The 57,671-nt window shown below is 52.0% G+C and carries 49 protein-coding genes (1 of these 49 running past the window's edge); 33 read left to right on the top strand and 16 right to left on the bottom strand.

The window, feature by feature from the left end:
• A protein-coding gene (locus ACJHW7_RS21300) for a GntR family transcriptional regulator (protein ID WP_000434038.1) crosses the window boundary here: on the top strand, window positions 1-349 show its 3' end. 398 nt of this gene lie to the left of the window's left edge; 349 of the gene's 747 nt are visible here — the last part of the coding sequence; the start codon falls outside the window, past its left edge; it ends in the stop codon at window positions 347-349.
• Here the strand turns inward: ACJHW7_RS21300 and ACJHW7_RS21295 are convergent.
• From ACJHW7_RS21295 to ACJHW7_RS21285, 3 genes are read right to left on the bottom strand one after another with little or no spacing between them, the layout of a single operon-like run.
• A complete protein-coding gene (locus ACJHW7_RS21295) occupies window positions 323-1,288 on the bottom strand; it encodes a carbohydrate kinase family protein (RefSeq protein ID WP_000011950.1) in 966 nt (321 codons plus the stop codon). The two genes, ACJHW7_RS21300 and ACJHW7_RS21295, sit on opposite strands and share 27 nt — an antisense overlap.
• Window positions 1,285-2,289 (bottom strand): ADP-ribosylglycohydrolase family protein, encoded by a 1,005-nt coding sequence (locus tag ACJHW7_RS21290; RefSeq protein WP_000846217.1) that lies wholly within the window; start codon window positions 2,287-2,289, stop codon window positions 1,285-1,287. Before ACJHW7_RS21290 ends, ACJHW7_RS21295 begins: the two co-directional genes overlap by 4 nt.
• Window positions 2,286-3,563 carry a nucleoside permease gene (locus ACJHW7_RS21285; protein ID WP_000858498.1) on the bottom strand — a complete coding sequence of 426 codons (1,278 nt, stop codon included), beginning with the start codon at window positions 3,561-3,563 and terminating at the stop codon, window positions 2,286-2,288. The genes ACJHW7_RS21290 and ACJHW7_RS21285 overlap by 4 nt, the downstream gene beginning before the upstream one ends.
• 256 nt (window positions 3,564-3,819) lie before the next feature.
• Between ACJHW7_RS21285 and fbaB the strand changes: the two genes are divergently transcribed.
• From fbaB to ACJHW7_RS21245, 8 genes are all read left to right on the top strand, one after another.
• Window positions 3,820-4,872: a class I fructose-bisphosphate aldolase gene (gene fbaB, locus ACJHW7_RS21280; RefSeq protein WP_000129551.1), complete on the top strand. Its 1,053-nt coding sequence runs from the start codon at window positions 3,820-3,822 to the stop codon at window positions 4,870-4,872.
• A gap of 308 nt (window positions 4,873-5,180) precedes the next feature.
• Window positions 5,181-6,035, top strand: coding sequence for a tagatose-bisphosphate aldolase subunit GatY (gene gatY / locus ACJHW7_RS21275; RefSeq protein ID WP_000289788.1), 855 nt, complete (start codon window positions 5,181-5,183; stop codon window positions 6,033-6,035).
• Between the two features lie 28 nt (window positions 6,036-6,063).
• Complete coding sequence (gatZ, locus tag ACJHW7_RS21270) at window positions 6,064-7,326, top strand: tagatose-bisphosphate aldolase subunit GatZ (RefSeq protein ID WP_000853898.1); 1,263 nt, start codon at window positions 6,064-6,066, stop codon at window positions 7,324-7,326.
• A 9-nt stretch (window positions 7,327-7,335) separates the two neighbouring features.
• Window positions 7,336-7,788 (top strand): PTS galactitol transporter subunit IIA, encoded by a 453-nt coding sequence (gatA, locus tag ACJHW7_RS21265; protein WP_000182914.1) that lies wholly within the window; start codon window positions 7,336-7,338, stop codon window positions 7,786-7,788.
• Window positions 7,789-7,818: 30 nt separating this feature from the next.
• Window positions 7,819-8,103 (top strand): PTS galactitol transporter subunit IIB, encoded by a 285-nt coding sequence (gatB, locus tag ACJHW7_RS21260; RefSeq protein ID WP_000823272.1) that lies wholly within the window; start codon window positions 7,819-7,821, stop codon window positions 8,101-8,103.
• A 3-nt stretch (window positions 8,104-8,106) separates the two neighbouring features.
• Window positions 8,107-9,462 carry a PTS galactitol transporter subunit IIC gene (locus tag ACJHW7_RS21255; protein ID WP_000490679.1) on the top strand — a complete coding sequence of 452 codons (1,356 nt, stop codon included), beginning with the start codon at window positions 8,107-8,109 and terminating at the stop codon, window positions 9,460-9,462.
• A 47-nt stretch (window positions 9,463-9,509) separates the two neighbouring features.
• Window positions 9,510-10,550 (top strand): galactitol-1-phosphate 5-dehydrogenase, encoded by a 1,041-nt coding sequence (gene gatD / locus ACJHW7_RS21250; RefSeq protein ID WP_000844219.1) that lies wholly within the window; start codon window positions 9,510-9,512, stop codon window positions 10,548-10,550.
• Between the two features lie 105 nt (window positions 10,551-10,655).
• Window positions 10,656-11,429 carry a DeoR/GlpR family DNA-binding transcription regulator gene (locus ACJHW7_RS21245; RefSeq protein WP_040234805.1) on the top strand — a complete coding sequence of 258 codons (774 nt, stop codon included), beginning with the start codon at window positions 10,656-10,658 and terminating at the stop codon, window positions 11,427-11,429.
• Window positions 11,430-11,510: 81 nt separating this feature from the next.
• Here the strand turns inward: ACJHW7_RS21245 and yegS are convergent, their stop codons facing one another.
• The gene (yegS, locus tag ACJHW7_RS21240) at window positions 11,511-12,410 is read right to left on the bottom strand and encodes a lipid kinase YegS (RefSeq protein WP_000807361.1); all 900 of its coding nucleotides are present in this window, start codon (window positions 12,408-12,410) and stop codon (window positions 11,511-11,513) included.
• Window positions 12,411-12,814: 404 nt separating this feature from the next.
• Here yegS and yegR point away from each other — a divergent pair, with 404 nt between their 5' ends.
• Window positions 12,815-13,132: a protein YegR gene (yegR, locus tag ACJHW7_RS21235; RefSeq protein WP_001318299.1), complete on the top strand. Its 318-nt coding sequence runs from the start codon at window positions 12,815-12,817 to the stop codon at window positions 13,130-13,132.
• Window positions 13,133-13,462: 330 nt separating this feature from the next.
• On the opposite strand, the gene yegQ is transcribed toward yegR, so the two are convergent.
• The 8 genes from yegQ to mdtA form a co-directional block, all read right to left on the bottom strand.
• A complete protein-coding gene (yegQ, locus tag ACJHW7_RS21230) occupies window positions 13,463-14,824 on the bottom strand; it encodes a tRNA 5-hydroxyuridine modification protein YegQ (protein WP_040234804.1) in 1,362 nt (453 codons plus the stop codon).
• Between the two features lie 146 nt (window positions 14,825-14,970).
• Entirely contained in the window at window positions 14,971-15,303 is a 333-nt protein-coding gene (locus ACJHW7_RS21225; protein WP_000929408.1) for a YegP family protein, read from the bottom strand.
• Between the two features lie 190 nt (window positions 15,304-15,493).
• On the bottom strand, window positions 15,494-16,216 hold the full coding sequence (gene baeR, locus ACJHW7_RS21220; protein ID WP_000137877.1) for a two-component system response regulator BaeR: 723 nt from the start codon (window positions 16,214-16,216) through the stop codon (window positions 15,494-15,496).
• A complete protein-coding gene (gene baeS, locus ACJHW7_RS21215; protein WP_000675150.1) occupies window positions 16,213-17,616 on the bottom strand; it encodes a two-component system sensor histidine kinase BaeS in 1,404 nt (467 codons plus the stop codon). Before baeS ends, baeR begins: the two co-directional genes overlap by 4 nt.
• A complete protein-coding gene (locus tag ACJHW7_RS21210) occupies window positions 17,613-19,028 on the bottom strand; it encodes an MFS transporter (protein ID WP_000130850.1) in 1,416 nt (471 codons plus the stop codon). Before ACJHW7_RS21210 ends, baeS begins: the two co-directional genes overlap by 4 nt.
• On the bottom strand, window positions 19,029-22,106 hold the full coding sequence (gene mdtC, locus ACJHW7_RS21205; RefSeq protein ID WP_021547048.1) for a multidrug efflux RND transporter permease subunit MdtC: 3,078 nt from the start codon (window positions 22,104-22,106) through the stop codon (window positions 19,029-19,031).
• On the bottom strand, window positions 22,107-25,229 hold the full coding sequence (mdtB, locus tag ACJHW7_RS21200) for a multidrug efflux RND transporter permease subunit MdtB (RefSeq protein ID WP_001197905.1): 3,123 nt from the start codon (window positions 25,227-25,229) through the stop codon (window positions 22,107-22,109). It lies immediately after the preceding gene.
• Window positions 25,229-26,476, bottom strand: coding sequence for a multidrug efflux RND transporter subunit MdtA (gene mdtA / locus ACJHW7_RS21195; RefSeq protein ID WP_000678989.1), 1,248 nt, complete (start codon window positions 26,474-26,476; stop codon window positions 25,229-25,231). Before mdtA ends, mdtB begins: the two co-directional genes overlap by 1 nt.
• A gap of 278 nt (window positions 26,477-26,754) precedes the next feature.
• Between mdtA and ACJHW7_RS21190 the strand changes: the two genes are divergently transcribed.
• From ACJHW7_RS21190 to pphC, 4 genes are all read left to right on the top strand, one after another.
• Complete coding sequence (locus tag ACJHW7_RS21190; protein ID WP_001386899.1) at window positions 26,755-26,811, top strand: type I toxin-antitoxin system Ibs family toxin; 57 nt, start codon at window positions 26,755-26,757, stop codon at window positions 26,809-26,811.
• A 272-nt stretch (window positions 26,812-27,083) separates the two neighbouring features.
• Window positions 27,084-27,143: a type I toxin-antitoxin system toxin IbsA gene (ibsA, locus tag ACJHW7_RS21185; RefSeq protein WP_010723109.1), complete on the top strand. Its 60-nt coding sequence runs from the start codon at window positions 27,084-27,086 to the stop codon at window positions 27,141-27,143.
• Window positions 27,144-27,363: 220 nt separating this feature from the next.
• On the top strand, window positions 27,364-28,023 hold the full coding sequence (locus ACJHW7_RS21180) for a vWA domain-containing protein (RefSeq protein ID WP_000003154.1): 660 nt from the start codon (window positions 27,364-27,366) through the stop codon (window positions 28,021-28,023).
• Complete coding sequence (gene pphC, locus ACJHW7_RS21175; protein ID WP_000119090.1) at window positions 28,020-28,781, top strand: protein-serine/threonine phosphatase PphC; 762 nt, start codon at window positions 28,020-28,022, stop codon at window positions 28,779-28,781. Before ACJHW7_RS21180 ends, pphC begins: the two co-directional genes overlap by 4 nt.
• Window positions 28,782-28,845: 64 nt before the next feature.
• On the opposite strand, the gene ACJHW7_RS21170 is transcribed toward pphC, so the two are convergent.
• Window positions 28,846-29,307: a YegJ family protein gene (locus ACJHW7_RS21170; protein WP_000722348.1), complete on the bottom strand. Its 462-nt coding sequence runs from the start codon at window positions 29,305-29,307 to the stop codon at window positions 28,846-28,848.
• Window positions 29,308-29,506: 199 nt separating this feature from the next.
• Between ACJHW7_RS21170 and yegI the strand changes: the two genes are divergently transcribed.
• Window positions 29,507-31,453 carry a protein kinase YegI gene (yegI, locus tag ACJHW7_RS21165; protein ID WP_000856088.1) on the top strand — a complete coding sequence of 649 codons (1,947 nt, stop codon included), beginning with the start codon at window positions 29,507-29,509 and terminating at the stop codon, window positions 31,451-31,453.
• An 11-nt stretch (window positions 31,454-31,464) separates the two neighbouring features.
• Here yegI and yegD read toward each other — a convergent pair whose 3' ends face one another.
• Window positions 31,465-32,817 carry a molecular chaperone gene (yegD, locus tag ACJHW7_RS21160; protein WP_000469709.1) on the bottom strand — a complete coding sequence of 451 codons (1,353 nt, stop codon included), beginning with the start codon at window positions 32,815-32,817 and terminating at the stop codon, window positions 31,465-31,467.
• A 133-nt stretch (window positions 32,818-32,950) separates the two neighbouring features.
• Here yegD and alkA point away from each other — a divergent pair, with 133 nt between their 5' ends.
• Entirely contained in the window at window positions 32,951-33,799 is an 849-nt protein-coding gene (alkA, locus tag ACJHW7_RS21155; protein WP_000288420.1) for a DNA-3-methyladenine glycosylase 2, read from the top strand.
• Window positions 33,800-33,916: 117 nt separating this feature from the next.
• On the opposite strand, the gene ACJHW7_RS21150 is transcribed toward alkA, so the two are convergent.
• Window positions 33,917-37,234, bottom strand: a complete 3,318-nt coding sequence (locus tag ACJHW7_RS21150) for a diguanylate cyclase (protein ID WP_072650393.1) — start codon at window positions 37,232-37,234, stop codon at window positions 33,917-33,919.
• 317 nt (window positions 37,235-37,551) lie between these two features.
• Between ACJHW7_RS21150 and udk the strand changes: the two genes are divergently transcribed.
• From udk to asmA, 3 genes are all read left to right on the top strand, one after another.
• Entirely contained in the window at window positions 37,552-38,193 is a 642-nt protein-coding gene (gene udk / locus ACJHW7_RS21145) for a uridine kinase (RefSeq protein WP_001295424.1), read from the top strand.
• A gap of 91 nt (window positions 38,194-38,284) precedes the next feature.
• Window positions 38,285-38,866 carry a dCTP deaminase gene (dcd, locus tag ACJHW7_RS21140; protein WP_001234767.1) on the top strand — a complete coding sequence of 194 codons (582 nt, stop codon included), beginning with the start codon at window positions 38,285-38,287 and terminating at the stop codon, window positions 38,864-38,866.
• A 21-nt stretch (window positions 38,867-38,887) separates the two neighbouring features.
• Entirely contained in the window at window positions 38,888-40,741 is a 1,854-nt protein-coding gene (gene asmA, locus ACJHW7_RS21135) for an outer membrane assembly protein AsmA (RefSeq protein WP_001252331.1), read from the top strand.
• 273 nt (window positions 40,742-41,014) lie between these two features.
• Here asmA and ACJHW7_RS21130 read toward each other — a convergent pair whose 3' ends face one another.
• Window positions 41,015-42,598: a TerC family protein gene (locus tag ACJHW7_RS21130; RefSeq protein WP_000454701.1), complete on the bottom strand. Its 1,584-nt coding sequence runs from the start codon at window positions 42,596-42,598 to the stop codon at window positions 41,015-41,017.
• A 658-nt stretch (window positions 42,599-43,256) separates the two neighbouring features.
• Here ACJHW7_RS21130 and wza point away from each other — a divergent pair.
• The 14 genes from wza to cpsB all read left to right on the top strand — a co-directional run bounded on the left by wza (window position 43,257) and on the right by cpsB (window position 57,452).
• Window positions 43,257-44,396: a polysaccharide export protein Wza gene (gene wza, locus ACJHW7_RS21125; protein ID WP_000978094.1), complete on the top strand. Its 1,140-nt coding sequence runs from the start codon at window positions 43,257-43,259 to the stop codon at window positions 44,394-44,396.
• 5 nt (window positions 44,397-44,401) lie between these two features.
• The gene (gene wzb, locus ACJHW7_RS21120) at window positions 44,402-44,845 is read left to right on the top strand and encodes a low molecular weight protein-tyrosine-phosphatase Wzb (protein ID WP_000482901.1); all 444 of its coding nucleotides are present in this window, start codon (window positions 44,402-44,404) and stop codon (window positions 44,843-44,845) included.
• Between the two features lie 2 nt (window positions 44,846-44,847).
• Window positions 44,848-47,010, top strand: coding sequence for a tyrosine-protein kinase Wzc (gene wzc, locus ACJHW7_RS21115; RefSeq protein WP_073313285.1), 2,163 nt, complete (start codon window positions 44,848-44,850; stop codon window positions 47,008-47,010).
• Window positions 47,011-47,138: 128 nt separating this feature from the next.
• Window positions 47,139-47,978: a colanic acid biosynthesis glycosyltransferase WcaA gene (gene wcaA, locus ACJHW7_RS21110; RefSeq protein WP_000654503.1), complete on the top strand. Its 840-nt coding sequence runs from the start codon at window positions 47,139-47,141 to the stop codon at window positions 47,976-47,978.
• A 2-nt stretch (window positions 47,979-47,980) separates the two neighbouring features.
• The gene (wcaB, locus tag ACJHW7_RS21105; RefSeq protein ID WP_000888740.1) at window positions 47,981-48,469 is read left to right on the top strand and encodes a colanic acid biosynthesis acetyltransferase WcaB; all 489 of its coding nucleotides are present in this window, start codon (window positions 47,981-47,983) and stop codon (window positions 48,467-48,469) included.
• Window positions 48,466-49,683, top strand: coding sequence for a colanic acid biosynthesis glycosyltransferase WcaC (gene wcaC, locus ACJHW7_RS21100; RefSeq protein ID WP_001023871.1), 1,218 nt, complete (start codon window positions 48,466-48,468; stop codon window positions 49,681-49,683). The genes wcaB and wcaC overlap by 4 nt, the downstream gene beginning before the upstream one ends.
• The gene (gene wcaD / locus ACJHW7_RS21095; protein ID WP_000107816.1) at window positions 49,658-50,875 is read left to right on the top strand and encodes a colanic acid polymerase WcaD; all 1,218 of its coding nucleotides are present in this window, start codon (window positions 49,658-49,660) and stop codon (window positions 50,873-50,875) included. The genes wcaC and wcaD overlap by 26 nt, the downstream gene beginning before the upstream one ends.
• A 10-nt stretch (window positions 50,876-50,885) precedes the next feature.
• Window positions 50,886-51,632 carry a colanic acid biosynthesis glycosyltransferase WcaE gene (wcaE, locus tag ACJHW7_RS21090; RefSeq protein ID WP_000927089.1) on the top strand — a complete coding sequence of 249 codons (747 nt, stop codon included), beginning with the start codon at window positions 50,886-50,888 and terminating at the stop codon, window positions 51,630-51,632.
• 15 nt (window positions 51,633-51,647) lie between these two features.
• Window positions 51,648-52,196 (top strand): colanic acid biosynthesis acetyltransferase WcaF, encoded by a 549-nt coding sequence (wcaF, locus tag ACJHW7_RS21085; RefSeq protein ID WP_001153547.1) that lies wholly within the window; start codon window positions 51,648-51,650, stop codon window positions 52,194-52,196.
• 25 nt (window positions 52,197-52,221) lie between these two features.
• Window positions 52,222-53,343, top strand: coding sequence for a GDP-mannose 4,6-dehydratase (gmd, locus tag ACJHW7_RS21080; protein ID WP_000048190.1), 1,122 nt, complete (start codon window positions 52,222-52,224; stop codon window positions 53,341-53,343).
• Between the two features lie 2 nt (window positions 53,344-53,345).
• On the top strand, window positions 53,346-54,311 hold the full coding sequence (gene fcl, locus ACJHW7_RS21075) for a GDP-L-fucose synthase (protein ID WP_061356326.1): 966 nt from the start codon (window positions 53,346-53,348) through the stop codon (window positions 54,309-54,311).
• Between the two features lie 2 nt (window positions 54,312-54,313).
• A complete protein-coding gene (gmm, locus tag ACJHW7_RS21070; RefSeq protein WP_001342585.1) occupies window positions 54,314-54,793 on the top strand; it encodes a GDP-mannose mannosyl hydrolase in 480 nt (159 codons plus the stop codon).
• Complete coding sequence (gene wcaI, locus ACJHW7_RS21065; protein WP_000699772.1) at window positions 54,790-56,013, top strand: colanic acid biosynthesis fucosyltransferase WcaI; 1,224 nt, start codon at window positions 54,790-54,792, stop codon at window positions 56,011-56,013. Before gmm ends, wcaI begins: the two co-directional genes overlap by 4 nt.
• A 2-nt stretch (window positions 56,014-56,015) precedes the next feature.
• Window positions 56,016-57,452, top strand: a complete 1,437-nt coding sequence (gene cpsB / locus ACJHW7_RS21060) for a mannose-1-phosphate guanyltransferase (RefSeq protein WP_000079246.1) — start codon at window positions 56,016-56,018, stop codon at window positions 57,450-57,452.
• Window positions 57,453-57,671: the final 219 nt, after the last annotated feature.

Genomic DNA, 57,671 nt, shown 5'->3' with positions numbered 1-57,671 from the left:
GGTCGAAGCAGGAAGTGATGTCTTTTTGCTTAAGCGTATTCGCTATGTCGATGAAGAAGCGGTATCGATTGAGGAATCGTGGGTTCCGGCGCATTTAATTCATGATGTTGATGCCATCGGGATTTCACTTTATGACTATTTCCGCAGCCAGCACATTTACCCACAACGTACGCGTTCCCGCGTTAGCGCCCGGATGCCGGATGCCGAGTTTCAGTCACATATTCAGTTAGATAGCAAAATACCGGTGCTGGTGATCAAGCAAGTGGCGCTTGACCAACAGCAACGGCCTATTGAGTACAGCATTAGCCACTGTCGCAGCGATCTATACGTTTTTGTGTGCGAGGAGTAGTTCCTCGCGCGTTGGCGCACAATCACCGCCCCGATGCCCGACAACCCACGACGCCACTGCATTGCCCAGTAATACGGCATCCGCCAGTGGCAGACCAGAGGCCAGCCCGGCAAGTACGCCACCGGCATGACTGTCGCCCGCCCCAATGGTGTCGACAACTTGCGTTGGAAATGCCGGAATGCAGCCAGAAGCGTCGTTGCTGAAATACCATGCGCCTTCTTTATCGAGACGAACGATCAACGGCGCGGCAAATTTCTCCTGCCATTGCTTGCCAAGTGTTGTTATCTCTGCGGATAAAGCAAAACGTTCGGCGGCAATCTCAGCCTCTTGACGATTGAGTGATACTAAAGGTCGACAGGCCATGATCCGCGCCAGTAATGCGTCCGGGATATCGCCGATACGTGGGCCAAAATCGATAAACGGCGTCACGTCTTGCAGCTTTTCCAGCCATTCCACTAACAATTCGCCGCAGGGCGAGGCCAGTTGATAACCGGAAAAATAGAGCAGGTTGCCAGGCGCAACGGTTAATCGTGCCAACCATTGGCGATTCCATTGATTTTCCACACCGCTGAATGACATAAAAGTGCGTTCGCCATCCGGCTCAACCAGTGCCAGACACCAGCCGTTATCACCTTCGGCGTTATCGATCAGGCTGATTAAGCCCTCTTTTGCCATCCGGTTGCGAATAATCTCCGCCCACACGCCCTGACCGAGCGGCAAGGCATTACCCGCTTCGATGCCGAGGCGCTTTAACGCCACGGCAATATTCAGTGCGCAGCCGCCAACGTTAACGCTCTGCTGCTTCAGTTCGATATCGCACCCACGCCAGGGGAGGGCATAAGCGTCGGCGATCACATCAATGACCGCCGCGCCGACGACCATCACCGGCTGACGCGAGGTTAATTCAGGCAGCAGCGTGTGTAATCGAGCGCCGCTCATACCGCCTCCCGTTGTTGACGATATTTCGCCAGCGCTGTGGCATAGCGGTTGAAATCAAGCTGATTTACCGCATCCAGTTCCGCCTTTAATGCAGGATCGATAGCGTTAACGCCATGCAACGCGCCGCAAATCGCCGTCGCCATAGCGCCGATGGTGTCTGTGTCGCCGCCAAGGTTAGCGCACAGGACGGCGCAGCGATTCGGGTCGGTTTGTGCCAGTTCAACCAGCGCAATGGCGCACGGAACGGACTCAATAGTGCTGGTACCTGCGCCAACGACCTGGTAAAGCTGTTCGCTGGCGGATTCGGTGCCGTCGGCATTGCGCACAATTTTCAGCGCAATCTCCAGACGTGCTGCCAGTGAGGCGCTGAAGGTAGTGATGCGTTTTTGCTGTGCATGTCGCGCAATTGAAGGCAGGGAATCAACAATCGCTGACCAGCTTTCTCCGTCAATGGCACGAGAAATCGCCCATGCGATGACTACCGCACCTGCAACTGCCAGATCGGATTTATGGGTCGGGCTCGACGCCAGCGCCACATCATCAATAAAGGAATCAACATCACGCGCCGGAAGCAAACAACCTAATGGCGAGACGCGCATCGCTGCGCCGTTGGTCACGCCGTTGTTTTCCAGTTCAGCAACGGGTTTACCGTCGCGAATGGCGTTAAGCGCAATCTTCGAGGTCGGACCTAGTACGTTTTTGTTAAAGGCGTCGAAACGCAGCGCCCAGTCGAGAATATTACGCCCAATCAGATCCGGATCGATCTTGCCTTCACGTTCCAGTAACGCATCCGCCAGACACAGCGCCATCGAGGTATCGTCGGTGAATTCGGCGCGGTTAAAATAACAGGCCGCGTTATTCTCCTTTGGTCCAGGCAGAAAACGGTCAATCCAGCCAAAGTGTGCTTTAACGCGGCTGCGTGGCCAAAGCTCGGAGGGCATCCCCATCGCATCCCCTAACGCCTGCCCATAAAGAGCACCGAGAATACGTTCTGTTTTCATTTAACTTCCCCTTGTGTCAACGCAATATCGCGATCATCGACCTTGATAGCCGTAATTTCGTTGTCGGATTCGCGGAAAAAAATCATGAACAGCACGGCGATAATGGCAATCATCACCGCGCCGAAAGTCCACATCCCGGACCAGTTGAAAGTCAGCCCGTTTACCGGTTCCGGATAAGCGAACATCTTTTCCATCATCACACCGCCAAGACGATAGCCGAGCAAACTGCCGAAGCCCTGGCAGCAGAGCGTGATCAGCCCCTGCGCGGCGGTACGCATATGCACGGGGGCTTTTTTATCGACATAGATGTAAGCGGTAACGTAGTAAAAATCGTAACTTACGCCGTGAAGCAAAATACCGAGGAACAGTAACGCGTAAGTGAAATATTCATCCGCACTACCGTAAATAAAGAAGCCATAGCGGATCGCAGCGGTGACCAGACCAAGCAATAATACCTTTTTGATACCAAAGCGTTTAGTGAAAAACGGCAATGCCAGCATAAAGAAGATTTCAGAGAACTGGCCGAGCGTCATCCAGCCGGTGGCGTTTTTCATGCCAACTTCGGTCAGATAACCGTTGGCAAAGATGTAATAGAACGCCAGTGGCATCGCAAACAGGAATGAACAGAAGAAAAAGACGAGGAAGTTTTTATCGCGCAGCAGGATCAGCGCATCCAGGCCGAGCATGACTTTAATGTCCATTTTGCCGGTGCTTTTTGGCGGCGTGTCGGGCAGGAAAAACGCAAACACACCGAGCAGAGCAGAACTTCCGGCGGTAATCAGCAGCGGGATGTTAGTCGGTGAGATATCGGCATACCCCAGCATTTGCGGCAAGAAACCACATGCCAGACCAGAGGCAATCCAGCCGATAGTGCCCATCACACGAATGCGCGGGAAATCACGCTCCACATCCGGCACGTTGGCAAAAGCGATACTGTTAGTCAGCGCAATGGTCGGCATATAGGTTAGCGAGTAGGCCAGCAGTAACGGGAAGAACCCGGCAAAAGTGGTCTGTTGCGCAGCGAAATACATCAGCAGCGCGCCTGCGAACATCAATACCGCCAGCACTTTTTGCGCCGAGAAAAAGCGGTCAGTGATGGAGCCAACCAGAATTGGCGACAGGATCGCCGCAATGGCTGTGCAGGCATACGACCAGCCAATTTCTCCGGCACTAAAACCGCTTTTACTTAACCACAACCACAATGGCACAAACCACGCGCCCCAGATAAACCATTCAACAAACATCATGAACGACAGCTTTGCTGTTGTTTTCATCTTTTAATTCCTTCATGACAGGTAATGTAAGGTACGCGATGACAATACCACTTAATAATACCTTTTAAATACCTTTACGGTGAAAACTTGACCGCGCTAACATTTTTTCTGATGAATCGAGCCAACAGAAAACGCTGAAAAAACATCCAAAAGATGGAAAAACTCGCCCGTAACGACCAGGATTATGATTGCCCGCAAAAGGCGGGCCAGGACAATCCATAGCCGATATCCAATCGGAATTTACGGGAGCATAGTAATGACAGATATTGCGCAGTTGCTTGGCAAAGACGCCGACAACCTTTTACAGCACCGTTGTATGACAATTCCTTCTGACCAGCTTTATCTCCCCGGACATGACTACGTAGACCGCGTAATGATTGACAATAATCGCCCGCCAGCGGTGTTACGTAATATGCAGACGTTGTACAACACCGGGCGTCTGGCTGGCACAGGATATCTTTCTATTCTGCCGGTTGACCAGGGCGTTGAGCACTCTGCCGGAGCTTCATTTGCTGCTAACCCGCTCTACTTTGACCCGAAAAACATTGTTGAACTGGCGATCGAAGCGGGCTGTAACTGTGTGGCGTCAACTTACGGCGTGCTGGCGTCGGTATCGCGGCGTTATGCGCATCGCATTCCATTCCTCGTCAAACTTAATCACAACGAGACGCTAAGTTACCCGAATACCTACGATCAAACGCTGTATGCCAGCGTGGAGCAGGCGTTCAACATGGGCGCGGTTGCGGTTGGTGCGACTATCTATTTTGGCTCGGAAGAGTCACGTCGCCAGATTGAAGAAATTTCTGCGGCTTTTGAACGTGCGCACGAGCTGGGTATGGTGACAGTGCTGTGGGCCTATTTGCGTAACTCCGCCTTTAAGAAAGATGGCGTTGATTACCATGTTTCCGCCGACCTGACCGGTCAGGCAAACCATCTGGCGGCAACCATCGGTGCAGATATCGTCAAACAAAAAATGGCGGAAAATAACGGCGGCTATAAAGCAATTAATTACGGTTACACCGACGATCGTGTTTACAGCAAATTGACCAGCGAAAACCCGATTGATCTGGTGCGTTATCAGTTAGCTAACTGCTATATGGGTCGGGCTGGGTTGATAAACTCCGGCGGTGCTGCGGGCGGTGAAACTGACCTCAGCGATGCAGTGCGTACTGCGGTTATCAACAAACGCGCTGGCGGAATGGGGCTGATTCTTGGACGTAAGGCGTTCAAGAAATCGATGGCTGACGGCGTGAAACTGATTAATGCCGTGCAGGACGTTTATCTCGATAGCAAAATTACTATTGCCTGATACGCCTCATACGAACAGCACCACCCCGTAGGACGGATAAGGCGTTTACACTGCATCCGGCAACCTATGCCTGATGCGACGCGGAAGCGTCTTATCATGCCTACATAGCACTGCCACGTATGTTTACACCGCATCCGGCATAAAAACACGCGCACTTTGCTACGGCTTCCCTATCGGGAGGCCGTTTTTTTTGCCTTTTACTCCTCGAACAATTTTCACATTGTCGTTTTTGTGATCGTTATCTCGACATTTAAAAACAAATCATTTCATTATATTTTGAAATCGAAAGCAAACGACAGGATATGAAAATGTACGTGGTATCGACAAAGCAGATGCTGAACAACGCACAGCGCGGCGGTTATGCGGTTCCGGCATTCAATATTCACAATCTCGAAACGATGCAAGTGGTGGTGGAAACCGCTGCCAACCTGCATGCGCCGGTCATCATCGCCGGAACGCCTGGCACATTTACTCATGCTGGTACAGAAAATCTGTTGGCGCTGGTCAGCGCGATGGCGAAGCAATATCACCATCCACTGGCAATTCATCTCGACCATCACACGAAATTTGACGATATCGCTCAGAAGGTTCGTTCTGGCGTGCGCTCAGTCATGATTGACGCCTCGCATTTGCCTTTTGCGCAAAATATTTCACGGGTCAAAGAGGTGGTGGATTTTTGCCATCGCTTTGATGTCAGCGTCGAAGCGGAGCTGGGGCAACTTGGCGGCCAGGAAGATGATGTGCAAGTCAATGAAGCCGATGCTTTTTATACCAACCCCGCTCAGGCGCGTGAATTTGCCGAGGCAACCGGAATTGATTCCCTGGCGGTCGCCATCGGCACGGCTCATGGGATGTATGCCAGCGCACCGGCGCTTGATTTTTCTCGACTGGAGAACATTCGCCAGTGGGTGAACTTACCGCTGGTGCTGCATGGCGCGTCAGGGTTATCGACTAAGGATATTCAGCAAACCATCAAACTGGGGATATGCAAAATCAACGTTGCAACGGAGCTGAAAAATGCCTTCTCGCAGGCGTTAAAAAATTACCTGACCGAGCACCCTGAAGCGACCGATCCCCGGGATTATTTGCAGTCGGCTAAATCCGCAATGCGCGATGTGGTGAGCAAAGTGATTGCCGATTGTGGCTGCGAGGGCAGGGCATAACGCACCTGCCATTTAATAAGGAAAAAACATGAAAACGTTAATTGCCCGGCATAAAGCTGGTGAACATATCGGCATATGTTCAGTCTGTTCTGCCCATCCGTTGGTTATCGAAGCGGCGCTGGCATTTGATCGCAACAGCACGCGCAAAGTGCTGATTGAAGCAACGTCAAACCAGGTCAATCAATTTGGCGGTTATACCGGAATGACACCGGCAGACTTTCGCGAATTTGTTTTTACGATTGCCGATAAAGTTGGGTTTGCACGCGAACGCATTATTCTCGGCGGCGATCATCTGGGGCCAAACTGCTGGCAGCAAGAAAATGCGGATGTGGCGATGGAAAAATCCGTCGAGCTGGTAAAGGAATATGTTCGTGCCGGTTTCAGTAAAATTCATCTTGATGCGTCAATGTCCTGCGCGGGGGATCCCATACCGTTAGCACCAGAAACGGTTGCGGAACGAGCTGCTGTGCTTTGCTTTGCTGCGGAAAGTGTGGCGACAGATTGCCAGCGTGAGCAACTGAGCTATGTCATTGGCACCGAAGTTCCGGTTCCGGGCGGTGAGGCCAGCGCCATTCAGTCAGTACACATCACCCATGTTGAAGATGCCGCCAATACTTTACGTACGCATCAAAAGGCCTTTATTGCCCGTGGGCTGACAGAGGCGTTAACACGCGTGATTGCCATCGTGGTGCAGCCGGGCGTGGAATTTGATCACAGCAATATTATCCATTATCAGCCGCAGGAAGCGCAGCCGCTGGCGCAATGGATAGAAAGCACCCGAATGGTTTATGAAGCACATTCTACCGATTACCAGACCCGGACGGCTTATTGGGAATTAGTCCGCGATCACTTTGCAATATTGAAAGTCGGTCCCGCATTAACCTTTGCTTTACGCGAGGCGATATTTGCACTGGCACAAATTGAGCAGGAACTTATCGCCCCTGAAAATCGCAGCGGTTGCCTGGCGGTAATTGAAGAAGTGATGCTCGACGAACCGCAATACTGGAAAAAATATTATCGTACGGGTTTTAACGATTCATTACTGGATATTCGTTACAGCCTGTCGGATCGTATTCGTTATTACTGGCCGCATAGTCGGATTAAAAATAGCGTCGAAACGATGATGGTGAATCTTGAAGGCGTGGACATCCCACTGGGCATGATTAGTCAGTATCTTCCCAAACAATTTGAACGCATTCAGTCCGGGGAATTATCAGCAATACCGCATCAGCTGATTATGGATAAAATTTATGATGTTTTGCGCGCCTATCGCTACGGCTGTGCGGAATAAGGACGGTATATGACTAACCTGTTTGTTCGTAGCGGAATTTCTTTTGTCGATCGTAGCGAAGTTTTAACCCATATCGGTAATGAGATGCTCGCGAAAGGTGTGGTTTATGATACCTGGCCCCAGGCATTAATTGCCAGAGAAGCAGAATTCCCTACCGGGATAATGCTTGAGCAGCACGCCATTGCTATACCGCATTGTGAGGCGATTCATGCTAAGTCGTCAGCCATTTATCTGTTAAGGCCAACAAATAAAGTTCATTTTCAGCAAGCGGATGATGATAACGACGTGGAGGTGTCGTTGGTTATTGCGTTGATTGTGGAAAATCCGCAGCAGCAATTGAAACTTTTACGCTGTTTATTTGGCAAGTTACAACAGCCCGATATCGTCGAGACACTAATTACTCTTCCTGAAACTCAGTTAAAGGAATACTTCACAAAGTATGTTTTAGATTCAGACGAATAAATCCCTCTGTAACAATAAAAAGGACTATTTATGAAACGCAAGATTATTGTCGCTTGCGGAGGCGCGGTTGCGACCTCTACGATGGCGGCGGAAGAAATTAAAGAGTTGTGTCAGAATCATAATATTCCTGTTGAATTAATCCAGTGTCGGGTTAATGAAATAGAAACCTATATGGATGGTGTGCATTTGATATGCACCACTGCCAAAGTGGATCGTAGTTTTGGCGATATTCCGTTAGTTCACGGCATGCCTTTTATTTCTGGTGTCGGTATCGAAGCATTACAAAATAAAATTCTGACTATCTTACAGGGGTGACCTATGTTTTCAGAAGTCATGCGTTATATTCTCGACCTCGGCCCTACGGTGATGCTTCCGATTGTCATCATTATTTTTTCTAAAATATTAGGCATGAAGGCAGGCGATTGCTTTAAAGCGGGTCTGCATATCGGGATTGGCTTTGTTGGCATTGGCCTTGTGATTGGCTTGATGCTGGATTCCATTGGCCCGGCGGCGAAAGCGATGGCGGAAAATTTCGACCTGAATCTGCATGTGGTCGATGTTGGCTGGCCGGGCTCTTCACCAATGACCTGGGCGTCGCAAATTGCGCTGGTGGCGATTCCGATTGCGATTCTGGTTAACGTGGCGATGTTACTGACCCGTATGACGCGGGTGGTAAATGTTGATATCTGGAATATCTGGCATATGACCTTCACCGGCGCGTTGCTGCATCTGGCAACCGGTTCATGGATGATAGGGATGGCAGGTGTGGTAATTCACGCGGCGTTTGTTTATAAGCTCGGCGACTGGTTTGCCCGCGATACCCGAAATTTCTTTGAGCTGGAAGGTATTGCTATTCCGCACGGTACGTCGGCGTATATGGGGCCGATTGCGGTGCTGGTCGATGCTATCATCGAGAAAATCCCAGGCGTTAACCGAATTAAATTTAGCGCCGACGATATTCAGCGCAAATTTGGTCCATTTGGCGAGCCTGTCACCGTGGGTTTTGTGATGGGGCTGATTATCGGCATCCTCGCGGGTTACGATGTCAAAGGTGTATTGCAGCTGGCGGTAAAAACGGCGGCAGTGATGCTGCTAATGCCACGGGTGATTAAACCCATCATGGATGGTTTAACGCCCATCGCTAAGCAGGCTCGTAGTCGTTTACAGGCGAAGTTCGGCGGTCAGGAGTTCCTGATTGGCCTTGATCCGGCGTTGCTGCTGGGACATACGGCGGTGGTATCGGCAAGCCTGATTTTTATCCCACTCACCATTTTAATTGCTGTTTGTGTGCCGGGTAATCAGGTGCTGCCGTTTGGCGATCTTGCCACCATCGGCTTCTTCGTGGCGATGGCGGTCGCCGTGCATCGTGGAAATCTGTTCCGCACCTTAATCTCGGGTGTCATCATTATGAGCATCACCCTGTGGATCGCGACGCAAACTATTGGTTTGCACACCCAACTGGCGGCTAATGCTGGGGCGTTAAAAGCCGGGGGTATGGTGGCTTCAATGGATCAGGGCGGTTCTCCCATTACCTGGTTACTGATTCAGGTTTTCTCCCCGCAAAATATTCCCGGTTTCATTATTATCGGTGCAATTTATCTGACCGGTATTTTCATGACCTGGCGTAGAGCGCGTGGCTTTATTAAACAAGAGAAAGTCGTTCTCGCAGAATAATTTTTACCTGAGGGGGAGGTTATCCCCCTTAACAATCAGGAGTTTTTATGAAATCAGTGGTGAATGATACTGATGGTATCGTGCGCGTTGCAGAAAGCGTCATTCCTGAAATTAAACATCAGGATGAGGTGCGGGTAAAAATTGCCAGCTCGGGCTTATGTGGTTCCGATTTACCCAGGATATTTAAAAATGGTGCACATTATTATCCAATAACGTTAGGCCATGAATTTAGCGGCTATATTGATGCGGTGGGATCCGGTGTTGATGATTTACACCCTGGCGATGCGGTTGCCTGTGTGCCGTTATTACCCTGTTTTACTTGTCCAGAGTGTCTGAAAGGGTTTTATTCCCAGTGCGCAAAATATGATTTTATTGGCTCGCGGCGTGATGGTGGATTTGCTGAATATATTGTCGTTAAGCGAAAAAATGTCTTTGCTCTACCCACGGATATGCCTATTGAGGATGGGGCTTTTATTGAGCCGATTACCGTTGGTCTGCATGCTTTTCATTTAGCGCAAGGTTGTGAGAATAAAAACGTTATTATTATTGGTGCCGGAACCATTGGCCTGCTGGCCATTCAGTGCGCTGTCGCGCTGGGAGCAAAGAGTGTGACGGCGATCGACATTAGTTCAGAAAAACTGGCACTGGCAAAATCTTTCGGTGCGATGCAAACATTTAACAGTAGCGAAATGAGCGCGCCGCAAATGCAGAGCGTTTTACGCGAACTGCGCTTTAATCAGCTTATCCTCGAGACGGCTGGCGTACCGCAAACTGTCGAACTGGCGGTAGAGATTGCCGGTCCTCATGCCCAACTGGCGCTGGTGGGCACGTTGCATCAGGATCTGCATTTAACATCGGCAACGTTTGGCAAAATATTGCGTAAAGAGCTGACGGTTATCGGCAGTTGGATGAACTACTCCAGCCCTTGGCCGGGGCAGGAGTGGGAAACGGCGAGCCGGTTGCTGACAGAACGTAAGTTAAGCCTGGAGCCATTAATCGCTCACCGTGGAAGCTTTGAAAGCTTCGCCCAGGCGGTGCGTGACATCGCTCGTAATGCTATGCCGGGCAAAGTGTTGCTCATTCCCTGAAACCGCGGGCCAGCGTGATGCTGGCCCGGTATTGTGCAAAACAGATCATTCACCAATGGTCCCCCTTCGTTTACACTAGCCACAATTGAATATGGGTAAATGACGATGAATTCATTCGAGCGAAGGAATAAGATCATCCAATTAGTGAATGAACAGGGAACCGTGCTTGTTCAGGATCTGGCGGGAGTATTTGCTGCCTCGGAAGCGACAATCCGTGCCGATTTGCGCTTTCTCGAACAAAAAGGCGTGGTTACGCGCTTTCATGGCGGTGCGGCGAAAATAATGTCTGGTAATAGTGAAACCGAGACCCAGGAAGTCGGGTTTAAAGAGCGATTTCAGCTCGCCAGCGCGCCAAAAAACAGAATAGCGCAGGCGGCAGTCAAAATGATCCACGAAGGGATGACCGTTATTCTCGACAGCGGAAGTACGACAATGCTTATCGCCGAAGGATTAATGACCGCCAAAAATATCACGGTGATTACCAACAGTCTCCCGGCAGCGTTTGCCCTTTCCGAAAATAAAGACATTACTCTGGTCGTCTGTGGTGGCACGGTCCGCCATAAAACGCGCTCGATGCATGGTTCCATTGCCGAGCGTTCATTACAGGATATTAATGCCGATTTAATGTTTGTCGGTGCTGATGGTATTGATGCGGTTAATGGTATTACGACCTTTAATGAAGGTTATTCTATTAGCGGTGCGATGGTCACAGCCGCTAATAAAGTGATTGCCGTTCTCAATTCATCGAAATTTAACCGTCGCGGTTTTAATCAGGTACTACCAATCGAAAAAATTGACATTATTATTACCGATGATGCTGTGTCAGAGGTGGATAAACTGGCATTGCAGAAGACGCGGGTAAAATTAATTACGGTGTAGTATTGTTCTGTATGCCGGATAAGGTGTTTACACCGCATCCGGCATTACGGATTCTCCCTGGTTCAAGAGAGAATAGTTTGATTAACGCAACAGTGGACAATCTGGTGGTAATCGACAACGCAACGCTGCCGGAAGTATTTCAATATGAAAATTTTGCCCACTCAACGGTTCGCCATCAAGATTAAAGGTGATGTCGTGTGGTGCCTGAATATCAAACCACGACGAAGCGCCTTCGATAATATTCGGGTTATCTTCGTCAGATTTTAAGGTTGATACGAGAGCCGGAAGTATTTCATCGCCGGTAAAAATGCGCAGTTGCAGCAAGCCATCGTTAATTAACGCGTTCGGACACAATTGCTGACCGCCACCGGCCTGACGCCCGTTACCAATACCAATGACCAGGGCGTCACCTTGCCAGTGAAAGTTTTCACCGCGGATTTCACAACGGTCCGGTTGCAGAGTATCCATGCGCATTAAGCCATGAATGATGTAAGAGACGCCACCCAGCGCGGCTTTTAATTTTTCCGGCGTTTCTGTGGTAATACGCGTCCCAAATCCGCCTGTCGCCATATTAATAAAACAGGTTTGTTTGTTGACCTGCGCCATATCTATCGCAATGGCGTTACCGGCAATTGCCAGTTTCAGCGCCTTATCCAGTGCCTCAGGAATCCCTACACTGGTGGCAAAATCATTGGCGGTTCCTAATGGCAAAATTCCCAGCGCGGGTATGTCATCCCCCTCACACTGAATCAACGCCGTAGAAACTTCATTAATGGTGCCATCGCCACCACCGGCAATCACCGTTGCGACGCCCAACTTCCGGGCCTCCTCTACATATCGTGCGGCATCGCCTTTCTCCCAGGTGACCCGCACATGGATCGTCATTCCTTCCTCACGCAACAGCATAATTGCTTCGCGCAAGGGTAAATTGTCAGTACTTTTGCCATTAAGAATCAGTAAGCTGGCGGGAAATTCTGCCATGATCGTATGTGCCTTTATGATTGGTCTGTAGATAGTGTAGAGCAGAAAAGAAAAGGTGGAGTCAGAACAGGATGAAAGTCGGAGGATAAAAGTCAGTTCAAGTATGGAGGATTCAGTGGTTACCACCAGGAGCTTGCAATGGGGACAGCGAATACTAACGGCAGCCACCGATAAATTTCAAAAAAGAGAATATACCTAATATTCAACTAAACGGTGGCATCTTCAATATAATATATTAAAGCCCTCATGGAGTTACCCGGAAGGGCCTCCATGTCCGTAATTCCTACTTATGTAGGAAATGTTGTACAGAACATTTATTATAATCCTATTCAATTATAATAATCATGCCATTATTATATTTAAACACTAGAGAGTGTCGTTGGTATTTAATGGGGGAAGGTGAGATGAAAAAGATAGCTGCTATATCATTAATTAGTATTTTTATTATGTCTGGTTGTGCTGTGCATAATGATGAGACAAGTATCGGTAAATTTGGTCTTGCATATAAAAGTAATATTCAGCGTAAACTCGATAACCAATACTACACCGAAGCCGAAGCTTCTTTAGCCAGGGGTAGAATATCTGGTGCAGAAAATATAGTAAAAAATGATGCAACTCATTTCTGTGTTACTCAGGGCAAAAAAATGCAAATAGTTGAGCTGAAGACAGAAGGTGTAGGATTACATGGTGTCGCTCGTCTGACATTCAAATGTGGAGAGTGAGAATATTTTTTGGTAAGCGTCAAATATGCGCGTTCTGGCTGTGCGTAGCCGGAACCTGTGGGAGCACGATGCCGATAAGTGAAAGGCATCGTGCTATGAAGGAGGATTCTATCGATGTGGTCAATGGAAGACGGTTACCAGAGATAGGGCTTATGCATAAAAAAATAAGCCCGTGTAAGGGAGATTACACAGGCTAAGGAGGTGGTTCCTGGTACAGCTAGCATTTTATGGGTTATGTTTTTCAGCGAAACGGATGATAACCTTAATAAATGCAGCTGTATGTGATCGGTTTCTAAGAATTTTCCATCCGGGAAAAATAATCGAAATTAATCACTTACCGTGTGGGTTACGCGTGGTTTCCCCGGAGAAATTACGCATCAGCAGAGCGTAATTGAGCTCAAGATCCTGCGGGACCGGGAGCCACACAGTATAACCATCGCCTGGTGCGACCGGCATCGCTTCACCTTTGGCGTTTTCCATGTGCTCAAGGGTAAAGTTAATGTTGCCTTGCGGCGTCATCAGCTCAAGGCTGTCGCCAACGGAGAATTTATTTTTCACCGCTACCGCCGCGAGGTCCCCCTTGCGCTCACCGGTAAACTCACCAACAAACTGCTGGCGGTCAGAAACTGAATAACCGTATTCGTAGTTCTGATAATCGTCGTGAGTATGACGACGCAGGAAACCTTCGGTATAGCCACGATGCGCCAGACCTTCCAGAGTTTCCAGCAGGCTGGTATCGAACGGTTTGCCCGCAGCGGCGTCATCGATAGCTTTACGGTAAACCTGTGCGGTGCGTGCGCAATAGTAGAAAGATTTAGTACGGCCTTCGATTTTCAGCGAATGCACGCCCATTTTGGTCAGGCGTTCTACATGGGCGATGGCGCGCAGATCTTTCGAGTTCATGATGTAAGTGCCGTGCTCATCTTCAAACGCGGTCATATACTCGCCCGGACGCTGGGCTTCTTCGATCATAAACACTTTGTCGGTTGGCGCGCCGATACCCAGCGTCGGCTCAACATTTTGCACCGGAATCGGCTCGTACTTGTGTACGATGTTGCCAACGTCATCTTCTTTCCCTTCCTGGACGTTGTACTCCCAGCGGCAGGCGTTGGTGCAGGTACCCTGGTTCGGATCGCGCTTGTTGATATAGCCAGAGAGCAGGCAGCGACCGGAGTAGGCCATGCACAGTGCGCCGTGAACGAAGATCTCGATCTCCATATCCGGCACCTGATTGCGGATCTCTTCAATCTCTTCCAGCGACAGCTCGCGAGAGAGGATCACGCGGGTCAGGCCCATTTGCTGCCAGAATTTCACCGTCGCCCAGTTTACGGCGTTAGCCTGCACCGAGAGGTGGATCGGCATTTCAGGGAAGTGCTCACGCACCAGCATAATCAGCCCTGGATCGGACATAATCAGCGCATCCGGCCCCATTTCCACCACCGGTTTCAGGTCACGGATAAAGGTTTTCAGCTTGGCGTTGTGCGGTGCAATGTTGACCACGACATAAAACTTTTTCCCCAGCTCGTGGGCTTCATTGATGCCGAGCTGAAGATTTTCGTGGTTGAATTCGTTGTTGCGCACACGCAGGGAGTAACGCGGCTGGCCCGCATAAACAGCATCTGCGCCATAAGCGAAAGCGTAACGCATATTTTTCAGCGTTCCCGCCGGGGAAAGGAGTTCCGGTTTAAACATAATTCTCTCGTTCTGATGACAGGTCAGATCCGCTTCACCTGATGAAGCGGTTAGGGGAGTGCCCCCACTTTAAGGGCGGGCATTGTAGCGCTGTGGGGGGATCTGGTAAAGCGCCGGACGCCAACAACCCACGCCCGGCATCGTAATTACGTATTGTCTTTCACCGTCTGGCTTGTGCCATTGGCTTTAACGGAGGCAATTCCGGTTTCACGAGATTGCGCGGTGGCGTACATCTGGCTGGAGCCGATAATTTGATGATTAGCGGCTTTCAGATTGAAATAGAATTTGCCGTTACTTGCCGTTTTTTTCTCATAGCGTTCTTCTTGCGGGCTGTTGCTACGCACCGACGCGATGCCCTTTTCCGCAGAGGCTTTTGAGGTATAAAGCTCGCTGGTGAGGATAGTCTCACCATTGCCCGCTTTTAGCACAAACCGGAACTGATTATCACTGCTCTTACTGAGTTCAAACCAACCAGCCATAATGACTCCTTGATTGAAATTGTGTATCGAAAACAGCATCTAAAGGTGCTGTTTACCGATTAAAGTATGAGCGATTTTCTGATGCCTGCCAGGGCGGAGAGATAATGTCAGTTTGCTGACCATGCGTGGGATAATGTTGCCGGATCTGGTCTGAACGCCATCTCCGGCTAACAAAATAATGTCGCTAAAACTAAACGATGCGGCAGGCGTCGGCTTCCCAGCGGTAACCGACGCCATAAACGGCGCGGATAAATGACTGTTCGGCGTCGAGAGATTCCAGCTTGCGGCGCAGGTTTTTAATGTGGCTGTCGATGGTGCGGTCGGTTACTACGCGGTAGTCGTCATAAAGATGATTGAGCAATTGCTCGCGGGAGAACACTTTTCCTGGTTCGTGAGAGAGCGTTTTCAGCAGACGAAATTCCGCAGGCGTCAGGTCAAGCATTTTACCGCGCCATGAAGCCTGAAAACGACCTTCGTCGATAATCAACGGGCTTTCAGCATCCTGTTGCTGCAACTCGCGCTGCGGTTTGCAACGGCGCAAAATGGTTTTGACGCGCGCTACCACTTCCCGAGGGCTGTACGGCTTACAGATATAATCATCTGCGCCAATCTCCAGCCCCAGCAGGCGATCGATCTCTTCGATTTTTGCCGTCACCATCACGATCGGAATGTCAGAAAAACGACGAATTTCCCGGCACAGCGTCAGGCCATCGGTGCCAGGGAGCATCAGATCTAACAGGATCAGATCCGGTGGTGTCTGGCGCACATACGGCAGTACCTGATCGCCGTGGCTGATAAGCGTCGGCGCATAGCTCGCAGCACGCAGATAATCAATGAGCAACTGCCCCAGCTTCGGTTCATCTTCCACGATCAAAATACGCGGTGTGTTTTCGTCGATTGGTAACTCGGTCATACTTCTCTCTGTAAATCCCGTTCCAGCGGTAACTCTACTGTAATGCTTACCCCGCCAAAAGGCGAATGGGCAGCAATAATGCGACCATTATGTGCTTCAACAATGTTCAGGCAAATCGCCAGCCCCAGCCCGGAACCGCCGCTGGCACGGTTGCGGGAACCTTCGGTGCGATAAAAACGTTCAAACAATTTTTGTAGCTGATCGTCACTGACACCTGGCGCACTGTCGGCAAAGGTCAGGCGCACCGTTTTGTCGCGCTGCCCGGCAGAGATTTGCAGGCTGCCGCCGCTGTCAGTGTAGCGCAGGCTGTTTTCCAGTAAGTTATTGAATAACTGCATTAAACGGTCGCGATCGCCAAATACGGTAATACTGTCTGGCAGGGAAAATTGCAGTTTCAGGCCACGACTGGCGAATCGTTCGCGAAATGCGCCGCCCGCCACTTCCAGCAGTGGGATCAAATCTACCGGTGCTTTTTGATAGGCGAGAGCGCCTTCATCAGACATCGACAACTGATGGAGATCGTCAACCAGTTTGGTCAGTGTACCGACCTCCGCCTGTAAAGACGCCACCGTCTCCGGCGTGAATTTACGCACGCCATCCTGAATGGCTTCCAGTTCACCGCGCAGCACCGCTAATGGCGTACGCAGTTCGTGAGAAATATCGGCCATAAAATCGCGCCGCATTTGCTGGTTTTTCTCCAGTGTGCTGGCAAGCTGGTTGAAGTCTTGCGCCAGTTTGCCCAGTTCATCTTCACTGGTGGGCGTTACGCGGGTAGTGAAATCGCCCGCCGCCAGTTTGTGCGTGCCATCGACAAGTCGTTTTACCGGTGCCAGTAAACCGCGCGCCAGCAGAAAAGTGGCAAGTGCCGCGAGTAACGTTGCCAGGGCGACAATCAACCAGCTGGTTTGCCGCTGTTGTTTATCGAAATTGATATCAGTATTGCGCGTTAACCGCTCAACGGGGGAGGCGATCACCGCGCCAACTTCCGCACCGTTGACCAGAATGGGTCGCCGTGTACCGTCAGGTGGAATCGGCGCTCGCGGACCAACCAGCACTTTGTTGTTTTGATCAACCACCCAGAACTGGGTACGCCAGCCGTGCGGTGGCATACCCGGGCCGGGTTTATCTTCCGAATTATCGTGTTCAAATGAACGCAGGATCTGAAAGACAAAGCGATCATTGTTGCGCAGGAAGCGCCAGTTGCCATGCTGCGCATACTGCTCGCCAAGCGCATCACTTAACAGTTGTAATCGCTGTTCATTACCATGCTTGATGTAATCAATAAAGCCACGCTCAAAACTGATACGCACCGCCCAGTGCATACTGATCAGCAAGACAATGCAGGTGGCGAAAATCGCCAGAAACAGTTTGCCGGTAATACCGGGTCGCCAGAACTTCATTGCGCGCTCCTTTTTCGCCGCGAAATAGCTACATTTTGATGCGTATCGTTCGGCACTCTGGCAAAGATGAACGCCGGAAGGGCGATGATCAACGCCATGCTAAGCCAGGTGTACATAAAGACGGTTTGTGTGGTGCCGCTGTCGACGCTAACATGCTGTGAACCAAAAAGTCCCAGCAACAGCCCGGCGATAGTGACGCCGATACTCATCGACAATTGCATAATCATCGACAGCAGGCTGTTGCCGCTGCTCGCCAGATTGTCCGGGAGATCTTTCAGCGTCAGGGTGTTCATGGAGGAGAAACGGGTCGAGTTGACCATCCCTTGTAAAAACAGGACGAACGGCAAAACGTAGTACCAGCCCAACAGAGCGGTAGTCATAAACAACAGGGTGACCAGCGACAGACCCAGCGTGGTCGCTACCAGTACCCGACGATAACCAAAGCGATTCACCACCTGTACAACAATCCGCTTCATCCCCATGCTGCCAAGCACCATCGGGATCATCATCAGTCCGGCATGAAACGGTGAGAAGCCAAGGCCAATTTGCAGGAAAACCGGCGTCATAAAGGGCAACATGCCGCTACCGATACGTCCGGCAAAGCTCCCCGCCAGGCCCAGCGAAAAGGTACGAGTGCGGAACAGTTTCAGACTGAAAAGAGCGCGGTTGTTATTTCTGGCGTGCAGCAGATAAAGCACCAGTGCCACCACACCAACTGCGACCAGGCCTGCAATCGTCAGCGGCGATAAACCTGTACCTTTACTGCCGTCCAGCGCCAGGGTTAATACCGCCATGCCAACCGCCAGCAATAAAAATCCGGAGAGATCAAAGCGCCGCGTCTGCATGGTGTAGTTTGGCATTAACAGCAATGTGGCGATCGCACCGATAATCCCCACCGGAATGTTGATCAAAAAGATCCAGTGCCACGATGCGTACTCCACCAGCAGACCGCCGAGCGCCGGACCGAGCAGCGGACCGACCTGACCGGGTAACGTGACAAAGGTCATCGCCGCCATATATTGCTCGCGCGGTACGATTTTCATCACCGTCAATCTGCCGACCGGCACCATCATCGCGCCGCCAACGCCCTGTAACGCGCGTGCCAGCAACAGTTCGTTCAGCGTGCCGGAAAGCGCGCAAAACAGTGAACCGAGAGTAAACAGCACGATGGCGGTAAAGAAAATATTGCGCACGCCGACTTTGTCCGCCAGCCAGCCGCTGGCGGGCAGCATCACCGCCACGGTCAGCACATAAGAGACAATGACCATGTGCATATGCAACGGACTTTCCCCGAGGCTTTGCGCCATTGAGGGAAGGGCGGTGTTTACGATGGTGGTGTCCAGCGACTGCATAAAGAAGCCGAAAGCCACAATCCACAATTGCCAACGGGTGCTGTCGGGAAGATCTGTCATTTACTCGGTTACCGTTTGTTTAGGTTTACGCGAAAAACGCAGCCGCAGACGGTCGAAAAAGAGATACACCACCGGCGTGGTATACAGCGTAAGGAGCTGGCTCATTACCAGTCCGCCGACAATGGTGATCCCCAGGGGTTGCCGCAGCTCCGAGCCGTCGCCGCCCGACAATACCAGCGGCAGCGCACCAAACAGCGCCGCCAGGGTAGTCATCATAATCGGGCGAAAACGCAGCAGACAGGCCTGGAAAATAGCTTCCTGCGGCGTCAGGTTACCGTGCCGTTGGGCTTCAAGCGCAAAATCGACCATCATAATGGCGTTTTTCTTCACGATGCCGATTAATAGCATGATCCCTATCAGGGCGATTAGGCTGAACGGGGCATTGAACAGCTCCAGCGCCAACAGCGCTCCAACGCCCGCCGAGGGCAGGGTGGAGAGAATCGTCAGCGGATGTACGTAACTCTCGTAAAGGATACCCAGCACGATATACACCGTGGCGATGGCGGCGATAATCAGGATCACCTGCGAGTTCATCGTCTCCTGGAACACCTGCGCCGTGCCGGCAAAACTGCCGCGCACCGTCGAAGGCACACCAAGCTGGGTCATTGCGCGATCGATCGCCGCACTGGCGTCCGAGAGCGATTTTCCGGTCGGCAGGTTAAACGAAATGGTCGAGGCCGCCGATAATCCCTGATGATTCACCGATAGTGGGGCATTCGCCGGTTGCCATTTAGCGAAATACGACAGCGGGATCGCTTTTCCTTCGTTATTGATAACGAACATTTTTTCCAGCGCGCTGATGTCCTGGGTATAGCGCGGATCCACTTCCATCACCACTTTATACTGGTTCATCGGCTGGTAAATGGTCGAGATTTGCCGCTGACCGAAGGCGTTATTTAACAGGCTGTTGGCGGCTTGTACGTCGATTCCCAGCCGTGCCATGGTGTCGCGGTCGTAAACCAGATTCATCTCCGCGCCGTTATCCTGCTGATCGGAGTTCACGTCCGCCAGTTCCGGCAACGTCGCCAGTTTTTTGCGGATTTTCGGCTCCCATTCGCGCAGTGCCGCCAGGTCGTCGGATAACAACGTGTACTGGTAGCTGGCGTTCGACTGACGCCCACCAACGCGAATATCCTGTACCGCCATCAGGAACAGATTCGCCCCCGGTTCTTTCGCCAGTTTTACGCGCAGACGGTCGATAATTTGCTGCGCCGTTTCGCTGCGTTCGTCGCGTGGCTTGAGGGTGATAAACATCATCCCGCTGTTCACTCGCGAACCGCCTGTAAAGCCGGTGACATTATCCACTGCCGGATCGTCACGGATAATTTTCATGAAATCCTGCAACTTACCGCGCATCGCCTGAAACGAAATACTCTGATCCGCCTGAATCCCGCCCATCAACACGCCAGTGTCCTGCTCCGGGAAGAAGGTTTTCGGGATCGAGATATACAGCCAGATATTCAGCGCAATGGTGCCAAGCAGCACCACGCCCACCAGACGGGTATGATTGAGCACCCATTTCAGTGACTTGCCGTAGCCTTGTTGCAGGGCTACCAACATGCGACCAAAACCACGTAGTCGCTTTTGCTCGCGCGGCTTGCTGGCTTTCAGCATCCAGCCACACATCATTGGCGTTAATGTCAGAGAAACCAGTAACGAAATACCAATGGCGACAGAAAGCGTCACGGCAAACTCGCGTAACAGTCGGCCCGGCAATCCGCCCATCAACAGCAGCGGCAGGAACACCGCCACCAGTGACAGACTCATCGACAGCACCGTAAAGCCGACTTCGCGAGTACCTTGTAGCGCGGCCTGTAGTGGTTTCATCCCCGCTTCCAGATGACGGGCAATGTTTTCCAGCACCACGATGGCGTCATCCACCACGAAACCAGTAGCGATGGTGAGCGCCATTAACGACAGGTTATTGAGACTGAATCCGCACAGGTACATCGCCGCAAACGTACCAATCAGCGAAACCGGCACCACAACGGCGGGAATAATAGTGGCGCGACCCGAGCGCAGGAATAAAAACACCACCAGAATCACCAGCGCCACCGAGATAATCAGCGTTTGCTCGACTTCTTCCAGCGAGGCGCGAATGGTGGGGGAGCGATCCTGGGCAATTTGCAGATCAATCGCCGCCGGAATGGTCTCCTGCAACTCCGGTAATTTTGCCCGGATGCTGTCAACCGTCTGGATAATATTGGCTTCCGGCAGCTTGCGGATCATCAGCAAAATAGCTGGTTTGGCGTTGGTCATCCCGGCGTTGCGCACATCCTGCACCGAGTCAGTCACCGTCGCCACATCACCCAGACGAACCGCGCCGCCGTTGTTGTAATGAATAATCAACGGCTGATATTCAGCGGCGGTTTTTAGCTCATCATTGGTCTGGATCTGCCAGCGGTGAGTGCCATCTTCCAGTGCCCCCTGTGGTTTACGCACGTTGGCATTGCTGATGGCGGTGCGTACGTCGTCCAGCGAGACGCCCTGATTAAACAGCGCCTGCGGATTCAGCCCGACGCGTACGGCGGGCAGTGAGCTGCCGCCGACATCGACATCACCAACACCGTCGATTTGCGAAATCGTCGGAGCCAGCTGCGTCGAGGCGAAATCGTACAGTTCACCCTGAGAATAAGTATCGGATGTCAGCGTGAGGATCATAATTGGCGCATCCGACGGGTTCGCTTTGCGATAGGTCGGACGGTTGGGCATCCCACTGGGCAGCAAACTTTGTGCAGCGTTGATCGCCGCCTGCACATCACGCGCTGCGCCGTTGATATCCCGGTCAAAATCAAACTGCAAAATAATCCGCGTGCTGCCGAGCGAACTACTGGAGGTCATTTCACTAACCCCGGCAATGCGCCCAAGTGAGCGCTCCAGCGGCGTGGCAACGGAAGACGCCATTGTCTCCGGCGACGCACCGGGCAGCGAGGCGCTGACCATAATCACCGGAAAATCGACCTGCGGCAGCGGGGCGACCGGCAGCATACGGAAGCCCAGTATGCCGCACAGGGTAATGGCGACCGACAGTAAAATCGTCGCCACCGGGCGGTAAATGAAGAGGGCAAAAAACTTCACTTACGCCTCCTCTTCATGGCGAGCAAAGCGACTTTTGGTCCACAATGCCAGGCGGTCGAACAGCAGATAAATCACCGGCGTGGTGAACAGCGTCAGCACCTGGCTGACAATCAGACCGCCGACCATGCCGATACCTAACGGACGACGCAGTTCCGCGCCGACCCCGGTACTCAACATCAGCGGCAGCGCGCCAAGCAGAGCCGCCAGGGTGGTCATCAGGATCGGACGAAAACGCAACAGACAAGCCTGGTAGATGGCATCGCGCGGCGACATGCCTTGCTCGCGCTCAGCAGCCAGCGCGAAGTCGATCATCATGATGGCGTTCTTCTTCACGATACCGATCAGCAAAATAATGCCGATAATCGCAATCACATCCAGCTCACTTCCGGCAATCATTAATGCCAGCAGTGCGCCGACCCCTGCGGTGGGTAGCGTCGAGAGAATGGTGATCGGGTGAATAAAGCTCTCGTACAGAATGCCGAGCACGATATACATCGCCACCACCGCCGCGACAATCAGCCAGACAGTGCTGCCCAGCGCCGACTGGAAGGCGAGGGTGCTGCCCTGGAATTGCGTGGTGATATCCACCGGCAGATTCAGCGTCTTCTCGGTGTCCATAATCGCCTGCACCGCATCACCCAGCGAATAGTTATCCGGCACGTTAAAGGAGATGGTCGTTACCGGGAACTGATCCAGATGGTTGATGGAGAGCGGCGCAAAACGCTGCTCAATTTTGGCAATTGAGCTTAGCGGCACCACGCCACCGTCGCTGCTGGTCAGGCGAATGGTATCCAGCGCCGCGAGGCCTGGGGTATTTTCGGTGTTGTGTTCCAGCACCACGCGATACTGGTTAGCCTGAGTATAAATAGTGGAAATCAGCCGCTGACCAAACGCGTTGTACAGGGCGTTATCGACATCCGCCATGCTGATCCCCAGACGGCTGGCGCTGTCGCGATCAACATTGACATACGCCACCAGCCCTTTGTCCTGCCAGTCGCTGGAGACATCAGAAAGCTGTGGCAGTTGCTGGAGTTTTTCCATCAACTCTGGCACCCAGGTACTGAGCGCATCCAGTGAGGTGGCCTGCAAGGTAAACTGGTACTGGGTGCGGCTGACCTGAGTATCGATGGTCAGGTCCTGCGTTGGTTGCAGGAAGAGATCGACGCCCGGCACTTTATCCACCGCCGTTTGCAGACGGGCGATGACTTTTTGCACCCGATCATCACGTTCATCCAGCGGTTTGAGGTTGATCTGCAAACGCGCACTGTTCAGCGACGGGTTAGTGCCATCAACGCCAACAAATGAGGTCAGACTTTGCACTGCCGGATCCTGCAAAATCACGTCCGCGACCTGGCGTTGCCGCTGGGCCATATTGGCAAAGGAGCTGGATTGCGGTGCCTGCAAAGTGCCCTGAATAATGCCGTTGTCCTGTACCGGGAAGAAACCTTTCGGAATGAACACCCACAGCAGCACGCTAAGCAGCAGCGTGCTGAGTGCCACGCTTAAGGTCAGCCACGGATGATTCAGCACTTTCGCCAGTCCACGACCATAGGCGGCGATTATCCTGTCGAACATTTTTTCCGAGGCACGGGAGAAGCGGTTCTGTTTACGCAACGACTCCTGGCTGAGCATCCGCGCGCACATCATCGGTGTCAGGGTCAGCGACACCACCGCTGAGATCAAAATCGCTACCGCCAGGGTAATAGCAAATTCGCGGAACAGTCGCCCGACGATATCGCCCATAAACAGCAGTGGGATCAACACCGCAATCAGCGAGAAGGTCAGCGAGATAATGGTAAAGCCGATTTCACCTGCGCCCTTGAGCGCCGCCGCCAACGGTTTTTCGCCTTTTTCGATATAGCGGGAAATATTTTCGATCACCACGATGGCGTCATCGACCACGAACCCGGTGGCGATAGTTAACGCCATCAGCGTCAGGTTATTGATTGAAAAATCGAGAAACACCATGACCGCGAAGGTGCCGATTAACGACAGCGGCACTGCGAAGCCGGGAATGATGGTCGCCGGAATATTGCGCAAAAACAGGTAGATAATCATGACTACCAGCGCGATAGCCATCATCAATTCAAACTGGGTATCGTTGACCGATGCGCGGATATTGGTGGTGCGATCGGAAAGCACTGTTACCTTCACCGATTTCGGCAGACTCTCGGTGAGCTGTGGCAGCATCTGCCGGATGCTGTCGGCGGTGGAGATAATGTTAGCACCGGGCTGGCGCTGAACATTCATCACAATGGCCTGTTCTTTGTTCGCCCATGCGCCAAGCCAGCTGTTTTCTGCACCTTGCTCTACGGTTGCGACATCGCCAAGACGAATCGGCGCGCCGTTCTGGTAGGCGATGATTAGCTGGCGATACTCTTCCGCGGATTGCATCTGGTCGTTCGCGGAAAGCGTGACCGCACGGGAAGGGCCGTCGAGGCTACCTTTTGCCGAGTTAACGTTAGCGCCGGTAATGGCGGTGCGCACGGTTTCGCTGGTCAGGCCGAGGGCGGCAATCGCCTGAGCGTTAAGTTTGACGCGAACAGCCGGACGCTGACCGCCGGAAAGCGTCACCAGGCCGACGCCGGAAATCTGCGAGATTTTCTGCGCGACGCGGGTTTCCACCATATCTTCCACTTGCGTCATCGGCATGGCGGTTGAGGTGACGGCGAGCGTCATGATCGGCGGATCTGCCGGGTTCACTTTGCTGTAAACCGGCGGGTTAGGCAGATCGCTCGGTAGCAGGTTAGTGGCGGCGTTAATCGCGGCCTGCACTTCCTGCTCGGCGACATCGAGCGGTAATGTTAGCTGGAACTGCAAAGTGATAACTGACGCACCGCCGGAACTTTGCGATGACATCTGTTTCAGGCCAGACATCTGCCCGAACTGGCGTTCTAGCGGCGCGGTAACGGCAGAGGTCATGACATCCGGGCTGGCACCTGGGTAGAGCGTGACCACCTGAATGGTCGGATAGTCCACTTCCGGCAGCGCCGAAACGGGCAGGGCGCGATAACCGATAATCCCGGCGAGTAAGATCGCCACCATCAGCAGCGTGGTGGCCACAGGACGCATAATAAACAGGCGCGACGGGCCGCCTGTGCTGCTCGGGGGTAACACCTGCATCAGGAGCGTGCTCCTTTTTTCGCGTATTCGCGGCTGGTGGCTTTCTCTTCCGGAGTAGTGGCGCTCTGGGCTTCCACCACTTCCACTTTCGCCCCTTCGGTCAGGCGATCAATGCCGTCTGTCACCACGCGATCGCCCGCAGAAATACCTGCACGGATCACCACTTTCTGACTGTCCTGAATGCCCGGCGTCACCAGATGTTTGCTGACCTTGTTTTCGCTATTCAGCACCCAGACAAAATGGCCTTCATTGCCCATTTGCAGGGCGGCTGTTGGGATCACTACGGCGTTTTGTTCGGTGTCGACTAACATGCGCGCGTTAACAAACTGATTGGGAAACAGCGCATCATCCTGATTATTAAAGCGTGCTTTCACTTTAATCGTACCGGTAGTGGCATCGATTTGGTTATCTAGACTTAACAGCGTGCCTTCACTTAATTTCTTCGAGTTGGTGCGATCCCAGGCTTCTACCACCAGCGGTTTTCCGGCTTTCTGCGCCTGCACTACGGTAGCGATATCGCTTTCCGGCAGGGTAAAGACTAAATCGATAGGATGCGTCTGGGTGATCACCACGATCCCGGTGGTATCACCACTGGAGATTTGGTTACCAACATCAACCTGCTTGAGACCAACGCGACCATCGACTGGTGCGGTAATCCGGCTCCAGTCGAGTTGCAGCTGCGCGCTGGCAACGCTTGCTTCATCAGCCTTAATGGTGCCTTCGGTTTCACTGACCAGCGCCTGTTGGGCATCCAGCTCCTGGCGGGAAACGAGATTGGTTTTTGCCAGTTGTTGATAACGCGCCAGGTCACGGCGGGCGTTGGCAAGCGTGGCTTTATCTTTTGCCAGTTGGCCCTGGGCTTGTGCTAATGCAACTTTGAACTGGCTGGGGTCAATTTCTGCCAGTAAATCGCCTGCTTTGACCTGCTGGCCTTCCTGGAAATGTAACGCTATCAGTTGGCCGTCCACGCGGCTGCGCACCGTAACGGTATTAGCGGCGGTAATGGTGCCAAGCCCGGTGAGGTAACGCGGAACTGCCTGTTCTACGGCGGTCGCCGCCTGAACCGGGGCTAATGGGCCGGAACGCATACCACGTCGACCACCCGCTGGCGATTGCTGCGCTTGTTTCGTCGCCCCTGGGGCTGCACTCCGGGAGTCATTGCGGCCTTGCCAGAACCAGAATGCGGCGATGGCGGCGATAACCACCACGATTACGATTACCCAACGGGATTTATAACTACCTTTCATCGTTAAGAGTTTCTCTTCCTGAAACGTTTCGCGGAATGATACTAGTGTAGCCAGCCAATAAGGGAGAAAAATGGAGGAATTATGAAACACTGTCTGGAATCGTCTGAATGACGGGCACATTTGCGAGCACGCATCCAGTAATAACACATGAAACTATTTTATCTACGCGTTAGCGATAGACTGCTTGCATGGCGAAAGGAGGTAAGCCGACGATTTCAGCGGGACGCTGAAACGGGAAAGCCCCTCCCGAGGAAGGGGCCATAAATAAGGAAAGGGTCATGATGAAGCTACTCATCATCGTGGTGCTCTTAGTCATAAGCTTCCCCGCTTACTAAGACTACCAGGGCGGGGGAAACCCCGCTCTACCCTCACTCCTGAAAGTATGCCTTCACGATAAGATTGTCAATCCGCAGGCTTTGCAGTCTGCGATCCTGCCAGCAAATATTCTTTGCGAGTCGTTACGCAATAATCACAGAGGAAACTATTTTATTCACGCGTTAGCGATAGACTGCATTCAGGGCGAAAGGAGGTAAGCCGATGATTTCAGCGGGACGCTGAAACGGGAAAGCCTCTCCCGGAGAAGAGGGCTTTTAATAAGGAAAGGGTTATGATGAAGCACGTCATCATACTGGTGATACTCTTAGTGATTAGCTTCCAGGCTTACTAAGAACACCAGGGGGAGGGGGAAACCTCTCCCTAACCCTCACTCCTGAAATTATGTCACTCCGCCCTTAGTGTCAATCGACGGCTCTCCGTTCTTGCGAGGCGAATAGCAAAATTTTCTGCGCCGCCGGGCCTAATTCTGAAAGTTTCTTCGTTTGCTCTTATTTCATTATTGCAGTCGGTATGATACCGGACCTCGATAATTCTCTAAGAAAGGATTTCTTATGAGCGAACAAATCACGTTTGCCACCAGCGATTTTGCCAGTAACCCGGAACCACGTTGCCCCTGCATTTTGCTGCTGGATGTTTCTGGTTCTATGAACGGTAGACCTATTAATGAACTTAACGCCGGATTGGTTACCTTTCGTGATGAACTGCTTGCTGATCCTCTGGCTTTAAAAAGAGTGGAACTCGGCATTGTGACGTTCGGCCCGGTGCATGTGGAACAACCCTTTACCAGCGCCGCTAATTTTTTTCCGCCCATCCTGTTTGCCCAGGGCGATACACCAATGGGTGCGGCCATTACCAAAGCCCTGGATATGGTAGAGGAGCGGAAACGTGAGTATCGTGCAAATGGTATTTCGTATTATCGCCCGTGGATTTTCCTGATTACCGATGGTGCACCAACCGATGAGTGGCAGGCTGCAGCCAACAAAGTGTTTCGGGGGGAAGAAGATAAAAGGTTTGCTTTCTTTTCCATCGGTGTTCAGGGGGCGGATATGAAGACGCTGGCACAAATTAGCGTTCGTCAGCCTTTGCCTCTGCAAGGATTACAATTCCGTGAACTGTTTAGCTGGTTATCCAGTTCGCTGCGTTCGGTTTCCCGCTCCACGCCGGGAACGGAAGTTGTGCTGGAAGCGCCAAAAGGCTGGACGTCAGTGTGAGCTGGCGTCTGGTCTATGCATCAACCGTTGGAACGTCGCACATCAGCGCGGACTTGCCTTGTCAGGATGCCTGCCAGATGCAGATTGCCTGGTTAAATGACCAGCAGCCATTATTGTCGGTATTTGTCGCTGATGGCGCAGGCAGTGTCTCGCAGGGTGGCGAAGGCGCGATGCTCGCCGTCAATGAAGCGATGGCTTATATGTCGCAAAAAGTGCAGGGCGGGGAATTGGGGCTTAATGATGTCCTCGCCACAAATATGGTACTGACCATTCGTCAACGACTTTTTGCCGAGGCGGAAGCCAAAGAATTAGCGGTTCGCGATTTTGCCTGCACATTTCTGGGACTGATTTCATCGCCTGACGGCACCTTGATTATGCAGATTGGCGATGGCGGCGTGGTGGTAGATTTGGGTCACGGTCTGCAATTGCCTCTCACGCCGATGGCGGGTGAATATGCCAACATGACGCACTTCATTACCGACGAAGATGCCGTTTCCAGACTGGAAACTTTCACCAGCACTGGGCGTGCGCACAAAGTTGCAGCATTTACGGATGGTATCCAGCGACTGGCGTTAAATATGCTGGATAATTCTCCTCATGTGCCTTTCTTTACCCCGTTTTTCAATGGACTGGCGGCAGCAACGCAGGAACAACTCGATTTATTACCTGAATTGTTAAAGCAGTTTTTGTCCAGCCCGGCGGTAAACGAGCGTACGGATGATGATAAAACGTTGGCACTGGCGCTGTGGGCAGAGTGAGTTTCTCATGGCGGTTGAAGACAACAATTCAACCGCCAGTTTAAACAATAAATATAACGGCTGATTAGCGAACTAATTTTGCTCTTAGCTCGTCGGCTTCTTCTTTTGGATAGGTGACCAATAAAGGATCAATGGTATAACCGCCGTAAATTTTATCCCCGCGCGTATACATCCAGTCTGAAATATCTTCTTTCTTGATTTTCCACTCCTGGCCATATTCTACGTTTGTAACAATACCAGGGTCATTGCTGATTACGCCAATAAACATGCCGTTAGAATAAGTGACATCCGTAAGCCAGAAATGCTCGGTTCTTCCGTGATCGGTTATCGGGGCTTTGACTGCGAAAGTATCGGCATCTTTTTTATTCATAACCTCGATGAATTTATCGGTTTCTTTCCGCGCATGTTTAATCGCGTCAGACATCGCTTGTTTATCATAACCTCCCGTCACTAACGTATCCGAAACTTCACTAAAGCCCGCGGTAGTAAAAAATAGCAGACTCAACATAAGTAATATCTTTTTCATTTTTTCTCCAGAATCCCTTTGTAGTCAAAGTTAGCAAAAACCTGTGGAAGTTAATCATTATCAGGCCGAAATTGAATTGTATCCTGATAAAATTGCATTATCATTTTTATTCTTGAGTGGGTTTTCCCCATATAGAAATAATTTTAATGGTTAGTTGTTATTATTCATTGAAATATAATATAACTACCCGCGAAATATTATGAAAACAAATATAAAAGTATTTACATCGACAGGTGAATTGACCACTCTTGGCCGTGAACTGGGCAAAGGTGGTGAAGGCGCGGTTTATGATATCGAGGAGTTTGTCGATAGCGTCGCCAAGATTTATCACACGCCGCCACCCGCCTTAAAACAGGACAAACTTGCCTTTATGGCTGCGACAGCTGACGCGCAGTTGTTGAATTATGTCGCCTGGCCGCAGGCAACGCTTCACGGTGGACGAGGCGGAAAAGTTATCGGTTTTATGATGCCAAAAGTTTCTGGTAAAGAACCGATTCATATGATCTATAGCCCGGCACATCGTCGCCAGAGTTACCCTCATTGTGCGTGGGATTTTCTACTCTATGTTGCGCGCAATATTGCTTCATCTTTTGCTACGGTTCACGAGCACGGGCACGTCGTGGGTGACGTAAACCAGAACAGTTTTATGGTAGGTCGCGACAGCAAAGTGGTACTGATTGATAGCGACTCCTTTCAGATTAACGCCAATGGCACACTGCATTTATGCGAAGTCGGCGTGTCGCATTTTACGCCGCCAGAGCTACAAACCTTGTCGTCATTTGTCGGCTTTGAACGCACAGAAAATCACGATAATTTTGGCCTTGCGTTGCTGATTTTTCACGTCTTGTTTGGTGGCCGGCATCCTTATTCTGGTGTGCCGCTTATCTCTGATGCGGGTAATGCGCTGGAGACGGATATTACCCATTTCCGTTATGCCTACGCGTCAGATAATCAGCGACGTGGTTTAAAACCGCCGCCACGATCGATTCCGCTATCGATGTTACCGAGTGATGTTGAAGCCATGTTTCAGCAGGCATTCACGGAAAGTGGCGTGGCAACCGGGCGTCCGACGGCTAAAGCGTGGGTAGCGGCACTTGATTCTCTGCGCCAACAGTTAAAGAAATGTCCCGTTTCGGCAATGCATGTTTATCCCGCTCATTTGACCGACTGCCCGTGGTGTGCGCTGGATAATCAAGGCGTTATCTATTTTATTGATCTCGGCGAAGAGGTCATTACCACCAGCGGTGATTTTGTGCTGGCGAAAGTCTGGGCGATGGTGATGGCGTCAGTAGCACCGCCAGCATTGCAATTGCCATTACCCGATCATTTCCAACCGACTGGCAGGCCGCTTCCTTTAGGCCTGTTACGGCGCGAATACATCATTCTGATTGAGATCGCACTGTCAGCGTTATCGCTGTTGCTTTGCGGCCTTCAGGCAGAACCGCGTTATATTATTTTGGTTCCTGTGCTGTCGGCTATCTGGATTATTGGCAGTCTGACAAGCAAAGCGTACAAAGCAGAAGTTCAGCAACGCCGTGAGGCATTTAATCGCGCGAAAATGGACTATGACCATTTATTCAGCCAGATCCAACAGTTGGGCGGGCTGGAAGGTTTTATCGCCAAACGGACGATGCTCGAAAAAATGAAGGACGAAATGCTCGGGTTACCGGAAGAAGAAAAACGTGCTCTGGCAGCACTTCACGACACCGCAAGGGAACGGCAGAAGCAGAAGTTTCTGGAGGGATTTTTTATTGATGTTGCCTCTATTCCCGGCGTTGGCCCTGCGCGTAAAGCGGCGTTACGGTCCTTTGGTATTGAAACAGCAGCGGATGTTACCCGTCGTGGGGTTAAGCAAGTGAAAGGGTTTGGTGATCATCTGACCCAGGCAGTTATCGACTGGAAAGCAAGTTGCGAACGCCGTTTTGTGTTCAGGCCGAATGAAGCGGTAACGCCAGCAGACAGACAAGCGGTAATGGCGAAAATGACCGCCAAACGACATCGGCTGGAATCGACGTTGACTGTCGGCGCGACAGAGTTGCAGCGATTCCGCCTTCATGCTCCAGCACGGACCATGCCGTTGATGGAACCGTTACGTCAGGCGGCAGAAAAACTGGCTCAGGCGCAGGCTGATTTAAGCCGCTGCTGAGCCATTTTCTTTTAACGAAATACCACTTCTGCCCAGCGTGCCAGCCCGGCGGTGACGGAGCCAAAGTCATCGCCGCCTGCAATCGGAATGCCCGGCAACTGTTCTGCCAGCGCTTTTTTAATCAGCGGCGAACGGGCGCTACCGCCGGTCAGGTAGATAACGTCCGGTTTTTCCTGGGCGTTATCCAGCGCCAGTTGCACCTGTTCCAGAATCCGCGCCAGTGGCTGGCTGAGGGCGCTTTCCAGCCCTTGCTGGCTAATCAGCGTAGCCAGTTCATCGCTGATAAACGGCAGTGAGGCGCGGGTTTCCGCAGTGCTTGAAAGGGCGATTTTGCTCTCTTCTGCGCTACGCACCAGGCGATAGCTTAAACGCTGACGCCAGACTTTCTGTAACAGGGCCACTTTTTCCGGTTCGCGGGCATCGCGTACCAGATCGTTAAGCAGACGACCGTTGGCACTACTGTAGAAATCACTCTGTGCAGGAACGTCGTTGATGGCAACCGCATTCCACCACGGCAGAATCGGTAGGGCGATGCCTTTTTCGGTTTCGCCACCCATGCCCAGTAACGGCATCAGGTTTTTAAACGCCAGCGCGATATCCAGATCGTTACCGCCAATACGGCAACCACTGTGACCCAGCAGGCTGGCTTCACGATCGAGACGCGAACGCCACTGCGGCCCCATCAGCAGTAATGAACAGTCAGTCGTACCACCGCCGATATCCACCACCAGCACCCGTTTTTCTTCCTGCAAGGTGGCTTCGTAATCCAGCCCAGCCGCGACCGGCTCGTACTGGAATACCACGTCCCTGAATCCGGCACGCTTCGCCGCGCGTTCCAGAATCCCTTGCGCCTGGGTGTTTGCTTCATCACCGCCCAGCCCCTGGAAGTTGATCGGACGACCAATCACCGCCTGAGTAATCGCTTCTGGCAGCTGTGCCTGCGCCTGCTGGCGAATGTGCAACATCATTGCGCAGACCAGATCCTCAAACAGCGCTACCTGCTGCGGTTTTAAGCCGCTGGCACCGAGGAACGATTTTGGTGATTTCACAAACCACACTTCTTCTGGATCATCAATGTACTGTGCCAGTGAGGAAAGACCGAACTGCACGCTTTTCGCCGTAACATCGATATCTTCTTCGCGGTTATAACGAATCGCCCGACGTAACAGCGCCTGCGTTTCATCGTCGTCTGCCGGAACATCATGATGGCGGTACAGCCATTCGCTTACCGCTTCACGCGTTGGCGCGCAAAGCATTGAAGGCAGCAGCGTGCTGTCGTTTTCCATTTTTAGCAAATGCGGTTTACCGTCACGCATGACCGCCACTGAACAGTTTGCTGTACCGTAATCAAAACCAATAAACACGAAATAATCCCCATGCCGGTGAAGAAGGGGCGTGACTTTAGCGAAATGTTGCCGTCGCGACAACCGGAATATGAAAGCAAAGCGCAGCGTCTGAATAACGTTTATGCTGAAAGCGGATGAATAAGGAGATGCGATGTATACCCTGAACTGGCAGCCGCCGTATGACTGGTCGTGGATGTTGGGATTTCTCGCCGCCCGTGCGGTGAGCAGTGTGGAAACGGTCGCGGACAGTTATTATGCCCGTAGTCTGGCGGTGGGCGAATATCGCGGCGTGGTGACTGCTATTCCGGATATAGCCCGCCATACTCTGCACATAAATTTAAGTGCAGGTTTAGAACCTGTTGCCGCAGAGTGTCTGGCGAAAATGAGCCGCCTGTTTGATCTGCAATGTAACCCACAAATTGTTAACGGTGCGTTGGGCAGGTTAGGCGCGGCGCGGCCCGGATTGCGTTTACCCGGCTGTGTTGATGCTTTTGAGCAGGGCGTGCGGGCGATTTTAGGCCAACTGGTGAGCGTGGCGATGGCGGCAAAATTGACCGCCAGAGTGGCACAGCTTTATGGCGAACGGCTGGATGATTTTCCGGAGTATATCTGCTTCCCGACGCCTCAGCGGCTGGCAGCAGCAGACCCGCAGGCATTAAAAGCGTTAGGTATGCCGTTGAAACGGGCAGAGGCGCTGATTCATCTGGCAAATGCGGCGCTGGAGGGCACCTTACCAATGACAATACCGGGCGATGTGGAGCAGGCGATGAAAACGCTGCAAACTTTTCCGGGTATCGGGCGCTGGACGGCGAATTATTTTGCTTTGCGTGGCTGGCAGGCGAAAGATGTTTTCCTGCCGGATGATTATCTGATTAAACAGCGATTTCCGGGAATGACACCAGCACAAATCCGCCGTTATGCCGAACGCTGGAAGCCCTGGCGCTCTTATGCGCTGTTGCATATCTGGTATACGGAAGGCTGGCAACCAGACGAAGCATGACGTTGGTCGCCGGATGCGGTGCGAGCGCCTTATCCGGCCTGGAGAATGAGCGATTTGTAGATTTGTAGGCCTGATAAGACGCGTTAGCGTCGCATCAGGCAATGGGCAAACGCTCCCTCAGTTAATCGCGAAATAACTACTATTCACCAGCAAATCCAGCGGTTGGGCATCGGCAATCACATCACCATAAATCAGATCGACGCCGATGCCCGAAAGCGTATCCATCACTAAGGGTAAAACGACTGGCCCGGCTATAGTCTTCACCCCGAGTCGCTGAGCGTGCCCCAGAATAATCGTAATCAGCATCTCATCCATCAAATTACCCTGCACGTTGGCGCATAAATCCCCATCAAGTAGCAGGTAATCTGCCATATTCGCTTTCAGCGAGTTGAAGATTTGCAGATCGCGGCCCACCTGGCTGAGCACTATCCGACATCCCGCCAGCCGCAGTTTTTGCACGCTTTCTGCGTGATCTAAAATCGCTTCTGCCGGAATAACCAGATGTAATAACCGTGGTGGTAGAGGGCTATTTTCCATCTGCTCAAGCAGGTCATTCACCAGCGTGGCGCTACTCAAACCGGCAACGGAAAGGGGGAGGGCGATGCTTATGCCTTTACTGGCAACCGCTTTGGCAGCCTGCTGGAAAAATTCGTGGAATACCCGTCGGTCAAGAGCATGGCTAAGTGCCGGATCGCTGCAGCTACGACGAAATGTTTGTTCATCAATAATCTCGCCTTCGCAACTCCACAGCTTAAGTGAAATCAGCCACAAATTACGCGCTTCCGGGATCCGTGGCGAAGCGACACCGTGGGCGATCATCATCAACTGATTCTCTTTAATCATCCGCCACTGTTCATCAAGCGACATCGCCGCCTGTTCGCTATGTACGGCAGCTTGCTGCGGTTCGTAAATCGTCACCCGGCCCCGGCCACCATTTTTGGAGGCATAACAGGCGATATCAGCCTGCGACATCACTTCAGCCGCCTGATGATTGTTGTCATCAATCAAGGTAATCCCGGCACTGGCACCTACCCGATGTACACGTCCTTCCCAGATAAAGTGATAGTCATTCACAGCACTGATAATACGTGTAGCGATAAAACGCGCACTTTCGACATTGCAGTCTGGCAGCAGCAGACCAAATTCATCACCGCCGAGCCGCGCCAGCACGTCGCTGGAGCGCAGCATGCTCAGCATCAACGACGCCAGTTCGCGCAGTAAAGCGTCGCCCGCCGCATGCCCGGCGCTGTCATTCACCGCTTTAAAGCGATCAAGATCGATAAACACCAGGGCATGTCGCTGATGCGTACTGTTTACCGTTTGCAGCAGGATGCGTAGTTGCTTCTCAAAACTGGCGCGATTGGCGAGATGCGTCAGTGCATCATGGGAGGCGCTGTAGCTCAGCTGGCGCAGCATTTTGCGTGATTCGGTGACGTCCTGAATCACCAGAACCGAACCAATATTGCTGCCGTCCAGAGTACTTAACGGCGTAATACTGTAATGCACGTCGTAGCTGCCGCCGCTCCGGCAGTGCAACACCACATCTTGTTCAATCGCGGAACGTGAGGTGTCGGCACTGTAAATGTTTTCCATTAATGGTCCGTTGTCGCCAAAAGTAATATGCAACACCGTCAGGAGCGGAACACCTAATGCTTCTTCCTGCGTCCAGCCGCTCATCTTCTCCGCCACTGGATTCATAAAGGTAATTTTCATTGCCATATCAATACAGACCACGGCTTCGCCGATGGAGTCCAGCGTAATGTGCAGGCGCTCTTTTTCCTGAAACAATGCCTCGTTAAGCTGTTTAACCTCGGTCATATCCATATTGATGCCGAGCAGGCGTTCGACTTCGCCTTCTTTATTCAGTACCCGGTTGGCGAGGGCGCGGATATGGCGGATGCCATCTTTCACGGCAATGCGAAATTCCAGCTTAAAGGGCGAGCGTGATTGCAACGAATCACGAATCACTTTTTCGGCATGCTGGCGATCTTCCGGCAGCACGCACTCGTACCACACCTGCCAGTTCGGTTTGATATGCGGAGGAATTTCATACAGCTCGAACATCCGCTTATCCCAGCTAAAAATATTCGGCTTCAGCTCCCACTCCCAGATGCCAATCCCGCCCGCTTCGTTAGCCAGCGTGATGCGTTCCATCAGTTGCTGATTCACCTGTTCGGTGCGTTTTAGCTCGTTAATGTCTTCAATCTGAGCGATAAAATAGAGCGGCGTGCCATCCGTGTGGCGCACCAGTGAGACGGCAAGCAACGCCCAGACAACATCGCCATTGCGGTTGTAGTAACGTTTTTCCATTGAATAGGTGTTTATTTCACCGCTTATCAGCTTTTCAACCTGTTGGAGATCTTTATTGAGATCCTCCGGCCAGGTCAGTTGCTGAAAGGTGAGTCCGCGCAGCTCTTCCTGACTGTAACCGAGAAACTGGCAGAGTGCTTTGTTGGATTGCAGCCATTGTCCCTCGGTGCCCACTAATGCCATGCCGATGGCGGAATATTCCATGGCGTTCCGAAAGCGGGTTTCGCTTTCGGAAATGTGTTTGCGTTCCGCACGAAAGGCATACATCACCATGGTCATGATGTTGGCGGGCAGCAGGATCAGCAAAAACGGTAGCCACGGCATATGGCTCGTCAGGTACGTACGCGGCGTAGCAAGCAGGGAGGGATCCGCGGCCATCATCAGCGACACCATCATTACCGTGGTAAGGAAGATCAAAAAGGCTTCCATTCGTGGCAGGCGCACGGCGCTCCACATCAACAGCACAATAATGAAAGTAAAAGGCCACGGCAGATACAGCATCGAAAGCCAGCTTAACGTCAGTGTGATGGCTAACGTGAGCAGCGACTCAAAAAGCAACCGTGGGTTGCGATGGCGCAGCAGATAGTGTGGTTTAAATAACAATCCCAGCGGCACCAGTGCCAGAGCGCCGATGGATTCTGACAGTACCCATATCAAAAATGCCCTGAGAGGATCGTCTCCGGGCGTCAGCAGGACAACCAGAACACCCCCCAACAGAGGTGGAACAATGGCGCTGCCGAGTGCCAGACGCAGCCAGTCAGCCAGATTTTGCAAGGGGTTATACCACGGCAGCAATTTACGTAGCAGCACTGCCCCGACCACGGCTTCAACAATATTGATGGTCGTCCAGGTCATGTTCAGCGAGCTGGTGGAAAAAAGCAGGATGGATGCGGCGATATTTCCCAGCGAACAGCTCAGCGCAATTCCCGGCCACATGCGCCCGGCATGGCGATAAAACGCCACCATCATGATGGACGTCGGGAACCACAGTGGGGCGAGTTGGGTGCCAAACTGCGAAAGCTCAAGCGAGAAAAGGGTAAAGATAAACGAGACTAAACCTAAACTGACCAGGTGAAGCAGCGGGTGGGGCAGGGCAATTAATACATGCTGTGATTGTTTGCTCATTACCGCTTTATCCGCAAGACCTGGTCGCCAGTATTCGTTTCTGTGTTTATGCTAGTACAAAAGTTTTACATTTTATATGCGAATTGCTCATAAAGTGACGTAAAGGCGGATAATTTGCGCAACTGCGTATAACATTTTTTACCTTACATAAAACTGATCAACGTAATTTGCCCCCGGGAATTCTTTGTCAACAATTAACTCTGAGCGCGCGGCAACGCTATTCGACTGGTATCAGACGGATGAAATCCCTATAATTGCCGCGTTTGGCGCTTCGTCGCCCCCTTCCTAACATCCAGGTTAATCAGGTCGCTAAATATATGACTGATCAGTCTCATCAGTGCGTCATTATCGGTATCGCTGGCGCATCGGCTTCCGGCAAGAGTCTTATTGCCAGTACCCTTTATCGTGAATTGCGTGAGCAAGTCGGTGATGAACACATCGGCGTAATTCCCGAAGACTGCTATTACAAAGATCAAAGCCATCTGTCGATGGAAGAACGCGTTAAGACCAACTACGACCATCCCAGCGCGATGGATCACAGTCTGCTGCTTGAGCATTTACAAGCGTTGAAACGCGGCTCGGCAATTGACCTGCCGGTTTACAGCTATGTTGAACATACGCGTATGAAAGAAACGGTGACGGTTGAGCCGAAGAAGGTCATCATTCTCGAAGGCATTTTGTTGCTGACGGATGCGCGTTTGCGTGACGAACTTAACTTCTCCATTTTCGTTGATACCCCGCTGGATATCTGCCTGATGCGCCGCATCAAGCGTGACGTTAACGAGCGTGGGCGTTCAATGGATTCAGTGATGGCGCAATATCAAAAAACCGTGCGCCCGATGTTCCTGCAATTCATTGAGCCTTCTAAACAATATGCGGACATTATCGTGCCGCGCGGCGGGAAAAACCGCATCGCGATCGATATATTGAAAGCGAAAATAAGTCAGTTCTTTGAATAAGCTTGATAAATTGTGTACCGTTCAGTGATAACCTGGTATGCCCTTGACGTAATTGGCGTTAAGGGAGTGATGCGCGAAAGGAGAAAATGCCATGCGTCTGTGTGACCGAGATATTGAAGCCTGGCTTGATGAAGGCCGTTTGTCGATCAACCCACGTCCGCCAGTGGAGCGTATTAACGGCGCGACGGTGGATGTACGCCTGGGCAATAAATTTCGTACCTTCCGTGGTCACACGGCAGCGTTTATCGATCTGAGCGGTCCCAAAGATGAAGTGAGCGCCGCGCTTGACCGCGTGATGAGCGATGAGATCGTTCTCGACGAGGGCGAGGCGTTCTATCTTCACCCAGGAGAGCTGGCGCTGGCGGTGACGCTGGAGTCGGTGACGCTGCCAGCCGATCTGGTGGGCTGGCTGGACGGGCGTTCCTCACTGGCGCGTCTGGGGCTGATGGTGCACGTCACCGCGCACCGCATCGATCCGGGCTGGTCTGGTTGCATTGTGCTGGAGTTCTACAACTCCGGTAAGCTGCCGCTGGCGCTGCGTCCGGGCATGTTAATTGGTGCGCTGAGCTTTGAGCCGCTTTCCGGCCCGGCGGCGCGACCTTACAACCGCCGTGAAGATGCGAAATATCGCAACCAGCAGGGCGCGGTAGCCAGCCGAATCGATAAAGACTAATTCAGGCCCATTGAGGATACCATGAGACGATTTCTGACGACGCTGATGATACTCCTGGTCGTGCTGGTGGCCGGGTTATCTGCGTTAGTGTTGCTGGTGAATCCGAATGATTTCCGCGACTATATGGTCAAGCAAGTTGCTGCACGTAGCGGTTATCAATTGCAGCTCGACGGGCCACTGCGTTGGCACGTCTGGCCGCAGCTTAGTATCCTCTCCGGGCGAATGTCTCTCACCGCCCAGGGCGCAAGCCAGCCACTGGTTCGCGCCGACAACATGCGTCTGGACGTGGCGCTTTTACCACTACTGAGTCATCAACTGAGCGTTAAGCAGGTGATGCTAAAAGGGGCAGTGATCCAACTGACGCCGCAGACGGAAGCGGTGCGCAGTGAAGACGCTCCGGTTGCACCGCGCGACAATACCTTGCCGGATCTGTCAGACGATCGCGGATGGTCGTTTGATATATCCAGTCTTAAGGTGGCGGACAGCGTGCTGGTGTTCCAGCATGAAGATGACGAGCAGGTGACAATCCGCAATATTCGCCTGCAAATGGAACAAGATCCCCAACATCGTGGTTCATTTGAGTTCTCCGGGCGGGTTAATCGCGATCAGCGCGATCTCACGATATCCCTTAACGGTACGGTAGATGCTTCTGATTATCCGCATGATTTAACGGCGGCTATTGAACAAATTAACTGGCAGTTGCAGGGTGCCGATTTACCAAAACAAGGTATTCAGGGGCAGGGGAGTTTCCAGGCCCAGTGGCAGGAGTCACATAAACGCCTTTCATTTAACCAAATTAGTTTGACCGCCAATGATAGTACGCTAAGCGGGCAAGCACAGGTTACGCTGACAGAGAAACCGGAATGGCAGCTGAGGCTGCAATTCCCGCAACTGAATCTTGACAACCTCATCCCGCTTAATGAAACCGCGAATGGTGAAAACGGTGCCGCGCAGCAGGGGCAGAGCCAATCAACGTTGCCGCGCCCGGTCATTTCTTCGCGTATTGATGAACCGGCCTATCAGGGACTGCAAGGCTTTACGGCTGATATTTTGTTGCAGGCCAGTAACGTGCGCTGGCGCGGAATGAATTTTACAGATGTTGCCACGCAAATGACCAACAAGTCGGGTTTGCTGGAAATTACTCAACTGCAGGGCAAACTTAACGGTGGACAGGTTTCACTGCCGGGCACGCTGGACGCGACATCAATAAATCCGCGGATAAACTTCCAGCCACGGCTGGAAAACGTTGAGATTGGTACCATTCTGAAGGCGTTTAACTATCCGATTTCGTTGACCGGAAAAATGTCACTGGCTGGTGATTTCTCCGGTGCTGACATAGATGCCGACGCATTCCGCCACAACTGGCAAGGACAGGCACATGTCGAAATGACCGACACGCGCATGGAAGGGATGAACTTCCAGCAGATGATTCAGCAAGCGGTAGAGCGTAATGGCGGTGATGTGAAGGCCGCTGAAAACTTTGATAACGTGACGCGGCTTGACCGCTTTACCACCGATTTGACGTTGAAGGATGGCGTCGTGACGTTAAACGACATGCAAGGTCAATCGCCTGTGCTGGCGCTGACAGGGGAAGGCATGTTGAATCTGGCAGATCAAACCTGCGACACCCAGTTTGATATTCGGGTCGTGGGTGGCTGGAACGGGGAAAGCAAACTGATTGATTTCCTGAAAGAAACGCCAGTACCGCTGCGGGTTTATGGCAACTGGCAGCAACTCAATTACAGCCTGCAAGTGGATCAGTTACTGCGCAAACATCTACAGGACGAAGCGAAACGTCGCCTGAATGACTGGGCCGAGCGGAATAAAGATTCCCGTAATGGCAAAGATGTGAAGAAGTTGCTGGAGAAGATGTAGGTTACCAGGTGACCAGTCCTGTAGGCCTGATAAGACGCGTAAAGCGTCGCATCAGGCGTTCGTGGCGGCATCATTATATTCTGAATATGTAAGATCGAAGGCTGTTCCGTTCACTTGATGTTCCTCGCTACTATGGAACGCTCAAGCCGGTGAACGTGCCAGGGTGGCTCAATCTCCACCACCCTGGCAACCCGGGCTCCCGGCGGTAAATCGCCGATGGCGCGGTTCCCTCATCTTATTCCTTTCGGCTATTGGGTAAAATGACCGATACCATCACACCTCGTACTCCATCTCGCCATCCTTACGCAGCGGTATAATCTGCACCTTCTGCACGCGATGGCTTTCTACCTGCAACGTTTTAAGCAAATAATCCCCCACCTGAACTTCTTCGCCAGGTTTTGGAATACGCTGCAAATACTCCATCAACAGCCCGGCAATGGTGTGATATTCACGTTTTTCATCCAGCGGCAGCGGCACATATTGCACCAGATCCTCCAGCGGCATATGACCATTCGCCGTCCAGGAACCGTCCGCATTCTTCTGAATATCATGGCGGGCGTCGATCTCTTCCACTTCGTTCGGTAAGTTACCGGCAATGGTTTCAGTGACGTCACTTAATGTCACAATCCCTTCCACCGAGCCAAACTCATCCACCACAAAAGCAAAGTGCGTGCGGGCATTACGGAACTGCTCCAGGGCAGGTAACAACGGCAAGGTTTCCGGGAACACCAGCGGCTGGCGAATCAACACCCGCAGGTTGAGCGGTTCGCCGCGCAGAGACTGTTGTAGCAGGTCGATAACGTGAACAACACCGAGCAAATCTTCTGCGTCATCACCGTCGGTAACCACCAGCCGCGTATGCTGATTTCGCTCCAGCAACTGGCGGATTTCTTCTTCCGGCGCGTTGAGATCGATATGCTCAATATCGTGGCGCGACGTCATAATGCTGCTGACGGTACGCTGGTTAAGATTAAGTACCCGCTCAATCATCCGCCGTTCCTGCGGATTAAAGATCTGCTGGTTACCATGATCCACCAGCATGGACGCGGTTTCGGCGTCCAGTTCCGCATCTTCTTTTTGCCCGCTAAGCAGGCGCATTACCGCTTCGGTAGTCCGCTGGCGCAGCGTCTGGTTAGCGGAAAGAAAACGTCGCCGGTTAAAGATAGCCAACTGATTGAGCGCCTCGATCATCACCGAGAAACCAATGGCAGCGTACAGGTAGCCTTTCGGAATGACGAAGCCGAAACCTTCTGCCACCAGGCTAAAGCCAATCATCAACAGGAAGCTTAAGCAGAGAATAACGATCGTCGGGTGACTGTTAACAAATTGCGTTAACGGCTTGCTGGCCATCAACATCAGGCTGATAGCGATAACCACGGCGGCCATCATGACCAGTAAATGGTCGACCATCCCGACGGCGGTAATCACTGAGTCGAGTGAGAAAATGGCGTCCAGTACCACAATTTGCGTCACCACGCCCCAGAACTTCGCACCTTTGCGTTGTGTGGGATTATTGCTGTCTTTCCCTTCCAGCCGTTCGTTCAGCTCCATCGTGGCTTTGAACAACAGGAAGAAACCACCAAACAGCATGATTAAGTCGCGGGCGCTAAAGGTAAACGAGCGGAAGCTGAACAGCGGTTGAGTCAGGGTGACCAGCCAGGAGATTGACGCCAGCAGTAACAGGCGCATTAACATTGCCAGCAGCAGCCCGGTAACCCGTGCGCGGTCACGCTGCTTCGGCGGTAGTTTTTCGGCGAGGATGGCAATAAAGACCAGGTTATCAATGCCGAGGACCAGTTCGATCACAATCAGCGTGATTAACCCGGCCCAGATAGACGGATCGGCAATCCATTCCATAGTAAGTACAAAACCTATTCGTTGTATGACAAATGTCACAATTCGATCATGGATAAATCGGGGCAAAAATGCAATGTTGCAGCACTATTTATCTCATATTATTTGAGGGTAATAACCTCACATTATCCCTGAATTAAAAGTGGTAATAATAAAACATTATTTAAGAAATATCGCATGTGGAGACACTATATTAAATATTGTCAACCTAAAGAAACTCCTAAAAACCATATTGAATGACACTTAATATAATTCTTAAAAATAGCCAATTACCGAATTGTTATCTTGCCTGCTATTCCGTTAGCTGTAACACTTCCTCCTGCATTATTGGAAAGCCAATATTCAATTACCATAATGTCACCTTATATTCGGAAGTTAATTTCCGTAATAACCCTTTCTCATCAACGACTGCATGCTGAGAGGGTGTGAAAAATTAAACTAAATCAGTGTATTGGTAGCTAAAAAGCCAGGGGCGGTAGCGTGTCTGGATGCCTGAAAGACCAGTCTGAATTATTCTGTCAATAGCCTGCGGATGAAATCAATTTTTTTAGGACTGATGCCAGTTAAATTTTTATTCAATTAACTGCAAGGTAAATGTGCATGGCGACATTGCTATTAATAGTGCACAGGATAATTACTCTGCCAAAGTGATAAATAAACAATGATGAAATCCAAAATGAAATTGATGCCATTATTGGTGTCAGTAACCTTGATAAGCGGTTGCACAGTACTTCCGGGCAGCAATATGTCGACGATGGGCAAAGACGTCATCAAACAGCAGGACGCTGATTTCGATCTCGACAAAATGGTGAATGTTTATCCGCTGACCCCGCGCCTGATTGACCAATTACGCCCACGCCCGAATGTAGCGCGCCCCAATATGACGCTGGAAAGTGAGATCGCGAATTACCAGTATCGCGTCGGGCCGGGGGACGTTCTTAATGTCACCGTCTGGGATCACCCGGAACTCACCACGCCAGCCGGTCAGTACCGCAGCTCCAGCGACACCGGCAACTGGGTACAGCCTGACGGCACTATGTTTTACCCGTATATCGGCAAGGTCCACGTAGTCGGGAAAACGCTCGCTGAAATCCGCAGTGATATTACCGGGCGCTTAGCGACGTACATCGCTGACCCGCAGGTGGACGTTAATATCGCCGCCTTCCGCTCACAAAAGGCCTATATCTCCGGTCAGGTGAATAAATCCGGTCAACAGGCGATCACCAACGTGCCACTGACTATTCTCGACGCCATCAACGCCGCAGGTGGCCTGACCGACACCGCTGACTGGCGCAACGTGGTGCTAACACACAATGGTCGTGAAGAGCGCATTTCTTTGCAGGCGCTGATGCAAAACGGCGACCTCAACCAGAATCGCCTGCTTTACCCCGGCGATATTCTCTACGTGCCACGTAATGATGATCTGAAAGTATTTGTGATGGGTGAAGTGAAGAAACAGAGCACCCTGAAAATGGACTTTAGCGGCATGACCCTGACTGAAGCCCTGGGCAATGCTGAAGGCATCGACATGACCACCTCCAACGCCAGCGGCATCTTTGTCATTCGTCCGCTGAAAGGCGAGGGCGGGCGTAACGGCAAGATTGCCAATATCTACCAGCTGGATATGTCCGATGCCACGTCGCTGGTGATGGCGACAGAATTCCGCCTGCAACCTTATGACGTGGTGTATGTCACCACCGCCCCGGTTTCCCGCTGGAACCGTCTGATCAATCAGTTGCTGCCAACTATTAGCGGTGTCCGTTACATGACGGATACAGCCAGCGACATTCATAACTGGTAATCGTCATGTTTAACAACATCTTAGTTGTCTGTGTCGGCAATATTTGCCGTTCCCCGACGGCGGAACGCTTACTGCAACGTTATCACCCGGAACTGAAAGTGGAGTCCGCTGGACTCGGCGCGCTGGTCGGTAAGGGCGCTGATCCTACCGCTATCAGCGTCGCCGCAGAACATCAACTGTCTCTGGAAGGTCACTGTGCACGGCAAATCAGCCGCCGTCTGTGTCGCAACTATGACCTGATTTTGACCATGGAAAAGCGCCATATCGAACGCTTATGCGAGATGGCACCTGAGATGCGCGGCAAAGTGATGCTGTTTGGTCACTGGGATAACGAATGTGAAATCCCCGATCCGTATCGCAAAAGCCGGGAAACGTTTGCAGCGGTGTACACATTACTTGAACGGTCTGCCCGCCAGTGGGCGCAGGCATTGAACGCAGAGCAGGTATAAGAATGACAGAAAAAGTAAAACTACATGCCGCTCCGGTAACGGGCAGTGATGAAATCGATATTGGTCGCCTGATCGGCACCGTCATTGAAGCGCGCTGGTGGGTGATTGGCATCACCGCCGTATTTGCCCTCTGTGCCGTGGTTTACACCTTCTTCGCCACGCCGATTTATAGTGCCGACGCACTGGTACAAATCGAGCAAAGCAGCGGCAATTCGCTGGTGCAGGATATCGGCTCGGCATTAGCCAACAAACCGCCTGCATCGGACGCCGAGATCCAGTTGATTCGTTCGCGTCTGGTGCTTGGTAAAACGGTGGACGATCTAGACCTCGATATTGCGGTGAGCAAAAACACGTTCCCGATTTTCGGTGCGGGCTGGGATCGTTTGATGGGACGTCAGAACGAGACGGTGAAAGTGACCACCTTTAACCGCCCGAAAGAGATGGCGGACCAGGTGTTTACGCTTAATGTGCTGGACAATAAAAACTACACCCTGAGCAGTGATGGCGGCTTTAGCGCCCGTGGGCAAGCGGGCCAGATGCTGAAAAAAGAAGGCGTCACGCTGATGGTTGAAGCCATTCACGCCCGCCCGGGCAGTGAGTTTACCGTCACCAAATACTCCACGTTGGGGATGATCAACCAACTGCAAAACAGCCTGACGGTAACGGAGAACGGCAAAGACGCAGGCGTACTGAGCCTGACTTATACCGGTGAAGATCGCGAACAGATCCGCGACATTCTTAACAGCATCGCCCGTAACTATCAGGAACAAAATATTGAGCGCAAATCGGCGGAAGCGTCGAAAAGCCTCGCTTTCCTCGCGCAACAGTTACCGGAAGTACGTAGCCGCCTCGATGTTGCCGAAAACAAACTGAATGCCTTCCGTCAGGATAAAGATTCTGTTGATCTGCCGCTTGAAGCGAAAGCGGTGCTCGATTCGATGGTGAACATTGACGCGCAGTTGAACGAACTGACCTTTAAAGAGGCGGAAATCTCCAAGCTGTACACCAAAGTTCACCCGGCGTACCGCACGCTGCTGGAGAAACGTCAGGCGCTGGAAGACGAAAAAGCCAAACTTAACGGTCGCGTAACGGCGATGCCGAAAACCCAGCAGGAGATTGTCCGTCTGACCCGCGATGTCGAGTCTGGTCAGCAGGTCTATATGCAGCTGCTGAATAAAGAGCAGGAGCTGAAAATCACCGAAGCCAGCACCGTCGGCGATGTGCGCATTGTTGACCCGGCAATTACCCAGCCAGGTGTACTGAAACCGAAGAAAGGACTGATTATCCTCGGCGCGATTATCCTCGGCCTGATGCTCTCTATCGTGGGTGTGCTGCTGCGCTCGTTGTTTAATCGCGGCATCGAAAGCCCGCAGGTGCTGGAAGAACACGGTATCAGCGTCTATGCCAGCATCCCGTTGTCGGAATGGCAGAAAGCGCGCGATAGCGTCAAAACCATCAAAGGAGTTAAACGCTATAAACAGAGCCAGCTACTGGCGGTGGGGAATCCAACCGATCTGGCGATTGAAGCCATCCGCAGTCTGCGTACCAGTCTGCACTTCGCGATGATGCAGGCGCAGAACAATGTGTTGATGATGACCGGGATTAGCCCGTCAATCGGTAAAACCTTTGTCTGCGCCAACCTGGCGGCGGTGATCAGCCAGACCAATAAACGCGTGTTGTTGATCGACTGCGATATGCGCAAAGGCTACACCCACGAGCTGTTGGGCACCAATAACGTCAATGGCCTGTCGGACATTCTGATTGGTCAGGGCGATATTACTACCGCAGCTAAACCGACCTCTATTGCCAAATTTGACCTGATCCCGCGCGGTCAGGTGCCGCCAAATCCTTCTGAACTGTTGATGAGCGAACGCTTTGCCGAACTGGTGAACTGGGCGAGTAAAAACTATGACCTGGTGTTGATTGATACGCCGCCGATTCTGGCAGTGACCGATGCGGCAATTGTTGGTCGTCACGCTGGAACCACGTTAATGGTGGCGCGTTATGCGGTCAACACCTTGAAAGAAGTGGAAACCAGTCTGAGCCGCTTTGAGCAAAACGGTATTCCGGTGAAAGGGGTGATTCTGAACTCCATCTTCCGCCGCGCCAGCGCGTATCAGGATTATGGCTATTACGAATACGAATATAAGTCGGACGCGAAATAACGAGATCCGCTGTCGGATGCGATGCTGACGCATCTTATCCGACCTACGCTCACGCCGCATCCGGCAACAGAACCCGTAAACAAGCTTATAAACCGGCAGAACATCTCGACACTCCGGGAGAACAACCTATGAAAGACAATCCGCTGATCTCAATCTATATGCCGACCTGGAACCGCCAACAACTGGCGATTCGGGCAATAAAATCGGTTTTGCGCCAGGACTACAGCAACTGGGAGATGATCATCGTGGATGATTGCTCCACCTCCTGGGAACAACTGCAACAGTACGTCACTGCCCTCAACGATCCGCGTATTACCTACATTCACAACGACATTAACAGCGGGGCGTGCGCGGTACGTAACCAGGCGATTATGCTGGCGCAAGGGGAATACATCACCGGGATCGATGATGATGATGAATGGACACCCAACCGTCTGAGCGTCTTCCTCGCCCATAAACAGCAACTGGTCACTCACGCCTTTTTGTACGCTAACGACTACGTTTGCCAGGGCGAAGTCTATTCCCAACCAGCAAGTTTGCCGCTATATCCCAAATCGCCGTATTCACGCCGCCTGTTCTACAAACGCAATATCATTGGCAACCAGGTCTTTACCTGGGCATGGCGTTTCAAAGAGTGTTTGTTCGATACCGAACTGAAAGCGGCACAGGATTACGACATCTTCCTGCGGATGGTGGTGGAGTACGGCGAACCGTGGAAAGTAGAAGAGGCGACGCAGATCCTGCATATCAATCACGGTGAAATGCAGATCACCTCGTCACCGAAAAAATTCTCCGGATACTTCCACTTTTACCGCAAGCACAAAGACAAATTCGACCGTGCCAGTAAAAAATATCAGCTGTTTACCCTCTACCAGATCCGCAATAAACGTATGACCTGGCGCACTTTGCTGACGCTGCTGTCGGTGCGTAACGGCAAACGTCTGGCTGATGGTATTCGGGGGCGCTAAAGATGCTGGAAGATCTACGCGCCAACAGCTGGAGTTTACGCCCGTGCTGCATGGTTCTTGCCTATCGCGTCGCTCATTTTTGTTCGGTGTGGCGCAAAAAGAACGTTCTCAACAATCTGTGGGCGGCCCCGCTGCTGGTGCTGTATCGCATTATCACCGAATGCTTTTTCGGTTATGAAATCCAGGCTGCCGCGACCATTGGCCGCCGCTTTACTATCCATCACGGTTACGCCGTAGTGATCAATAAAAACGTGGTAGCGGGGGATGATTTCACCATTCGCCACGGCGTCACTATCGGCAATCGGGGGGCCGATAACATGGCATGTCCACACATTGGCAACGGCGTCGAACTCGGTGCCAACGTCATTATTCTTGGTGATATCACGCTTGGTAACAACGTCACCGTGGGCGCGGGCAGCGTGGTGCTCGACTCTGTCCCGGACAACGCGCTGGTGGTGGGAGAAAAAGCGCGAGTGAAGGTAATTAAATGAATATTTTGCAATTTAATGTGCGACTGGCGGAAGGCGGGGCAGCAGGTGTGGCGTTAGATCTCCACCAGCGTGCGCTGCAACAGGGGCTGGCGTCACATTTTGTCTACGGTTACGGCAAAGGCGGCAAAGAGAGCGTCAGCCATCAGAACTATCCGCAGGTCATCAAACATACGCCGCGGATGACCGCGATGGCGAATATTGCTCTGTTTCGTCTGTTTAATCGCGATCTGTTTGGCAATTTCAATGAGTTATATCGCACCATTACTCGCACAGCGGGTCCGGTGGTCCTGCATTTTCATGTGCTGCACAGCTACTGGCTAAATCTTAAGAGCGTGGTGCGCTTTTGCGAAAAAGTGAAAAACCATAAACCGGACGTCACTCTGGTCTGGACGCTGCACGACCACTGGAGTGTTACCGGACGCTGCGCCTTTACCGACGGTTGCGAAGGCTGGAAAACAGGCTGCCAGAAATGCCCGACCTTAAATAACTATCCGCCGGTGAAGATTGATCGCGCACACCAACTGGTGGCGGGCAAACGCCAGTTATTCCGTGAGATGCTGGCGCTGGGCTGTCAGTTTATTTCCCCCAGCCAGCATGTGGCTGACGCTTTCAATAGCCTGTACGGTCCAGGGCGTTGCCGGATTATCAATAATGGCATTGATATGGCAACTGAAGCGATTCTGGCGGACTTGCCTCCGGTGCGCGAAACCCAGGGCAAGCCGAAAATCGCGGTGGTGGCGCATGATCTGCGTTACGACGGCAAAACTAACCAGCAACTGGTACGCGAGATGATGGCGCTGGGCGACAAAATTGAACTGCATACCTTTGGTAAGTTCTCGCCGTTCACCGCTGGCAACGTGGTTAATCATGGCTTTGAAACCGACAAACGTAAGCTGATGAGCGCGCTCAATCAGATGGATGCGCTGGTATTCAGTTCTCGCGTCGATAACTACCCGCTGATTTTGTGTGAGGCGCTATCGATTGGCGTGCCGGTGATTGCCACCCATAGCGATGCGGCGCGGGAAGTGTTGCAAAAATCCGGCGGTAAAACCGTCAGCGAAGAAGAGGTGCTGCAACTGGTGCAGTTAAGCAAACCGGAAATCGCGCAGGCGATATTTGGTACCACGCTGGCTGAGTTCAGCCAACGCAGCCGTGCCGCTTACAGTGGACAACAGATGCTGGAGGAGTATGTCAACTTCTATCAGAATCTGTAGCTACCTGCTGCTGCCGCTGATCTACCTGCTGGTTAACGTCAAAATCGCCCAGCTTGGTGAAAGTTTCCCCATCACCATCGTAACTTTTTTACCTGTTTTGTTACTGCTGTTTTTAGAACGCATCAGCGTTAAAAAATTGATGATTGCCTTAGGGATTGGCGCGGGACTCACGGCGTTTAACTATCTGTTTGGTCAGTCGCTGGATGCCAGTAAATACGTCACTTCAACTATGCTGTTTGTCTATATCGTGATCATTATTGGTATGGTGTGGAGTATTCGCTTTAAAACGATTTCGCCACACAACCATCGCAAGATATTACGTTTCTTTTATCTGGTGGTCGGGCTGGTGGTGGCGCTGGCGGCGGTGGAGATGGCGCAAATTATCCTCACCGGCGGCAGCAGTATTATGGAGTCGATTTCGAAATATCTGATTTACAGCAACAGCTATGTGCTGAATTTCATCAAATTCGGCGGCAAGCGCACGACAGCACTTTATTTCGAACCGGCATTTTTCGCTCTGGCATTAATCTCAATTTGGCTCAGCATCAAACAGTTTGGTATCAAAACGCCTAAAACAGATGCTATGATTCTCGCAGGGATAATATTATCCGGATCGTTTTCAGGGGTTATGACCTTTATCCTGTTTTATTTGCTGGAGTGGGCATTTCAATATCTGAATAAAGAGGCGATTAAGAAAAAGTTACCGTTAGCATTGATTTCTCTGGCTGTATTCCTGGTTGGTGTGGTAATTGCATTTCCTTATATTTCCACCCGTCTGGGCGATTTAGGTACGGAAGGATCGTCATCGTATTATCGTATTGTCGGTCCGCTGGTGATGGTCGGTTATTCTTTGACCCATATTGACGGTGTAGTCAGATTTGGCTCACTTTATGAATATGTCGCATCATTCGGAATATTTAACGGTGCGGATGTCGGAAAAACCATAGACAATGGTTTGTATCTGCTGATTATTTATTTTTCCTGGTTCGCAGTGTTTTTATCGCTGTGGTACATGGGGAAAGTGATAAAAATGATGATCAACGCTTTTGGTGATAACCGCAATTTTCGCGTGCAATTATATCTTTTTACTCCGGTGTCGCTGTTTTTTACCGGTTCGATATTTAGCCCGGAATATGCATTTTTAATCGTCTGTCCGTTTATTTTGCGAAAAGCGTTAAATATTACGAGGTAAGAATAAGAACATGTTGCTTAGCATAATCACTGTCGCGTTTCGTAACCTCGAAGGGATAGTCAAAACACATGCCTCGCTGGCGCATCTGGCGCAGGTGGAAGATATCAGCTTCGAATGGATTGTTGTCGATGGCGGTTCCAACGACGGCACCCGTGAGTATCTGGAAAATCTCAATGGTATCTTTAACCTACGCTTTGTCAGCGAGCCAGATAACGGTATCTACGACGCCATGAACAAAGGCATTGCGATGGCACAAGGCAAGTTCGCGTTGTTTCTCAATTCGGGCGATATTTTTCATCAGAATGCCGCAAATTTTGTCCGTAAGTTAAAAATGCAAAAAGATAACGTGATGATCACCGGCGATGCGCTGCTGGATTTTGGCGACGGGCATAAAATTAAACGTAGCGCCAAACCGGGCTGGTATATTTATCACAGCCTGCCCGCCAGTCATCAGGCGATATTTTTCCCTGTATCCGGCTTGAAAAAATGGCGTTATGACCTGGAATATAAAGTTTCTTCCGACTACGCGCTGGCAGCCAAAATGTATAAAGCCGGTTATGCATTTAAGAAACTCAATGGCCTGGTGTCTGAATTTTCCATGGGTGGGGTATCTACCACCAATAATATGGAATTGTGTGCTGACGCGAAAAAAGTCCAACGACAAATATTACATGTGCCTGGCTTTTGGGCTGAATTATCCTGGCATTTACGCCAACGTACTACCTCAAAGACGAAAGCCTTATATAACAAAGTCTGAATATAAGGAAAACCAATGCAAGATTTAAGCGGTTTCTCGGTGCCGAAAGGGTTCCGGGGCGGCAACGCTATTAAAGTGCAATTATGGTGGGCAGTACAGGCAACAATATTTGCCTGGTCGCCACAAGTATTGTATCGCTGGCGGGCTTTTTTATTACGTTTATTCGGAGCAAAAATAGGAAAAAACGTAGTTATTCGTCCGTCAGTAAAAATTACCTATCCGTGGAAATTAACCTTAGGTGATTACGCGTGGGTCGGCGATGACGTCAATTTATATACCCTCGGTGAAATAACCATTGGCGCACATTCGGTGATATCGCAAAAAAGTTATTTATGCACCGGTAGCCACGACCATGCAAGTCAACATTTCACCATTAACGCCACGCCTATTGTGATTGGCGAGAAATGCTGGCTGGCAACCGATGTCTTTGTTGCCCCAGGCGTCACAATCGGCGACGGCACCGTCGTGGGTGCACGAAGCAGTGTTTTTAAATCGCTTCCGGCAAATGTGGTTTGCCGGGGGAATCCCGCAGTGGTGATACGCGAACGCGTTGAAACTGAATAAATTCAAAAATACAGAGGAATAATACATGTCAAAAGTCGCTCTCATCACCGGTGTAACCGGACAAGACGGTTCTTACCTGGCAGAGTTTCTGCTGGAAAAAGGTTACGAGGTGCATGGTATTAAGCGTCGCGCATCGTCATTCAACACCGAGCGCGTGGATCACATTTATCAGGATCCGCACACCTGCAACCCGAAATTCCATCTGCATTATGGCGACCTGAGTGATACCTCTAACCTGACGCGCATTTTGCGTGAAGTACAGCCGGATGAAGTGTACAACCTGGGCGCAATGAGCCACGTTGCGGTCTCTTTTGAGTCACCAGAATATACCGCTGACGTCGACGCGATGGGTACGCTGCGCCTGCTGGAGGCGATCCGCTTCCTCGGTCTGGAAAAGAAAACTCGTTTCTATCAGGCTTCCACCTCTGAACTGTATGGTCTGGTGCAGGAAATTCCGCAGAAAGAGACCACGCCGTTCTACCCGCGATCTCCGTATGCGGTCGCCAAACTGTACGCCTACTGGATCACCGTTAACTACCGTGAATCCTACGGCATGTACGCCTGTAACGGAATTCTCTTCAACCATGAATCCCCGCGCCGCGGCGAAACCTTCGTTACCCGCAAAATCACCCGCGCAATCGCCAACATCGCCCAGGGGCTGGAGTCGTGCCTGTACCTCGGCAATATGGATTCCCTGCGTGACTGGGGCCATGCCAAAGACTACGTAAAAATGCAGTGGATGATGCTGCAACAGGAACAGCCGGAAGATTTCGTTATTGCTACCGGCGTTCAGTACTCCGTACGTCAGTTCGTGGAAATGGCGGCAGCACAGCTGGGCATCAAACTGCGCTTTGAAGGCACGGGTGTTGAAGAGAAGGGCATTGTGGTTTCCGTCACCGGGCATGACGCGCCGGGCGTTAAACCGGGTGATGTGATTATCGCCGTTGACCCGCGTTACTTCCGTCCGGCTGAAGTTGAAACACTGCTCGGCGACCCGACCAAAGCGCACGAAAAATTGGGCTGGAAACCGGAAATCACCCTCAGAGAGATGGTGTCTGAAATGGTGGCTAATGACCTCGAAGCGGCGAAAAAACACTCTCTGCTGAAATCTCACGGCTACGACGTGGCGATCGCGCTGGAGTCATAAGCATGAGTAAACAACGAATTTTTATCGCTGGCCATCGCGGGATGGTCGGTTCCGCCATCAAGCGACAGCTCGAACAGCGCGGTGATGTGGAGCTGGTATTACGCACCCGCGATGAACTGAACCTGTTGGACAGCCGCGCGGTGCATGATTTCTTTGCCAGCGAACGCATTGACCAGGTCTATCTGGCGGCGGCGAAAGTGGGCGGCATTGTTGCCAACAACACCTATCCGGCGGATTTCATCTACCAGAACATGATGATTGAGAGCAACATCATTCACGCCGCGCATCAGAACGACGTGAACAAACTGCTGTTTCTTGGATCGTCCTGCATCTACCCGAAACTGGCAAAACAGCCGATGGCAGAAAGCGAGTTATTGCAGGGCACGCTGGAGCCGACCAACGAGCCTTACGCCATTGCAAAAATCGCCGGGATCAAATTGTGCGAATCTTACAACCGCCAGTACGGACGCGATTACCGCTCAGTCATGCCGACCAACCTGTATGGCCCGTATGACAACTTCCACCCGAGTAATTCGCATGTGATCCCAGCATTGCTGCGTCGCTTCCACGAGGCGACGGCACAGAATGCGCCGGACGTGGTGGTATGGGGCAGCGGTACACCGATGCGCGAATTTCTGCACGTCGATGATATGGCGGCGGCGAGCATTCATGTCATGGAGCTGGCGCATGAAGTCTGGCTGGAGAACACCCAGCCGATGTTGTCGCACATTAACGTCGGCACGGGCGTTGACTGCACTATCCGCGAGCTGGCGCAAACCATCGCCAAAGTGGTGGGTTACAAAGGCCGGGTGGTTTTTGATGCCAGCAAACCGGATGGCACGCCGCGCAAACTGCTGGATGTGACGCGCCTGCATCAGCTTGGCTGGTATCACGAAATCTCACTGGAAGCGGGGCTTGCCAGCACTTACCAGTGGTTCCTTGAGAATCAAGACCGCTTTCGGGGGTAATGATGTTTTTACGTCAGGAAGACTTTGCCACGGTAGTGCGCTCCACTCCGCTTGTCTCTCTCGACTTTATTGTCGAGAACAGTCGCGGCGAGTTTCTGCTTGGCAAAAGAACCAACCGCCCGGCGCAGGGTTACTGGTTTGTGCCGGGAGGGCGCGTGCAGAAAGACGAAACGCTGGAAGCCGCATTTGAGCGGCTGACGATGGCGGAACTGGGGCTGCGTTTGCCGATAACAGCAGGCCAGTTTTACGGTGTCTGGCAGCACTTTTATGACGATAACTTCTCTGGCACGGATTTCACCACTCACTATGTGGTGCTCGGTTTTCGCTTCAGAGTATCGGAAGAAGAGCTGTTACTGCCGGATGAGCAGCATGACGATTACCGCTGGCTGACGCCGGATGCACTGCTCGCCAGTGACAATGTTCACGCTAACAGCCGCGCCTATTTTCTCGCTGAGAAGCGTGCCGGAGTACCCGGATTATGAAAATACTGGTCTACGGCATTAACTACTCGCCGGAGTTAACCGGCATCGGCAAATACACTGGCGAGATGGTGGAATGGCTGGTAGCACAAGGTCATGAGGTGCGGGTCATTACCGCACCGCCTTACTACCCGCAGTGGCAGGTGGGCGAGAACTATTCCGCCTGGCGCTACAAACGAGAAGAGGGGGCCGCCACGGTGTGGCGCTGCCCGCTGTACGTGCCAAAACAGCCGAGCACCCTGAAACGCCTGTTACATCTCGGCAGTTTTGCCGTCAGCAGTTTCTTTCCTCTGATGGCGCAACGTCGCTGGAAGCCGGATCGCATTATCGGCGTGGTGCCAACGCTGTTTTGCACGCCGGGAATGCGCCTGCTGGCGAAACTCTCTGGTGCGCGTACCGTGCTGCATATTCAGGATTACGAAGTGGACGCCATGCTGGGGCTGGGCCTTGCCGGAAAAGGCAAAGGCGGCAAAGTTGCACAGCTGGCAACGGCGTTCGAACGTAGCGGACTGCATAACGTCGATAACGTCTCCACGATTTCGCGCTCGATGATGAATAAAGCCATCGAAAAAGGCGTGGCGGCGGAAAACGTCATCTTCTTCCCCAACTGGTCGGAAATTGCCCGTTTTCAGCATATTGCAGATGCCGATGTTGATGCCCTTCGTAACCAGCTTGGCCTGCCGGATAACAAAAAAATCATTCTTTACTCCGGCAATATTGGTGAAAAGCAGGGGCTGGAAAACGTTATTGAAGCTGCCGATCTCCTGCGCGATGAACCGCTGATTTTTGCCATTGTCGGGCAGGGCGGCGGCAAAGCGCGGCTGGAAAAAATGGCGCAACAGCGTGGTCTGCGCAACATGCAATTTTTTCCGCTGCAATCGTATGACGCTTTACCCGCACTGCTGAAGATGGGCGATTGCCATCTGGTGGTGCAAAAACGCGGCGCGGCAGATGCCGTATTGCCGTCGAAACTGACCAATATTCTGGCGGTAGGCGGTAACGCGGTGATTACTGCAGAAGCCCACACAGAACTGGGACAGCTTTGCGAAACCTTTCCGGGCATTGCGGTTTGCGTTGAACCGGAATCGGTCGAGGCGCTGGTGGCGGGGATTCGTCAGGCGCTCCTGCTGCCCAAACACAACACGGTGGCACGTGAATATGCCGAACGCACGCTCGATAAAGAGAACGTGTTACGTCAATTTATAAATGATATTCGGGGATAATTATGGCGCAGTCGAAACTCTATCCAGTTGTGATGGCAGGTGGCTCCGGTAGCCGCTTATGGCCGCTTTCCCGCGTACTTTACCCCAAGCAGTTTTTATGCCTGAAAGGCGATCTCACCATGCTGCAAACCACCATCTGCCGCCTGAAAGGCGTAGAGTGCGAAAGCCCGGTGGTGATTTGCAATGAGCAGCACCGCTTTATTGTCGCGGAACAGCTGCGCCAACTGAACAAACTCACCGAGAACATTATTCTCGAACCGGCAGGGCGTAACACTGCACCAGCCATTGCGCTGGCGGCGCTGGCGGCAACACGTCATAGTCCGGAGAGCGACCCGTTAATGCTGGTGCTGGCGGCGGATCATGTGATTGCCGATGAAGACGCGTTCCGTGCCGCCGTGCGTAATGCCATGCCGTATGCCGAAGCGGGCAAGCTGGTGACCTTTGGCATTGTGCCGGATCTACCAGAAACCGGTTATGGCTATATTCGTCGCGGTGAAGTATCTGCGGGCGAGCAGGATACGGTGGCCTTTGAAGTGGCGCAGTTTGTCGAAAAACCGAATCTGGAAACCGCCCAGGCCTATGTGGCAAGCGGCGAATATTACTGGAACAGCGGCATGTTCCTGTTCCGTGCCGGACGCTATCTCGAAGAACTGAAAAAATATCGTCCGGATATTCTCGATGCCTGCGAAAAAGCGATGAGCGCCGTCGATCCGGATCTCGATTTTATTCGCGTGGATGAAGAAGCGTTTCTCGCCTGCCCGGAAGAGTCGGTGGATTACGCGGTCATGGAACGTACGGCAGATGCCGTTGTGGTGCCGATGGATGCGGGCTGGAGCGATGTCGGTTCCTGGTCCTCTTTATGGGAGATCAGCGCCCACACCGCGGAAGGCAACGTTTGCCACGGCGATGTGATTAATCACAAAACTGAAAACAGCTATGTGTACGCCGAATCTGGCCTGGTCACCACCGTCGGGGTGAAAGATCTGGTGGTGGTGCAGACCAAAGATGCGGTGCTGATTGCCGACCGTAACGCGGTGCAGGATGTGAAAAAAGTGGTCGAGCAGATCAAAGCCGATGGTCGCCATGAGCATCGGGTGCATCGCGAAGTCTATCGCCCGTGGGGCAAATATGACTCTATCGACGCGGGCGACCGCTACCAGGTGAAACGCATCACCGTGAAACCGGGCGAAGGCTTGTCGGTACAGATGCACCATCACCGCGCGGAACACTGGGTGGTGGTCGCGGGAACGGCAAAAGTCACTATCGACGGTGATATCAAACTGCTTGGTGAAAACGAGTCCATTTATATTCCGCTGGGGGCGACGCATTGCCTGGAAAACCCGGGGAAAATTCCGCTCGATTTAATTGAAGTGCGCTCCGGCTCTTATCTCGAAGAGGATGATGTGGTGCGCTTCGCGGATCGCTACGGACGGGTGTAAACGTCGCATCAGGCGCTGGTTGTCGGATGCGGCGTGAACGCCTTATCCGACCTACGGTTCGGATTTGTAGGCCTGATAAGACGCGGCAGCGTCGCATCAGGCGCTGGCTGTCGGATGCGGCGTGAACGCCTTATCCGACCTACGGTTCGGATTTGTAGGCCTGATAAGACGCGGCAGCGTCGCATCAGGCGCTGGCTGTCGGATGCGGCGTGAACGCCT

The sequence above is a fragment of the Escherichia sp. WS1152 genome (assembly GCF_046487665.1).
Taxonomy (GTDB): Bacteria; Pseudomonadota; Gammaproteobacteria; order Enterobacterales; family Enterobacteriaceae; genus Escherichia; species Escherichia coli.
This window is presented reverse-complemented; position numbering and strand designations above follow the sequence as displayed.

Coding starts and splice junctions, on each gene's coding strand:
- ACJHW7_RS21295 (WP_000011950.1), bottom strand. CDS start 1,288: ATGAGCGGCGCTCGATTACACACGCTGCTGCCTGAATTAACCTCGCGT.
- ACJHW7_RS21290 (WP_000846217.1), bottom strand. CDS start 2,289: ATGAAAACAGAACGTATTCTCGGTGCTCTTTATGGGCAGGCGTTAGGG.
- ACJHW7_RS21285 (WP_000858498.1), bottom strand. CDS start 3,563: ATGAAAACAACAGCAAAGCTGTCGTTCATGATGTTTGTTGAATGGTTT.
- fbaB (WP_000129551.1), top strand. CDS start 3,820: ATGACAGATATTGCGCAGTTGCTTGGCAAAGACGCCGACAACCTTTTA.
- gatY (WP_000289788.1), top strand. CDS start 5,181: ATGTACGTGGTATCGACAAAGCAGATGCTGAACAACGCACAGCGCGGC.
- gatZ (WP_000853898.1), top strand. CDS start 6,064: ATGAAAACGTTAATTGCCCGGCATAAAGCTGGTGAACATATCGGCATA.
- gatA (WP_000182914.1), top strand. CDS start 7,336: ATGACTAACCTGTTTGTTCGTAGCGGAATTTCTTTTGTCGATCGTAGC.
- gatB (WP_000823272.1), top strand. CDS start 7,819: ATGAAACGCAAGATTATTGTCGCTTGCGGAGGCGCGGTTGCGACCTCT.
- ACJHW7_RS21255 (WP_000490679.1), top strand. CDS start 8,107: ATGTTTTCAGAAGTCATGCGTTATATTCTCGACCTCGGCCCTACGGTG.
- gatD (WP_000844219.1), top strand. CDS start 9,510: ATGAAATCAGTGGTGAATGATACTGATGGTATCGTGCGCGTTGCAGAA.
- ACJHW7_RS21245 (WP_040234805.1), top strand. CDS start 10,656: ATGAATTCATTCGAGCGAAGGAATAAGATCATCCAATTAGTGAATGAA.
- yegS (WP_000807361.1), bottom strand. CDS start 12,410: ATGGCAGAATTTCCCGCCAGCTTACTGATTCTTAATGGCAAAAGTACT.
- yegR (WP_001318299.1), top strand. CDS start 12,815: ATGAAAAAGATAGCTGCTATATCATTAATTAGTATTTTTATTATGTCT.
- yegQ (WP_040234804.1), bottom strand. CDS start 14,824: ATGTTTAAACCGGAACTCCTTTCCCCGGCGGGAACGCTGAAAAATATG.
- ACJHW7_RS21225 (WP_000929408.1), bottom strand. CDS start 15,303: ATGGCTGGTTGGTTTGAACTCAGTAAGAGCAGTGATAATCAGTTCCGG.
- baeR (WP_000137877.1), bottom strand. CDS start 16,216: ATGACCGAGTTACCAATCGACGAAAACACACCGCGTATTTTGATCGTG.
- baeS (WP_000675150.1), bottom strand. CDS start 17,616: ATGAAGTTCTGGCGACCCGGTATTACCGGCAAACTGTTTCTGGCGATT.
- ACJHW7_RS21210 (WP_000130850.1), bottom strand. CDS start 19,028: ATGACAGATCTTCCCGACAGCACCCGTTGGCAATTGTGGATTGTGGCT.
- mdtB (WP_001197905.1), bottom strand. CDS start 25,229: ATGCAGGTGTTACCCCCGAGCAGCACAGGCGGCCCGTCGCGCCTGTTT.
- mdtA (WP_000678989.1), bottom strand. CDS start 26,476: ATGAAAGGTAGTTATAAATCCCGTTGGGTAATCGTAATCGTGGTGGTT.
- ACJHW7_RS21180 (WP_000003154.1), top strand. CDS start 27,364: ATGAGCGAACAAATCACGTTTGCCACCAGCGATTTTGCCAGTAACCCG.
- ACJHW7_RS21170 (WP_000722348.1), bottom strand. CDS start 29,307: ATGAAAAAGATATTACTTATGTTGAGTCTGCTATTTTTTACTACCGCG.
- yegI (WP_000856088.1), top strand. CDS start 29,507: ATGAAAACAAATATAAAAGTATTTACATCGACAGGTGAATTGACCACT.
- alkA (WP_000288420.1), top strand. CDS start 32,951: ATGTATACCCTGAACTGGCAGCCGCCGTATGACTGGTCGTGGATGTTG.
- ACJHW7_RS21150 (WP_072650393.1), bottom strand. CDS start 37,234: ATGAGCAAACAATCACAGCATGTATTAATTGCCCTGCCCCACCCGCTG.
- udk (WP_001295424.1), top strand. CDS start 37,552: ATGACTGATCAGTCTCATCAGTGCGTCATTATCGGTATCGCTGGCGCA.
- dcd (WP_001234767.1), top strand. CDS start 38,285: ATGCGTCTGTGTGACCGAGATATTGAAGCCTGGCTTGATGAAGGCCGT.
- asmA (WP_001252331.1), top strand. CDS start 38,888: ATGAGACGATTTCTGACGACGCTGATGATACTCCTGGTCGTGCTGGTG.
- ACJHW7_RS21130 (WP_000454701.1), bottom strand. CDS start 42,598: ATGGAATGGATTGCCGATCCGTCTATCTGGGCCGGGTTAATCACGCTG.
- wza (WP_000978094.1), top strand. CDS start 43,257: ATGATGAAATCCAAAATGAAATTGATGCCATTATTGGTGTCAGTAACC.
- wzb (WP_000482901.1), top strand. CDS start 44,402: ATGTTTAACAACATCTTAGTTGTCTGTGTCGGCAATATTTGCCGTTCC.
- wzc (WP_073313285.1), top strand. CDS start 44,848: ATGACAGAAAAAGTAAAACTACATGCCGCTCCGGTAACGGGCAGTGAT.
- wcaA (WP_000654503.1), top strand. CDS start 47,139: ATGAAAGACAATCCGCTGATCTCAATCTATATGCCGACCTGGAACCGC.
- wcaB (WP_000888740.1), top strand. CDS start 47,981: ATGCTGGAAGATCTACGCGCCAACAGCTGGAGTTTACGCCCGTGCTGC.
- wcaC (WP_001023871.1), top strand. CDS start 48,466: ATGAATATTTTGCAATTTAATGTGCGACTGGCGGAAGGCGGGGCAGCA.
- wcaD (WP_000107816.1), top strand. CDS start 49,658: ATGTCAACTTCTATCAGAATCTGTAGCTACCTGCTGCTGCCGCTGATC.
- wcaE (WP_000927089.1), top strand. CDS start 50,886: ATGTTGCTTAGCATAATCACTGTCGCGTTTCGTAACCTCGAAGGGATA.
- wcaF (WP_001153547.1), top strand. CDS start 51,648: ATGCAAGATTTAAGCGGTTTCTCGGTGCCGAAAGGGTTCCGGGGCGGC.
- gmd (WP_000048190.1), top strand. CDS start 52,222: ATGTCAAAAGTCGCTCTCATCACCGGTGTAACCGGACAAGACGGTTCT.
- fcl (WP_061356326.1), top strand. CDS start 53,346: ATGAGTAAACAACGAATTTTTATCGCTGGCCATCGCGGGATGGTCGGT.
- gmm (WP_001342585.1), top strand. CDS start 54,314: ATGTTTTTACGTCAGGAAGACTTTGCCACGGTAGTGCGCTCCACTCCG.
- wcaI (WP_000699772.1), top strand. CDS start 54,790: ATGAAAATACTGGTCTACGGCATTAACTACTCGCCGGAGTTAACCGGC.
- cpsB (WP_000079246.1), top strand. CDS start 56,016: ATGGCGCAGTCGAAACTCTATCCAGTTGTGATGGCAGGTGGCTCCGGT.